This is a genomic window from Mycolicibacterium gadium, from assembly GCF_010728925.1.
In the GTDB taxonomy this organism is placed as follows: domain Bacteria; phylum Actinomycetota; class Actinomycetes; order Mycobacteriales; family Mycobacteriaceae; genus Mycobacterium; species Mycobacterium gadium.
In genome coordinates this window covers 5,526,564-5,582,765 of the sequence record NZ_AP022608.1, presented here as the reverse complement: position 1 = coordinate 5,582,765, position 56,202 = coordinate 5,526,564, and the positions used below count along the sequence as shown (strand labels likewise).

Sequence of the window (56,202 nt, the reverse complement as noted above, 5' to 3'; positions counted from 1 at the left end):
TTGACTACACGTCCCAAGAAGGCGTCACCGACCGGCACCGAGAGGACCTCACCGGTGCGCTTGACCGGTTGGCCCTGCTCAATCTTCTCGAACTCACCGAGGATCACCGCACCGATGCTGTGCTCGTCGAGGTTGAGCGCAACACCAAGGACGCCGCCGGGGAACTCCAAAAGCTCCTGCGTCATCACCGATGGGAGGCCCTCAACGTGCGCGATACCGTCGCCCGCGTCGATGACTGTGCCGACCTCTTCACGCTCGGTCTCGGCCTCGAAGCTGGCTACGTACTCCTCGATAGCGCCCTGGATCTCCTCCGCGGAGATCGTCAACTCTGCCATGGCTCTTGTCTTCCTGATTCGTGTGTCGGTCTTTGGAGTTATCGTGGTCAGTCGGGCAAATGGGTCTCGGCCGCGGCCAGCTTGGACGACAGCGCCCCGTCGATCACTTCGTCGCCGACGGCGATCGTCAAGCCGCCCAGCAGCCCGGGATCCACATTCAGCTGAAGTGAGACTGGGTGACCGTAGATGCGGCTGAGCAGTTCGGTGAGCCGGTTCTCTTGCGCCTCGCTGAGCGGGGCGGCGGCACGGACGTGCGCGACGATCTCTCCGCGTAGCGACACCGCCAAGTTCGCCAGCCCGCGAACGGTGTCGTCAGCACGCTCACCGTGCAACAGCTCGATCGACTGGCGAAGCAGATCTGCGGCGTTCTTGCTTGCGCGGCGCCCAAGCACATTGTTGAGCAGCCTGATTCGACCGTCCAGCGGGGAACTGAAATCACTCAGCAGCGTGATCAATTGGGGCTCAGAGTCGAGGATGCGACTGAACCTGAACAGCTGGTCCTCCACGTCCTCGATCTGACCTTCGCGTTCCGCGCGCATCAACAGCGCCAGCCTGGCGATGTGCTGCACTCCGTAAAGCAAGTCGCCTGTGGAGGACCAACGCTGCGACACAGCGGTTTTGACAATGTCGAGCGCGGTATCAGAGACCTTGCCGGATAGCAGTCGCTCGGTCAGCTGGACCTTGGCGTCGGAGTCGCTGGAAGGATCTGCCACATGCCTGGCTAACACAGGCTCGGTACGTAAGAGCTTGGTCACCGACGCCAGATCCTTTGCTAGGCCGGTTAACGCGTCGGGCTCGAGATCAGACGCTATCCCGTTGAACCGCTCGACGACGTTGCGCACCGCATCGCGACTGGCGGGGCGGAGCTTGGCCGTCGTGACATTACCGAATCCGGCACTCGAGGAGGCCATCTCGTCGAGCTCGGTCAGGAAACGGTCCACTGTCGCCGCCTGCTCCGATGGATCGGAGACGAAGTCGGCGACTAGATCGCTTGCTCGACGAACGGACTCGGCGCCGAGGGTTTGCCGCAGCTCACGGATGAGCTGCTGGCGCAGCAGTTGAACCTGTTGGCCACCTTGCACCTTGATGCGCTCAAGCTCGACGTCTGCCTGTGCGCGAAGCTGTTCGGCGATCTTCTCAGCATCGTGGCGCGCCTCATCGATCACCTTCGCCGCCTCGGCCTTGGCCTCCTCCAGCGCCCTGGCGTGTTCGGTGTCGGCGTCCGCGACCTTCTTCTCCGCCTCGGAGTGCTCCTCGAGCTGGGTGCGGACGGTCTCCTGCTGGTTCTTCATCATGGAGCGGACTGGCGGCACAACATACTTCACGAGCAGGAAGACTATGACCGCGAAGCCGATGAGCTGTCCGACGAAGGTCGACATTTCGCTACCGTCCCTGTCCCGTTGAGACCGGAACCGTACGAGTCGTCACGTCGACCCCGAGTACCCGGCTAGCCAGATTCGCCGCCAACGAATCCACCGACGACTGGAGCTCACCCGACACCGCCAGGGACTGCTGGGTCAATTCCTCGTTGGCCTGCTGCAGCACCTTTGACACTTCTGCATTGGCCTTCGCCCGCGCATCCTCGACGATCTTGCGCCCCTCGGCACGGGCCTCGTCCCGGACGCTGGTCGCCCCGCGCCGGGCCTCGCCCATAACGTTCCGGTAATCCGCGTCCGCGGCGGCGCGAAGCTGGGCTGCGCGCTTGTTGTCCTCGGCCGTCTTCTCGATCATGACTTCGCGCTCGCGAAGCACTTTGCTGATCGGTGGCACAACCCATTTGGCGATGACACCGAGAACTATCAGGAAGATGAGCAGCGTGAAGAAGAAGGTGCCGTTGGGCAGCAGGAAGTTCTGCTGCCCACCGCCTTCCTCCGCCGCAAGGATTTCTCGGGAAAGCGCCGCAGTGGTGCTCAGGTCAACCATGAACTCTGCTTTCCGGCTGGTTAGGAGGCACCCGGGGTGGCGAACACGAACAGCGCCATGAACGCCAGGTTGATGAAGTACATGGCCTCAACCAGGCCGACGGTGATGAAGAACGGGACAAACAGCCTGCCCTGGGCCTCGGGCTGCCGGGCAACTCCGTTCACCAGCGCGCTACCTACGACGCCGTCACCGATGGCGGCCCCGATGGCGCCGCCTCCCAACAGAAGTCCACCGCCGATGAGTGCTCCGGCGACGATAGTGGGATCCATTCCTTATCCTCCTTGATAACTGGCAGTTCGAACTACCAGGTGATTGGTTCGAGCATTGCGGGTCGGTTAGTGGTGTTCGTCTTCGAGCTCCATCGACTGGCCGAAGTACAGGATGGTCAGCAGCGCGAAAATAAAGGCCTGAATCGCGCCGATGAACAGTTCGAAGGACTTCCAGAGTGCGTTCGGGGCCCACAGGATGTAGGCAGGGAACAGCGCGATGATCGTGACCATGATGCCGCCGGCGAAGACGTTGCCAAAAAGTCGGAGCGACAACGAGATCGGCTTGGCGATCTCTTCGACTAGGTTGATGGGCGCGAGAAACGCAACGTGTCCCTTCAGCAATCTGAGTGGATGGCCGAAAATGCCTCGCCGCCAAAATCCCGCGGCGTGATAGCAGATGAAGACGAACAGGCCCATGGCCAGTACGAAGTTTATGTCCGACGCCGCCGGCTTGAGTACCTCATGAATGCCGGTCTCGTTGGAGTACTGCCACGGGAATACCGACAGCCAGTTCGCGATCAGGATGTACACGAACAGCGTCACCGCCAGCGGTAGCACGAATGGCGCGATCTTCATCCCGATCGCGGACTCGATCTGATTGCGCGACTGGACCGTGATCGCTTCGAAGAACAGCTGGACCCCGGAGGGAACACCGCTGGAGGTCACCTTGGCGCGCAAGTAGAACGCCAACGCGAGCACGATTGTCGCGGCGATCGACGCCGACAGCAGCGTATCGGTGTTGACGGTCAACCCAAACCAGTTCGCAGTGGTGTGGGTGCCGACGTGGATCCCTGACTCCGCGGCCAGGATCGTTTCAGTCATCGTTGGCTCCTTCAGGTCCGGCTGCGGCGCCGACACGCAGTTTCTTCGCCACGGGCAGCGCCGTCGAGAACACCAGCAGCATCTGGAACACGGCCATGCCGAAAACTACGCCAAGACCGTCCGGCCGGAAGACGAACGCTATCGTCAGGCCGACGGCGGTCAGCATCGCGAGTCGTGTCGCCGAGTTCAACGCCATCTTGGACTTGAGCGGGTGCGCCTGGGCGGTGATCATGTGCACGGAGCGTCGCACGAGGACCGCGTTGATCAAACCGAGTCCGAGGCCGACCCCGAAGAAGACGCCGATCATCGCGCGATCAATCTGAGCGGTACCCAGTATCGCCAGTCCGGTCAGCACCAAACAGATCACGAGCAGGCGCACAGGCCTGAAAGCTACGGACGGTAACACCAACGGCGCGTCGTGCGCTGGCGTCGTCACTGCTTCACCTCAATCCCGCGGTCAGAGGAAGTTGCCAAATGATTTCTGTGAGTGGCGCCCCGAGCGTATCGGAGTGCATCGGGCTCACTGGAATCACCCTGGGGTCGCTCCCTTTGTCGGTCGTTGTTCCGCGTCGATCGGTGGTTCACCGATGGCCCGGAGGCCGGCAACCCGCGAGGTTTTTTCGGGTTCTGACTGCACCCTAACACATGGTGAGAGGCATAAAAGACGTCTACTACTATTTGTCGTACAGTTCATCTAGCTGACCATCTCGGCGGCGCAACAGCGGGATGAGAGTAACCACGACCGCGACCAGAATCGCCGCCAGCATGACGGCACCGGTGTAGCGCGGATCGAAGAAAATCGTGCTGGCGGCGCCGACTGCGATGATGCCCACCCACAGATAGATCAGCAGCACCACCCGCCGGTGCGAATGACCGATGTGAAGCAGCCTGTGATGCAGGTGCATCTTGTCAGGGCTGAACGGGCTGCGACCCGCGCGGGTGCGCCGCACGATCGCCAACAGCATGTCCAGCGCTGGCACGAACAGCACCGCAACCACCAACAGGAACGGCGACAGCAAGGCGAACACATCGCGGGCGCCGTATGCGGTCTGCGATATTGGGCCCGCGGCCGTCGTCGAGGCCGCGGCGAGCATCAGGCCGATCAGCATCGAACCCGAGTCACCCATGAAGATCTTGGCGGGGTGGAAGTTGTGCGGCAGGAATCCCAGGCATGCTCCGGCGAGCACCACCGAGATCACGGCAGGCGGATAGAACAGGACATCGCCGCCGTGATCGCGCAGCAGCCCGATCGAGAAGATGCAGATGGCCGATGCGGTGATCAGGCCAAGGCCGGCGGCGAGGCCGTCCAGCCCGTCGACGAAGTTCATGGCGTTGACGATCGCGACGGTCAGCGCCAGCGTCAGCAGGATCGACGACACCTGGTCGAGCACGATGGTGCCGACACCGGGGATGTAGAGCACGCTCCACGCGACACCCATCGTGACAAGCACACTGGCCGCGGTGATCTGGCCGGCGAACTTCGTCAGTGCATCCAGTCCCCATCTGTCGTCGATCAGACCGATCGCCATGATGAGCCCGCCCGCGACCACGACCGCGGGCATTCCCGACGAGTACACGAACCCGCGGGTGAGCGCTGGAAGCTGCGACGCCAGCAGCACGGCACAGACCACGCCGACGAACATCGCCAGCCCGCCCATTCGCGGCGTCGGCTGCAGATGAACGTCGCGTTCGCGCGGATAGGCCACCGCGCCGAGGCGCCGGGCGATGATGCGCACCCATCCCGTAGCGAAGTAGGTGATGATCGCTGCGGTGAGTCCGACCAGCGCGAGCTCGCGAAGCGGGACGCCTGCACCGCGATCGTTGAGCGCCAGCAGACTGTCTGCCGCGTAGACCACCGATGAACCGTATGCCATGTTTCTTCAGGTCGCCCCGGATCAGTCCGTCAACGTCGCCGCGTCAACGCCAAGCACTTTCGCCACCGCATCGACGGTGACCGGCCCCTGCCGCAGCACCCGCGGATGTGCACCGGTCAGGTCCACGATCGTGGACGCCGCCTGCTGCTGCGACGGTCCGGCGTCGAGGTAGACCTCGACGAGGTCGCCGAGTTGGTCTCGCGCGTCTTTCGCGGTGACGGCGGGGGGCTGACCCGAGATGTTCGCGCTCGACACCGCCATCGGCCCGACCGCGCGCAGCAGCTCGATGGCCACGGGGTGCAGCGGCATGCGCACCATGACGGTGCCGTGTGCGTCGCCCAGGTCCCATTGCAGCGACGGCGCCTGCCGCACCACGAGGCTGAGGGCACCCGGCCAGAAGGCGCGGATGAGTTCGCGGGCGGTGTTCGGGACGGAGTACACCAGCCCCTCGATCGTGTGCCAGGACCCGACGAGCACCGGAACGGGCATGTCACGACCGCGACCCTTGGCCGCCAGCAGAGCCGAAACGGCCTCGCTGTCGAAGGCGTCGGCGCCAATGCCGTAGACGGTGTCGGTCGGCATCACCACCAGACTGCCGCCCTTGACCGCGCTGACGGCCGAGGCGATACCGATCGCCCGCGTCTGCTCATCGAGGCAGTCGAACATCTCCGTCATGAAGTCCAGTTTCTCACCGGCTACGGACCGCAGTGACGAAGCGGGGCCGACCCGCCAGGTCGAGGCGGCTGGTGACGTCGTCGAATCGCCCTGTCCGGGCGAACGCTTCGACCGTCCGCGCCGAGGTGGTGTCGTCGTGCTCGACGGCGCAGAGCCCGCCGGCGCGCAGCCATCGGCCAGCGAGGTCGGCGATGGCTTCGATGACCTCCATCCCGTCCGGCCCGCCGAACAGCGCGTGCGGTGGATCATGTTCGGCGACTTCGGGTTCCAGATCCGCGTCGTCTGGAATGTAGGGCGGGTTGGCGACGAGCAGATCCACTGAGCCGTCGAGATCGGGAAGCAAGCCCGGTTCGGTGACGTCGGCACGCAGCAGTTCGACACCGACGCCTACGAGATTGCTTGTCGCGTACTCGAGCGCGCTCTGCGAGTCGTCGACGGCGACAATGCGGGCCGCGGGCCAGAACTTCGAAAGCGCCAACGCCAGCGCACCGCTACCGGTGCACAGATCGACGATCACCGGCTTCGACGACAGCTGTTGTGCAACAGTCCATTCCAGCATGGCTTCGGTTTCTGGCCGCGGTATGAAAACACCAGGACCGACATGGACAGTGACGGGACCGAACGCCGCGGTTCCGACGATGTGCTGAAGCGGCTTGCGGCTGACGCGCTCGGCGACGAGTCCGTCATAGGTTTCGTAGAAGTCCGATCCGGGGTCGAAGAATGCCAACCGTCCGCGCTCCACACCGGCGGCAAATGAGGCAAGCAGTTCCGCGTCGGCCCGCGGCGATCCGACTCCCGCCCGCGCCAGTGCCGCCTCGGCGGCATCGATCGCCTGGCGGACGTTGGCGCGTGCTGGCACCCGGCCGGGCCGGGTCATGCTTGCTGAAGCCGGGACTGCTTGTCGGCGGTGGCCAGCGCGTCGAACAGGGCATCGAGGTCGCCGTCGAGCACTTGGTCGAGGTTGTGCGCCTTGAAGTTGATCCGGTGATCGGCGATCCGGTTCTCGGGGTAGTTGTAGGTGCGGATCCGCTCGCTGCGGTCGACGGTGCGGATCTGGCTGGCCCGGTCCGCCGACGCGTCGGCCTGCGCCTGCTCCTCGGCGAGTGCCTGCAACCGGGCGGCAAGCACCTGCAGCGCGCGCGCCTTGTTCTGCAGCTGGCTGCGCTCGTTCTGGCAGGTGACGACGATGCCGGTGGGCAGATGCGTGATGCGCACCGCCGAGTCGGTGGTGTTGACGCCCTGGCCGCCCTTGCCCGAGGACCGGTACACGTCGATGCGCAGATCGGATTCGTCGATCTCGACTTCCTCGACCTCTTCGGGTTCGGGGTAGACGAGCACGCCCGCGGCCGACGTGTGCACGCGGCCCTGCGACTCGGTCACCGGAACCCTTTGCACACGGTGCACGCCGCCTTCGAACTTGAGACGCGACCACACCCCGTCGGCCGTATCGCCCTTGCTCCTGATCGACAACGTCGCGTCCTTGTAGCCACCGAGGTCGGAGGTGGTCCCGTCGAGCATGGTGACGGACCAGCCGTGCCGCTCGGCGTACCGGGTGTACATCCGCGCCAGGTCGGCGGCGAACAATGCCGATTCCTCGCCCCCCTCACCGGACTTCACCTCGAGGACGATGTCGTCGGCGTCGTGCGGATCGCGGGGTGAGAGCTGGTCGGTCAGCTGGGTGTCGAGCTGCTCGACGACCGCTTCCAGTTCGGGCACCTCGGCAGCGAACGACTCGTCGTCGGCGGCCAGTTCCCGGGCAGCCTCGAGATCGCCGCGGGCGGCCTCGAGCTTGCGGTAGGTCGCGACGATCGGCGAAACCTGGGCGAACCGGCGGCCGACCTTCCGTGCGGCGGACGCATCCGCATGCAGGTTGGGATCGGAGAGCTGGCGCTCGAGGTCGGCGTGCTCAGCGAGCAATGCCTCGATCACGGGTGCCGTGTCGGCCATGTCGTCCTCCTTACCCGCAGTGCACTCCCTCGGTTCTTCCGCCAAACGCAAACCGACGCCCGGGCTGCGCTCGTGCGCAGCATCGGGCGTCGGAACGACAGCTAGTTGTCTGCGCCTGTTTCGGGCGACTTCTCGCCCGCGCCCTTGCGCTTGCCGTAGCGCTTCTCGAAGCGCGCCACACGGCCGCCGCTGTCGAGGATCTTCTGCTTGCCGGTGTAGAACGGGTGGCACTGCGAGCAGACCTCGACGTGGATCTGGCCGCCCTTCTTGGTGCTGCGGGTGGTGAACGTGTTACCGCAGCCGCAGATCACCGTGGTGTCGGCGTAGTCAGGATGAATGCCTGATTTCATGGTTTCCTCTTCAATCGTGGGCCCCGGGTCGCCCCTCCGTTGACCAGGAGGTATCGGCGTGAACCGGAACCGAGGGTGTCGGCGCCATTATGCCAGGTCAACCGCCAACGGCCTAAACGCATGCGGCAGGGTCGCTATTCCTCGCCCCGCTCTTTCGCGAACGTGGGTTACCCGCACGCTTTCGGCCCGGCGGTTTCAAGCGGTAGATGCAACAGCGGGTGGTTTGGACGGGTTGGACAGTAGTTCGTCGAGGGCTTCGGCGGGTGTTTTCCAGCTCAAGGTTTCGCGGGGCCGGCGGTTGAGTTTGGTCGCGACGTAGTCGAGGTAATCGGCCGGAAAGACCGATAGGTCGGTGCCTTTGGCAAAGTATTGGCGCAGTAGGCCGTTGGTGTTCTCATTGGTGCCGCGCTGCCACGGGGAGTGCGGATCGCAGAAGTAAATATTGAGCTCGGCGGCTTGGGCGATCGCCGCATGGTTGGCCATCTCGCTGCCCTGATCCCAGGTCAGTGTTTTGCGCAGGATCAACGGCAGTTGCGCCATTTTCGCCACGATCGCTTCCTGCACGGCCACCGCGGTGTGATCGTCGGGCAGATGCAGCAACATCACAAACCGGGTCATCCGTTCGACCACGGTGCCAATCGCTGAACCCGAGGCAGTACTGCCCAGGATCAGATCGCCCTCCCAATGCCCGGGCACCGCGCGGTCTTCAACCTCGGGTGGACGCTCACTGATGTTGACCATGTCGCGGATGCGACCACGGCGTTCATCGGGGCGGCGCTGGGGCTTACGCAACGCTCGCCCGGTGCGCAGACAGGTATGCAGTTCGCGACGCAGACTGCCTTTGCCCTGGACATAAATCGAGGTGTAGATGGTTTCGTGCGACACCCGCATCTCCACATCGTCGGGAAAATCCAGCACCAACCGCTTGGCGATCTGCTTGGGACTGTGCTCGTCGAGCAGCCGGGCCTGCACTTCATCGTGCAGCTTCTCGCTAACAGCCAGCTTGCCCGCTTTCGGGCGACGCGCCCGCCGATCAGAGTATGCCTGCGCCGTCAGCGCGCAGTAGCCCCCCGCGGCGCTGCGGCCACTCTGGCGTGCCCCGAACGCATGCTTTCGCCGATACCCTGAGTTGCGGTCCGGGTGATCGACGGTGTGTCGGCCGTTGTTGTCGATTTCGCGTTTGATTGTCGACGCCGGCCGAGGAGGTAACAGCCGGCTACCAATCGCACGCAGCGACTCATTGGTCGCCACGCCGATTTCGATCTGAATCCGATCCTGCAGCGTCATCCGCGGCTTCAGGCCCGATGAGCTGGGCACTACCGATCGTGGTTTCACCCCGCCAGCGTCGCGGAACCAGCGAAATCCCGTGCGCCTCGACACGCCGACAGCCCAGCTTGCCTCCTCGACAGTATGGCCATCACTGACATGCCTCCAGAACTGACGAACAACAGAGCTCAAAGTCAAAACAGACAACGCAACACGCCTCCACACGAATCAGAGACTGTTGCATCGACCCCTAGACCCCAAGCCCCTCGACCGTGCGGGTAACCCACGTTCGGCGCTGCTGCGGCGTGACCTCTGCCGCTGAACAGATCTGTGAGTCTGTCTACCGTGCCACAATGCCCAGGTGACGACCGGCACTGCCACCAAGAACATCCGCGATCGACTGACCGACGCTGCGGAGATCTGCATGCGTGCGAAAGGGATCCGCGCGACCACGGTGTCCGAGGTGGCCGAGGTCGCCGGGGTTTCCCGCGGCTGGTTGTACCGCCACTTCCCGGACAAGGTCACACTGCTCGGCGCCGCGATCGTGCGGTTGAACGAAGCGTACTGGTCGGACGCGCACGCGATGCTGGAGCAGGTCGAGGGTCTGGACCGCCAGATGGCGCTGGGCATCCGGCACGCCCGCACCGCATACGACGATCCGGGTGCGCTGCTGATGAAGCTGCGGATGGAGGAGCCCGAGGAGTTCGCCGCTTGCGCGGGAGCAGGTGTCCAGGGGCTGGTGCCCGACCTGGCGGATTTCTGGTCGCGCTACCTCATCGCCGCCCGTGATCGTGGCGAGATCCATCCCGACATCGATATTGCCGAAGCATCGGAATGGGTTGCCCGCGTACTGATTTCGCTGGCAACGGTGCCTGGCGACACGCTCGATCCGGAAAACTCCGACGCCCTGCTGGTGCAGGTACGCCGCTACGTGATGCCGGGCCTGAAAGCCGACCCCGCCGCGTCCGTGGACTAGTCGCCGTCCGCGGATCCGGGCGCGGTCTTGGAGACCTGAACCAGGAACTCGTAGTTGTTCTTGGTCTTGCGCAGCTGGCTCATCAGCAAGTCGATGGCCTGGTGCGGGTCGAGGCCCGAGAGCACGCGGCGCAACTTGTGCACGATGGCGAACTCATCAGCCGAGAGCAGCAGCTCGTCCTTGCGGGTGCCCGACGGGTTGACGTCGACAGCCGGGAACACGCGTCGCTCAGCGATCTTGCGGTCGAGCTTGAGCTCGGCGTTGCCGGTGCCCTTGAACTCCTCGAAGATCACCGTGTCACCGGTCGAACCGGTCTCCACCATGGCGGTGGCGATGATCGTCAGAGAACCACCGAACTCGATGTTGCGGGCCGCGCCGAGGAACCGCTTGGGCGGATACAGCGCGGTCGAGTCGACACCACCGGACAGGATCCGGCCCGAAGCAGGCGACGCGTTGTTGTAGGCGCGGCCCAGTCGGGTGATCGAGTCGAGCAGCACGACGACATCCTTGCCCTGCTCGACGAGCCGTTTGGCGCGCTCGATCGCGAGCTCGGCAGCCTGAGTGTGGTCTGACGGCGGACGGTCGAAGGTCGAGGCGATGACCTCGCCCTTGACCGATCGCTGCATGTCGGTGACCTCTTCCGGACGCTCGTCGACGAGCACGACCATCAGGTGGCATTCCGGATTGTTCTTGGTGATCGCGTTGGCGATGTCCTGCATGATCGTGGTCTTACCGGCCTTGGGCGGCGACACGATCAGGGCACGCTGGCCCTTGCCGATCGGCATGATCAGGTCGATCAGACGGGTCGTCAGCTTCTCCGATGTCGTCTCCAGGCGCAGCCGCTGGTTCGGGTACAGCGGGGTCAGCTTGGTGAACTCGTCGCGATTCTTGGCGTCCTCAACGGGTCCACCGTTGACCGTGTCCAACCGCACGAGCGGATTGAACTTCTGCCGCGGATTCTGACCGCCACCCTCACCCTCTTTGGGGACGCGGACGGCGCCGGTCACCGCGTCGCCGCGGCGCAGACCGTTCTTGCGAACCATGTTCATGGACACGTACACGTCGTTGGGTCCGGCCAGGTAGCCCGAGGTGCGGACGAACGCGTAGTTGTCGAGCACGTCGAGGATGCCGGCAACGGGTTGCACGACGTCGTCCTCGCGCAACTCGGTGTCGCGGTCTCCCCCGCCACCACCTTCACCACCGCGCTCGCGGCGCCTGCGATCGCGGAACCGGCGACCCCGGCGACCCCCACGGCCCTCGCCGTCGTCGTCGTTGTTCTGGTTGTTCTGGTTGTTCTGGTTGTTGCGGTTCTGCTGACCGCCCTGCTGGTCGCCGCCCTCGGACTTGTCGCCGTCCGACCTACCGCCGTCGGACTTGTCGCTTTCGGACTTGTCGCGCTGTTTCGCGGGCTGCTCGTCGGCATCGGGCTTCGCATCCTGACGGCCCTGTGCGGACTGGTCGGAGCCGCTCGGGGCGCCAGATCCGCGCGAGGCGCCGCGACGCTCACGGCGTGGGCGCTGTTGCTCGGTCTGCTCGCCGGGCTCGCTCGTTGTCTCAGAAGCGGTCGCCGTGTCAGCGGCGGGTTCTGCTGGGGCGGCGTCGGCGGCCTTGGCGGTCGTGCCGTTGGATTCGCCGCGACGCTCACGGATGGCGGCGACCAAGTCGCTCTTGCGCATTCCGGAGGCGCCCTCGACGCCGATCTGCTTGGCCAGTGCCCGCAGTTCGGGCAGCACCATCGTCGATAGTGAGCCTGCACGGTTGCCGGACGCTACGTCGGCGGTCGGTGCGGTTTCCGCGGTGGGCGTGCTGTTTGACGCTTCCTCGGCCGCGGGAGTCGAGATGTCTGAATTCACGGGGCTCGGCAGCTGGTCGTTTTCGCTGTTACCGCCAGCCGTGATCAGGTCCGTTTCGGTCACGGATTTCCTTTCTTTCCCTCGCTGATCAAGTCATGCGGGGGTTCGTTGCGTTCAGCTAATCCGCTGAACGCGGGGGTCCCACCATTGCCTCTGCGACAGTGATCGCCGGGATTCGCCGCAAAACGGCGAACCGTCAGTCCACGAGATGAGCACTTGAAAGAAGAGTGGTCGTCCTAGTGTCGACGCAGGCAGAGACGCTGCAATTGCTGGACGAGAGCGAGAATAACCCGCTTCCGTGCTGGAAGCAAGAAAGACACTGGTTCGGATGTGACTCCTGTTATCGGTGCGATCCAACACAGATCAAGTCCGGGCAACAACGCCCGATGTCCATCGCACGCCTTCGCCGACCCTCATCTCACTGACGGCGAACCCGTTCGCGACGCCATACTCGATGGCTTTCGCCGGCAACTCCGATTGCGTACTAAATGCGATAACCGCAGGTCCGGCTCCAGATAACGCCGCCGATACCTCACAACGCCGGAGGATCTGCAGGTATTCCGCGGACCGCGGGATGGCGGCGGCCCGCTGCGGCTGGTGCAAGACGTCTTCGGTGGCCTCCATCAACAGGTCGGGGCGCTGCGTCAGTGCCACCACCAGCAATGCGGCACGGCTCAGATTGAACCGGGCATCGGTGTGGCTGACGTGCTCCGGGAGCAACACCCGGGTTTCGGCCGTCGAGGAGCGCTCTTCGGGGATCGCGGGGAACAGATGGATGTCCGGATGCAGCTGGATCGGCACCGCCGAGTAGCGCGGCAACACGCCTTCGTGTTCGGTCCACGACACCACTGCCCCGCCGAGCACCGCCGCGGATGCGTTGTCGGGATGACCCTCGAACTCACTCGCCAGCTGGATCAACTCGGCGTCGCTCAGCGGCTCCGAACCCACCTGCGTCACAAGGCCGTTGACAACGGCGAGCCCGCCGACGACCGCCGCAGCCGACGATCCGAGACCTCGGGAATGCGGAATATCGTTGCGGCAGATGACCTTTAGACCGGCGACCTGAAACCCGGTGTTCTGCAGCCCGTGCTCGATCGCGCGCACGACCAGATGCGACGAGTCCAGGGGGACCTGCCCTGCACCCTCGCCCTCGACTTCGACGACGAGGCCGGATTCGGTGACTTCCACGACGATCTCGTCGTACAGGCTCAACGCCAGGCCCAGGCTGTCAAAGCCCGGACCCAGGTTTGCGCTCGAGGCCGCAACGACGGCGGTGGCCGTCAGACCGACGGGCAGAGTCTGCGTCACAGGGGCACCTGCTAGACCAGACCCAGCATCTCGACCACGGCTGACGCGTCGACTGGTAGCGGCGTCACGACCGGCATGCCTTTGAGCGCCGTGTCGGGATCCTTGAGGCCGTTGCCGGTGACCGTGCACACCACCGTCGAGCCTTTGGCGACCCAGCCATCCTCGATCGACTTGAGCAGCCCGGCGATGCTTGCGGCCGAGGCGGGCTCGACGAACACGGCCTCGGTGCGGGCCACCAGGTGATAGGCGGCGAGGATCTCCTCGTCGGTGGCGGCGACGAAACGGCCGTTGGACTGCTCCTGGGCCTCGACAGCCGTCGTCCACGACGCGGGTGAGCCGATCCGGATGGCGGTGGCGATCGTCTCGGGATTGGTCACCGGCTCGCCTAGCACCAGGGGTGCGGCGCCGGCGGCCTGCGTGCCCAGCATGCGTGGCAGTCGGTCGGACACCCCGTCGCGGTGGTACTCCTGGTAGCCCTTCCAGTACGCGGTGATGTTTCCCGCGTTGCCCACGGGTAGAGAATGCACGTCCGGTGCGGCGCCGAGAGCGTCGATGATCTCGAATGCGGCGGTCTTCTGCCCCTCGATGCGGAACGGGTTGACCGAGTTGACGAGCGACACCGTCGGATAGTCGTTGGTCAGCTTGCGCGCCAGCTCGAGGCAATCGTCGAAGTTGCCGTCGATCTGAATGATCTTCGCGCCGTGCATGACGGCTTGGGCGAGCTTGCCCATCGCGATCTTGCCCTGGGGGATCAGCACGGCGCAGGTGATACCCGCCCTGGCCGCGTAGGCAGCCGCCGACGCGGAGGTGTTGCCGGTGGACGCGCAAAGCACCGCCTTCTGGCCGCGAGCGACGGCCTCGGTGACGGCCATCGTCATACCGCGGTCCTTGAACGAACCCGTCGGGTTGAGGCCCTCGACCTTCAAATGCACGGTGCAGCCGGTCAATTCGGACAGTCGAGGTGCGGGCAGCAGCGGCGTACCGCCCTCGTGCAGGGTGATCGGGGTCCAGTTGTCCTCGACCGGAAGGCGATCCCGATACGCGGCAATGAGCCCGGGCCAAGGCTGATGAACGCCCTTCGGCGCGACTGTGCCCACCGCTCGTCGCGCTAGCGGCTCATCGCTCATTCGCTGGTTCCTTCCAGTCGAAGCACGCTGTTGATGCCCTCCACCACATCGAGGTCGGCCAGCGCCTCGACGGTTTCGGACAGCGCGGCATCGGTCGCCTGGTGGGTGACGACGACGATGCGCGCACCGCACCGCTGGCCTTCCGGGTCCACCATGCCCTCCTGGCGCACTTCGGCGATGCTGACCTCACGTTTACCGAATTCGGCTGCCACGGCTGACAACACACCGGGACGGTCGGCGACGTTCATGCTCACGTAGTACCGGGTCGGGATGAAGCCGATCGGCGAGATCGGCAGCTTGGCGTACTTGGACTCCCGAGGGCCTCGGCCACCCTGTACCCGGTTCCGCGCGGCCATCACCAGATCACCCATCACCGCGGAGGCGGTCGGCGCTCCACCGGCACCCTGGCCGTAGAACATCAGCCGCCCCGCGGCCTCGGCCTCGACGACGACCGCGTTGAACGCGCCGTTGACCGAGGCGAGGGGGTGAGTCAGGGGCACCAGCGCCGGGTAGACGCGGGCAGAAACCCGCTGCTGCCCTTCGTCAGTGGTGAGCCGCTCGCAAATCGCGAGCAGCTTGATCGTGCAGCCGAGTGCGCGGGCCGAGACGAAGTCGGCCGGGGTGACCTTCGTGATGCCCTCGCGGTACACGTCGTCGGCGGTGACACGGGTGTGGAAGGCGATCGAGGCGAGGATCGCAGCCTTGGCGGCGGCGTCATATCCCTCGACGTCGGCGGTCGGATCCGCCTCGGCATAGCCCAGCGCGCTCGCATCGGCCAGCGCCGCGGTGTAGTCGGCGCCCGTGCTGTCCATCTCGGAGAGGATGTAATTCGTGGTGCCGTTCACGATGCCGGCGACCCGGATCACGGTGTCACCCGCGAGCGATTGGGTCAGCGGACGGATGACGGGGATTGCACCGGCCACGGCCGCCTCGAAATACAGGTCGACGTGGGCGTGTTCGGCGGCCTGGGCCAATTCGCCGGTGGAGACGGCCATCAGCGCCTTGTTGGCGGTGACGACGGACTTGCCCTGCTCGAGGGCGGTCAGGATCGCCTTGCGCGCGGGTTCGACCGGTCCCATCAGCTCGACGACGATGTCGACGTCGTCTCGCCCCACGAGTTCGTCGATGTCGTCGGTCAGCATCTCGACTGGCACGCCTCGGTCGTCGGCGACGCGGCGCACCCCAATGCCACGCAGCACCAAGGGCGCACCGATGCGGGCCGCGAGGTCCTGCGCACTCTCCTCGATGATGCGGACGACCTGGCTACCCACGTTGCCGAACCCCAAGACCGCTACGCCGATGGGCTTTTCCTCGGTGCTCATTTGCTTACCTCACTTCCAGACTGAGTAGATCGTCGACCGTTTCCCGGCGCAGAATCAGGCGGGCCTGCCCGTCGCGCACGGCCACGACCGCCGGGCGGCCGATGAGGTTGTAACGGCTTGACATCGAATAGCAGTAGGCGCCGGTGGCTGCGACACCGAGCAGATCGCCGGGTCTTATGTCGTCGGGCACCCAGGTGTCGCGCACGACGATATCGCCACTTTCGCAATGCTTTCCGACGACACGGCCCAGTATCGACGAACCCTCACTGGCGCGCGAGATCAGGCGGACGTCGTATTCAGCGCCATACAACGAAGTACGGATGTTGTCGCTCATGCCGCCGTCGACGCTGACATAGCGGCGGTAGCGGTCGGTTGCGACCGCCACATCCTTGACTGTGCCGACCTGATAGAGCGTGATAGTGCCCGGGCCTGCGATCGCGCGACCCGGCTCGACGACCAGTTGGGGGGTGGGTAGCCCGACCGCCGCCGACTCCTCGCGGACTATGACGCTGAGCTTGGCGGCCAGCTCGGCGACCGGCGGCGGATCATCCTGTGGCAGATATGAAATGCCCAGTCCCCCACCGAGGTCGACGATCGACATCTGCGATGTCTTCTCGACGCCGAACTCGGAGACGACGTCGCGCAGCAGGCCGATGACGCGATGCGCGGCGATCTCGAACCCGGCGACATCGAAGATCTGCGATCCGATGTGGCTGTGCAGGCCCACCAGGCGCAGATGGTCGGTGGCGAACACCCGACGCACGGCGGTCAGCGCCGCGCCACTGGCCAGCGACAGGCCGAACTTCTGGTCTTCGTGCGCGGTCGAGATGAACTCGTGGGTGTGCGCCTCGACGCCGACGGTGACGCGGACCAGTACATCCTGTACAACACCCGCTGCACCGGCGATTTCGTCGAGCCGCTCGATCTCGACCATCGAATCGACGACCACATGTTCGATGCCCGCATTGACGGCGGCGGTCAGCTCTTCGACCGATTTATTGTTGCCGTGCAACGCAATCCGATCAGCGGGAAAGCCGGCGTGAAGTGCAACGGCCATCTCGCCGCCGGTCGCGACGTCGAGGGACAACCCCTCTTCGGCGATCCAGCGGGCCACCTCGGAGCACATGAAGGCCTTTGCGGCGTAGCGCACGTTCTCGCCACCGCCGAATGCCGCAGCGATCTCCCGGCACCGCGACCGGAAATCGTCCTCGTCGATCACGAACACCGGAGTGCCGAACTGCGCGGCGATGTCCGCGACGGACACTCCGGCAATAGATACCACGCCGTCGTCACCGCGAACCGTGTTGCGCGGCCAGACATTCGGCGCGAGCAGCAAGACCTCGGCCGCCGAAAGCGGACGCGGCGGCGCACCACCATGGTGGACTTCTTCGGCGTGCCGCGGGCCGGCCGGGTGTGCGATCACATCCGCTCCGGAGCGCTGACGCCGAGGATGCCCAGACCGTTGGCGATGACCTGGCGTGTGGCCTCGCACAGTGCCAGGCGCGCGGAATGCAGATCGTTCGGCGCTTCGTCACCCTGGGGCAATACGCGGCACGAGTCGTAGAACCGGTGATAGTCACCGGCCAAGTCTTCGAGGTAACGGGAGACGCGGTGCGGTTCACGCAGAGTCGCAGCGGTTTTCAGCACACGGGGGAACTCGCCAAGGTTGCGGATCAGCACGCCCTCTTTATCGTGCGTCAGCAACTCGAGGTGCTCGGTGCTCGCGGCAAGGCCGAGCTCGGCGGCGTTCCGAGCCAGAGCAGAGAGGCGTGCGTGCGCGTATTGCACGTAGTAGACGGGGTTTTCGTTGGACGCCGACGACCACAACGCCAGATCGATGTCGATGGGGGTGTCCACCGAGGAGCGGATCAGCGAGTACCGGGCGGCGTCGACGCCGATCGCGTCCACAAGGTCATCGAGGGTGATCACGGTGCCGGCGCGCTTACTCATCCGCACCGGCTGGCCGTCGCGGACCAGGTTGACCATCTGCCCGATCAGCACCTCAACCGTGGCGGGATCCTCACCAAGCGAGGACGCGATGGCCTTGAGTCGGGCGATGTAACCGTGGTGGTCGGCGCCGAGCATGTAGATGCACAGGTCAAAGCCGCGCTCGCGCTTATCTAGGTAGTAGGCGATGTCGGCGGCGACGTAGGCCGGCGCACCGTCGCTCTTGATGACGACGCGGTCCTTGTCGTCGCCGAAGTCGGTGGTGCGCAACCAGACTGCGCCGTCCTTCTCGTACACCTTGCCCGCGTCGCGCAGCTTGGCGATCGCCTGCTCGACGCGCCCCGACGTGTGCATAGAGTCTTCGTGGGTGTAGACGTCGAAGTCCGTGCCGAACTCGTGCAATGAGGCCTTGATATGACTGAACATCAGGTCGACCCCGATGGCGCGGAAGGTCTCCTGCATTTCGTGGTCGGGCAGGCTCAGGACGTCGGGTTCCTTGGCAACCACTTGTGCGGCAATGTCTTTGATGTACTCGCCGGCGTAGCCGTCCTCGGGCGGCGGCTCACCCTTGGCCGCTGCGATCAGCGAGTTGGAGAACCGGTCGATCTGGGCGCCGTGGTCGTTGAAGTAGTACTCGCGTAACACGGACGCGCCCTGCGTCGAGAGCAGCCGGCCCAGCGCGTCGCCGACGGCGGCCCAGCGGGTGCCGCCGATGTGGATCGGCCCCGTCGGGTTCGCCGAGACGAACTCCAGGTTGATGTTCTGGGCCTTCAGCTCCTCGGAGTGCCCGTAGTCCGCGCCCGCGTCGAGAACGTTGTTGACGATCACGCCCTGGGCGGAGGCGTCGAGACGCAGATTGACGAAGCCGGGCCCCGCGACGTCGGCGGCGGCGATGCCGTCGGTCTGCGTCAGCGCGGCCGCCAACCAGCCGGCCAGCTCGCGTGGGTTCGCGCCGACCTTTTTGCCCAGCTGGAGTGCCAGATTCGTGGCGTAATCGCCATGCTCGGGGTTACGCGGGCGCTCGACGGTGACCGTGTCCGGTAGCGCGGCGCTGTCGAGTCCGTGCTCAGAAAGCACCGCGGCCGCGGTGGTCTTGAGCAGCTCGGCCAAGTCGGCTGGGGTCACGAGGGTCCATCCTATGGTCTGACGTGGTCAGGCCCCGAATCGGTTTCCGGTCCTTCCGATGCGTTAGGCTGTCGACGCCCATTGGCGCAGGTTCACACCCGTGCGCCCCCGTAGCTCAGGGGATAGAGCGTCTGCCTCCGGAGCAGAAGGCCGCAGGTTCGAATCCTGCCGGGGGCACCATCTGACCAGGGGTTCAGGCACCGACACCCCAGGGCGGTTACGTGCGAGCCAGGAGGAATTGTCCCTCCCGGAGTCTTTCGTCCGCGATCATCTGGGTCTCTGTCCATCACGGATCGGGTGGGCTGCGGAACCGTGTTCCCGACGTGGACCATGCGTAATCGTCAGTCGGGTGAGGACGCATCACTTGTGCATCGCTTAGGCTAGGGCGGAGATGACGGGCCAGGCTCGCTGCTGAACTATCCAGGGTCACCCCGTCACCTCCATCACGCCGACCCAAGACGTGACCAAACCTGGATGCGACGCTGCTCGATTGTTCCCGCGCTCCTGGTGGAGTAAACCGGCGCGCCGAAGTGGTGCGATCCCGGGCTGGTACGAGGCTCGGCTCCGGCCACGGCGTCACGGCCGTGTCACGACCGAAACCCGAAGGTTAGCAGCGCGTTTCGCGGATCAGAAGGGCTCACGGGTGGACGGGTCTGATCTGCCTCCGGAGCAGAAGACGCGGGCTTCAATCCTGCCGCAGCAAGAATTTGACCAGCTCGTCAGATCACGGTTTATCTTCGCCGCGGCGGGTGCCGGATACGTGAGCTGGTGCCTCTGCACCTTCGTCATCACTCTCGGTTTCTGAGCCGTGCGAGGCTGGCTGCTCGTCAGCCGGCGAAGCCGTCGCCCCACCGGGGGTGTCCTGCTGCTTCGGAGACCGATACTCCGGGTCTTTCTCTGGTCTGCTCGCCCCACCTGTGCCCGAATCATCGGCCGTGTCCACGTCTTTGGCACTGGTTTGGCGGCCTTCGTAGGGCGGTAAAACGGCTTCGGTCTTTTGCGAGGGGATATTGCCGACGCCACCGTCGCCACTAGTTTTATCGGCTGGGTCGCTGATGGGCGGGTTGGCATCGGGGTCAACGGCGCCGGCCGGGCGGTCCACATTCTTGATGGGTTCGTCTGGTCCGGTGTTGTGCGTGCCTGGTCCGCCATCCACTTGCTGGGACTCTGTTTCCGGGTTGGTCATGTTCTGCTTCTTCCTACGATGCAGCGATGTGACCCCGCTCACATCCGGATACCCTGACCCTCCCACTCGAAACGGCCCTGCCGCCACGGCCTCACCTCGTCGGTGGGCCGAGGCCGGTCCTAGGTACTACGACGCTCCAACTCCAGCGTTTCTCGCGGTTGCACTGCAGCCTCATCTATCGCGCCATCGAGAGCATCGCCGATGCTCGCGAGTGGTGGGCCAAACCTGTCCAATGCGCCCCGCACCCGGGTCGGGCGCAGCTCCAACTTCCGAACCATGTTCCACCTTCCTGAGGTTTGAGTGGTACGTGCTGAGCCGACGCTCCCGGCCCGGGCTTGGAGCTTCCTAAAAGGACCGTCGGCGCCCGCCGAACGTCTCAGCTGATGAGCAACGCGACACCGTGGGCCAGCTTGTCGTTTCAGGTGATCGTCTCGGTGGACGGTAATCCGCACAACACGCCGCTCGGGCGGACGTACTTAGCTCGCCATCCCGGCGCGGGATCTACCCGCACATACCAAAGAGACAGGTGATCCGTATGAATCATCTGAGCCTCAACGGGTTTCACAGACTATCCGCTGCTTCGGCGACGGCGGAGACTCTCAGCGGCCAACCGGCCGATGGGGCCGGTTGCTCGGTGTCCGTCAGCTTCCCGCATACGACCAGATGGACACCCAATCGACCAACAGATTGCCGCGGTTGGTCCCGTACCCTTTCGTCTCGGTCTGCAGCTGCCAGCGCATCGGCTTCGTCGGGACGTACCGCGTTGTGTCGAGAACCACGGCGTCATCGAGAAGAAACCTGACCCGACCGGGGGACCATTCGATGGTGTAGACGTGCCAGTTGTTGAACGACACGCCGGTGTTGGCGGAGTCCTGTCCGCCACTGGCCAGCGCATAGTGGTGGAATCCGTAGGCCGTTTCATTCAGCTGACCCTCGGGAAAGTCGATTTCACCGTCGTCCGGCCACTTTTCGGACTCGGGCCAGAGCAGCCAAGCGATGTGATACTCGCTGAGGTTGGGATTGTCGACGCGCAGCCGCGCCGAGTAGCGGCCGTAGGTCTGATACTGACTGCCGTTCGCGATGATCGGTGACGGGTTGGCCCCCGCCGGCTGGCCGTCCACGTTGTGAAGGTCGAACTGGAGCATCCCGTCGGCGACACTGAGGACTTCCGCTGGCCGGTACGGCCTGCGCTGATATGTGTCGAGGAAAGTGGACGGATAGGTGCGCCACTGCTGGCCCTCCGCTCCGACGTAGACGACCTTGTATGGGTCGGTGTCGTTGGCCCAACTGCCCTTCGGCGCCGATCGCGTGAAGTCCTCGGCAAAGGCGTGGGTCCAACCTGGCAGGTTGCCCTTCGGTGCGGTGGATGCCGGTACCGAGGTGGTCGTCGTGGTTGGCGCAGTAGTCGTTGTCGGGCTTGTCGGCGGAGTGCTGGTCGTCGTAGTCGTGGGGACCTCCGGGACGACGGTCACCGCATCCACCGACAGTTGTCTGGTGCATTTGATTGTCCGGTACGGGTTCGTGAACGAGACGCCGATCGTGTGGGAACCGGCGGATATCTTTCGCGAGGACGTGTAGGTGGTCCATGAATTCGCCGACACAGAGTGGGTGCCAATGGTGACGCCATCCACCTTGACCGCCATTGACGGCGCGCCGTTGCACTGCTGTCCCTTGGCTCGAACGACGACGCTCGCCGAAGCGGGTAGCGAGACTTTCTTCGAGACGGTCGCCGCCCACGTTAGGGCAATGAACGAACCACCATTCGCGGTGGAATCCCGGCTGATCGCACCGGCGAATGACGGTGAGACGCTCATGGATTCGGCCTCGACAACGGTCGAAGCCGCGGCCGTCGCAAACGGCGTGACCGACACGGTGACGACGACGGCGGTCACTATGGCACCTACGCCGACCCACCCCGAGACCCTGCGCGACCGAAACATGGCGACTCCATCTGAGCAGGGGCCGAACGGCTGTGTTCAACCTCACGCCTAATTTCCTCTCCCCTCCGTCAATTTACAATAGAAACATCTATCACTTTGGTAACAACACTGTTTCGCGACGAATGCGCTACCGGGCGATCGGCGAACACGCTGCGAGCGAATGCCCGACCGGCTTCGTGATTTTCCGGGTCCGCCAGACAGGCGCCAATAGCGGTGCTTTTCAACAACTCTCAACGATGCTGGAGAAGGCAGGCATACTTGGTCGACGGCCGAAGGCAGATGCAGGGTCACCGGAAGGACGCGGTCAATGGCGAGACGGAGTAAAGGCCCTGGAGTACAACATGTTTCACTATCGACGCGCCCCGACCCTGGCGATCGCTCACCACTGGGAGTGAATCTGGGCTAAGACCACTCCGCGAGGACGCGCATCTTGGCTGCCTTCACTGCGGCGGCCCGTCGTAAGCGCTTGAGTTCCGGCGCAAAGCGGTTGCGGTCGTTGTCCTGGAAATTCAGGGGGAGATCCAGCGCGTTGATCAGCTTTGGTTCCAGATGCCATGGCTCGGGGTGCAGCACCCAGGACACCGCGGCATTCTCGGCCATCCACTGGGTCAGGACCGCTTCGCCGCCCGCGAAGGTCTGTCGCTTTCCCGATCCGATCCGGCGCAGCGCGAAGCCGAGCCGGTCGCCGAGCAGAACCCCAAGCGACTTGCGCAGGGTGGAACCGTCTGCGCTCGCATTGCCGGCTCCGAAGTGATACCGGATGCGTTTGCGAAGATCCTGCTGGTTCTGCTGCTTGCTCCCGGCCCGGGGTGGCCCAGGGCTGATTCCGACATAGAGCAGCGCCCAGCCGTCGCGTTGTTCGCACCCCGAGATATCGATGTCTCCGGGGATCTCACGGAACCACCAGCCATGGGCACCCGATTCGCCGGGCACCGGACATGGATCGGCGAAAATTTCGTCACGCGTATACCGCTGAGCCGCAAGAAAATTCGCGACAGCGTTTGCAGCCCGCTTCGCGGCCATCGACTCAGCCATACAGTCAGCCTAGCCCCCGGCGAGCGTTCACCCACCCCACTGGATTCAGCCGGCGTGCTCCAACGCACCAATGTATGTGCCCGGGTGGATTGCGGCGTCCTGCTGCATCACGCTGACACCGCCGGGAATCCAGGGAGTCACCAGAGGCGCCGCCTCTTCATCGGCCAATGATGACTGATCCAGGCATGTCGGGAGGCAATTCAAATCTTGTGCTGTTCTTGCACTCGCTGTCCCAGTTTCGGGTCTAATCTCCCGGTAGAGGGCCAGATTGCGCTGCCTGTCCCACGCTCGAGATTTTTGCTAGCGTCGTCCCGTGTTGATCCCCATCGCTTACACGGTCGTGTCGGCGTATGCCTCAACCAATGGCCCCGACAAAAGCCGCCCACCGCGCCTGACGCCCCCGCTCCAGGACGACGTTGGTGCGCCGCAGTCGTACATCGTCGACGCGTGGATCGGCGGATATGCGTGCTGCGACTGCGGTTGGAAGGGACGACGGCGATGGCATCGGTCATTCGCCGTCCACGACGCCGTGCGACACTTCGCCGCAACCAAGCACCATTTCGAGTGCTGATTTCCGTCTCCAAGAAATCACCAAGTGCTTCCTCTCAGGCTCCTCCAAACGCCTGATCGAAGGGAGAGACCCAGTGCCTGCTTCACGTCCCGACTTGCGGCCGGCCCGCGAGGTCGCGCCGTCGCTTCAGTTCCGCACCATTCACGGCCATCGCCGCGCCTTTCGCATCGCCGGTTCGGGCCCCGCGATGCTGTTGATCCACGGAGTCGGCGACAACTCGACGACCTGGAACAGCGTGCATTCCAAACTTGCGCAACGATTTACGGTCATTGCGCCGGACCTCCTGGGCCACGGTGAATCCGACAAGCCGCGCGCCGATTACTCGCTCGCGTCCTTCGCCAACGGCATGCGCGACCTACTCGCCGTACTCGGAATCGACCGCGTCACCCTCGTGGGTCACTCCCTTGGTGGCGGCATCGCCGCTCAGTTCGCCTACCAGTACCCCCACATGGTGGAACGCATCGTGCTGGTCAGCTGTGGCGGTGTGACGAGTGATGTCACCCCAGCTCTGCGACTGGCAGCAATGCCGATGGGGGCCGAGTCGATGGCAGCGTTGCGCCTCCCGGGCGCGGTCCCCGCCCTGAAATTCGCCGGCCGCGCCGCCAAGTCGCTGCTCGGTTCGACCAAGCACGGACGCGATCTGGGCAGCGGTATCGATCTGCTCGCCCGGCTGGCCGATCCGAAGGCACTGTCGGCGTTCGCGCGGACGGTGCGGGGTGTGGTGGACGGCCGTGGACAGTTCGTCACCATGCTCGATCGCGCCTACCTCATGCCGTCGATCCCCAAGCAGATCATCTGGGGTGAAGACGACATGGTGATTCCGGCGAGCCACGCGCGGATAGCCCACGAGGCAATGCCCGAGTCACGCTTGGAGATCTTCGAAAGCTCCGGGCACATGCCCTTTCGCGATCACCCCGACCGCTTCGTCTCCGTTGTCGAGCGGTTCCTCGACTCGACACTGCCCGCCGAATACGACCAAACCAGCCTCGGCTCGGTGATGCGGGGCTGCGACAGCGAGGACAGCGCTCCCACGGCGACCGCGTCGATCAGCGCCTGAGCAATCCCGTGTTGTCGGCTTACCGGCTGACTTATCGTGATCCCGCACCCGTCCGCGCAGGTGATGGGCTCGCTCAGGAGGAACGACGTCGTTATGAAGGCTGCCGCCCCGGTCAGGCTGACCGCAGCAGGGGTGGCACTCCTATGTGTGCTCGCAGGCTGCAACAGGAGCGACGGTCAGGCATCGCCGGTTTCGTCCGCGCCGGCGAGCGGTACGTCGAGCGAGTCAACGACCACTGAGGCCGCGACGCCCGCGGATTACAGCGCCCTGCTCATCACGAGCGAAGACATCGACTCATCGGAACCCTTCACCGCTGAGCCACCGATCCTCAATCCGAACGGCGAGGCCGGCGTCAGCGGGCGCTTCTTCGCCGAGGACTCTTCGATGATCGGTTCCACCATCAGAGTCCTGGCCGACCCTGCCGAAGCCGCGAGGGTGCTCGAACTGACCAGCAATGGAGTATCAAACGTTGCGGGCAGGCGAGAGCCGTCGCCGATCGGCACCAACGGATCGGTGATCGCGGGGACGTCGTTGGATCAAATCACGGGGATCACGGTGCTCACGTTCTCCGAACAGAACGCCGTCGTCACACTCGAGTTCGACGGCCCCTACGGCAAGCTCGAAGGATTACCAGCGGAACTCATTGATTCGGTCGCTCGGCGTCAACTGGAAATTCTCAGAGCGAGATTGCCGGAAATGGCTCCGCCTCCTCCCCTCCCCGTCGCCGCGACCATAGGCGGCAAGCCGGTGGATGTCCGAGGCCCGGTCGTGTGCAAGTACTGGAACGGCAGGTCCACCATCATCGCAGGCAACTCGGTACTCAAGATCGTCGTCGAGCTCGAGCCGGATGCGTCGGTGGTACACCGCGTGGAGCTCGCCAACGTCGACGACGTCTACCTGAGTTCGCCCGGCAATATGGCCACCGTCACCAAGGCCGGCAACACCTACACGGTCATCGGCACCGCATCTGGTGAGAGCGACACCACCCCGCCAAGGCAGGTCACCGAGCCCTTCGAAATCAGCCTCACGTGCCCCTGATGGGGAATGTCGTTCCCGTCTCGCTCTCTGCGAACTCCCAGAGCTTTTGGGCGTCTTCGTAGTCGCAGGCGTTCGCCGTCCGGCCGGCGAGCGTCGGTCCGCCCTTGAATCCGAAGCGTCCGTCGATGCCCACGAAGCTGCCCGGCGGAATGGGCTCGCTGATGCAGTACAGCGACGTCGCGGCACCGGCGTCGATGTCGTTGCCGATGACGTTCGCGACTCTCGTCACCACCGAGTGAAACGCAGACATCACGCGGGTGTCGGAGACGTTGGACAGGTTCGAAGCCACCCAGCCCGGATGTGTCAGGAACGACGTGACCGGCGAATTCGCTTCACGCAAGCGGCGATCCAGCTCTAAGCCCCACAACATGACGGCCAATTTCGAGCGCGCGTACGCCGGAAGGGAAGACCACTTCCGCGTGCGCAGGTGCGGATCATCGAAGGCGATGACGCCCCCTTTGTGGGCGTCCGAGCCGACATTGATGATCTTCGATCGCACCCGTTCGAACAGCAGGTTGGTCAACGCGAACGGGCCGAGGAAGTTCGTGCCGAGCATCATCTCGAAACCGTCGACGGTCTCGCTTCGTGTCTGTGCGACCAGGCCGGCGTTGTTGATGAGGATGTCGACGTCACCCTCGATCAGGTCCGGAAACGCACGTACCGAAGACTGATCGGCCAGGTCGAGCTTGACGACGGAGGTGTCACCGCCGATCTCGGCCGCGCGCTGGGCGCCCAGGTCCAGGTTGCGCACCGCGAGAATGACGTGCGCACCGGTGCGGACCAACGCGCGTGCCGTCCCCAGGCCCACTCCGTTCGTCGCGCCGGTCACGATGATGCGCTTACCGCTCAAATCGCCGAGTCGGCTCGGCGCCCAGTTCGAGGTCACCCTGTTGACGATAGCCAGGGCGTATCCGACCACAAACGTTGACATGACAGATTCGGCCTGGTTGTCTACCGCCGATGAGCGACGGCGCCCGCGAGATCGAGAACCTCGTCTACACCTATGCCGAGCGCCTCGACGCCGGCGACCTCGACGGTGTCGCCGCGCTGTTCGCTCACGGGCGCATCTGCGGTATGGAGGACGGGCCGCCGGAAACGGTCTTCGTGGGCGTTTCCCGGGTGCGGCAGATGTACGAGATGGCAACGCGCCTCTACGAGGACGGCACCCCGAAGACCAAGCACTTCACCACGAATGTGCGTCTGGAGGTGGATGACGCCGCCGGAACCGCCAACGGCAGCGCGTACTACTGCGTCACTCAAGCGACGCCGGACCTGCCGCTGCAGATCATCGTGACCGGCCACTATCGCGACACCTTTCACCGCATCGACGGTGCGTGGTGGTTCGATACGCGCACGATGTTCGTCGACCAGATCGGCGACACCAGCCATCATCTGAAGTTCTGATCCGGTGGACGATCCCTTTCGCGCGACTGCACTCGCGATCGCCGCGCAGCGGAAGGAAGGCCTCGACGATTGGGGCCCGGTGCCGTTCGAGGAGCCGCTGGGGGTGCTCGCGGAGAGCTACTCGTCGGCGGATCTCAACGACATCGGCGTACACATCCTTCGTTCGGGCCTCATCCACAGCCTGCGAATGCGTTTGCGTGCTCAGGAGTGGATCCGGCGCCATCCCGAGATCACCGACGAGGTCATCGTCGCGCCGATCGTGGTGGTCGGCATGATGCGCAGTGGCACCACGCTGCTGCAGCGGCTTCTCGCCGCCGACGACGATTTCCACTGCGCGTACGGCTGGGAGGTGGTCGAGGTCGCACCCCGGCTCGACTACGACTGGTCAGCTCAGGAGGATGACCCACGGATCGCGATCAGTGAGAAGCGCGAAGCGACATCGCGTGAACTCGCCCCGGTGTTGTTCTCCATCCACCCGATGTACGCCCGCGAACCCGAAGAGGAGATCGTCTTCCTCTCCGATGCGTTTCTTTCGCATGTACCGGAGTCCGGCGCGCACGTACCGCGATACCGCGCGTGGATCGACGAGCAGGACTTCACGCCGGCCTATGCATACCTGCACAGGATGTTGCAGTTTCTCCAGTGGCAGAAGCGGCAACGCGGCTTGACTGCTGGAAGATGGGTACTGAAATCCCCTGCGCATTTTGGATATCTGGATACTCTGCGGGCCCACTTCCCCGACCTGCACGTGGTCCACATGCACCGCGACCCCAGGGAGACAATCCCCTCCGGGGCCAGCCTCAACGCGACACTGCACGCCATGCACTCAGACAAGGTTGACCCCGGCCGTGTCGGCGCCCAGTGGCTGCAACGGATGGGCTGGACCAACGACCGTGCGATGGCGTCCCGCGCGGGATGGAGCGACGAGGAGCAGCGTTGTACCGACATCGAGTTCACCGACGCGGTGGCCGATCCGATCGGGCAGGTCTCCCGTGTCTACCAAGCGATCGGCGCGACGTTGTCCGCCGAAGCCGAATCCGCCATGCGCCGTTGGCTTGCCGAGCGTCCCCGCGAACCTGCCCGCCCGCCGTACTCGGCGGAGGACTTCGGGTTGAGCGATGCCCAGATCGGTGAACGCTTCGCCGAATACAACTCTCGTTTTCGCGCAGCAGCGAACACGCCAAGGAGGATGTGATGTCCGGTTTCGCGGGCGACCCGGTGGCCACGGCGTCGCAACATGAACAGGAGCTCGCCGCGCTGGAGCTCATCGAGCACCCCACTGTCAAAGCCGCGTACCGCAGCGTTGCCGAGACATGGCTCGGTCGGGCCAGGGCATCCGAAGCGATGCGGCAGCGATTCGACGACGCGTTCGCCGAGGTGATGTTCTCGGCCGCAGTGTGGTCCTCCAATCAGGACAAGCTGCGGCCCAAGGTCAGTTGCATCACCAGGATCGGCCACCCGGTGGCGGGTCGCGCCATTCCTGGATCACGCTGGGGCATCGACAATCCGGACAGCGTGTACCGGGTGATACCGATCTCGGGTGACGAGCGCTATGAGATCCGCGGTCGCGTCGGGGCCAACCGGATGACCGAGAACTACTTCACGCTCTGGGATGCCAACATGGGTACGGTCGCGGTGCTCAACGGTCGCACAATGGAGGTCGACGCGGACGGTTCGTTCGTCATCACAGTCGACTCCGACCGCGCCGACGGGCGTCCCAACCACGTACAGACGACGCCGGAGGCCCACGAGTTCTACATCCGCGATGTGCTGCTCAACTGGGACCGCGACGACCCGAATCATCTGAGCGTGCAGCGGCTTGGCCCAGCGCCCGCGACGCCGCCGTGCACACGCGACGAACAGGCCGACGCCACCGCGGCGATGATGGCGTACTTCGCCGACTTCACCGGAAAACTCAGCCACGGCGTCTACAAGATGGCGCCCAACAACTTCAACCTCGCGTGGTCCGCCGATCGCGTCGGCGCGATGCGCAACCAGGTGTACGTGATGGGCCGATTCGAGTTGAATCCCGGCGAAGCGTTCGTCGTCGACGTGAGTGACGGCGGGGCCGAGTACTTCACCGTGCCGCTGAGCAACATCTGGGGTACCACGTTGGAGATCGTGAACCGCACGGGCAGTCTCAACAAGGCGCAGTCGATGCCGAACGAAGACGGCACCTACACCTACGTGATCGCTCCCACCGATCCTGGCGTCGCGAACTGGATCGACTCCGACGGCCTGCACGAGGCCATCCTGACCCTGCGGATGGCCGAATTCGGTGGCGACGGGCCGACGGAGGATCTCGGCGCTCGCGGGCGGGTGGTGAAACTCGACGACCTCGACAAGGAGGTGCCGTCGCTGCGCCGAGTGTCCACCGCAGAACGGGCCGCCGAGCTCGCCGAGCGCCGAGCAGCATATCTACGCCGGCTACCCGAAGGGACGAATTGACATGGGCCGCTGGCTGGTCACCGGATGCTCGACAGGTATCGGACGAGAGATCACTCGGGCCGCGCTGGAGGCCGGTCACTCAGTGGTGGTGACGGCACGGCGCACAGACACGGTGGCTGACTTCGCCGACGCGTATGGTGAGCGCGCCGCCGTGGTCGCATTGGACGTCACCGACAAGGACCAGATCAGGTCGGCGGTCCGAATGGCTGACCAAGCATTCGGTGGGATCGACGTTCTGGTCAACAATGCGGGCAACGGTTATCTGTCCGCGATAGAAGAGGGTGAGGACGAAAAGGTTCGTAAGCTCTTCGACACCAACTACTTCGGTGTCGTCGACACCATCAAAGAGGTGCTCCCCCAGATGCGTGGCCGCCAGTACGGGCACATCGTCAACATATCGTCCATGACGGGTCTGGTGGCCAATCCACCGAATGCGTATTACTCGTCGACCAAGTTCGCGCTCGAGGCGCTGACCGAAGCCCTGGCGCAGGAGGTCAAACCGTTCGGCATCAAGGTCACCGCAATCGAGCCCGGGGCGTTCCGCACCGACTGGGCCGCCCGGTCGATGTGGGAATCCTCCACTCCGATAGGTGATTACGATGAGAATGTCGGCGCGCGCAAGACGCTGATCAAGGAATTCGCCAACCATCTTCCCGGCGACCCGCGCAAGGTCGCAGAAGCGGTGCTGATGGTGACCGAACTCGATGACCCACCGTTGCGGCTCCTTCTCGGACGCGACGTGCTCAAGGCGGTACGCGACAAGCTCGCCGCGTTTTCCTCCTCGATCGACGAGTGGGAGTCCGTCACCAAAGACGTCAACTTCCCGAAGGAGTGATCGTGGGCAGCCTCGAGGAGAGGGTCGCGCTCATCACCGGTGCCGCCAGGGGGATGGGCCGTGCGCACGCGGTCAAACTAGCTGCAGAAGGCGCAGACATCATCGCCATCGACATCTGCTCCGACTTCGAAAGCACCGACTATCCCGGCGCGACAAGCGCTGATCTCGCCGAAACGGCAAGGCTGGTCGAGGCGCACGGACGCCGGATCCTCGTGCGCGTGGCCGATGTTCGCGATGCCGACGCGATGGACGCCGTCGTCGCTGACGGAATGTCCGAATTCGGCCGCATCGACATCGCCCTTGCCAATGCGGGCATCATCCGGGTGACCGACTGCGAGCATCGGCGTCAAACTTTCCGAGACATCGTCGAGGTGAACCTCGTCGGCGCCTGGAACACCGTCGACGCCGCGATACCGGCGCTGATCTCCGGCGGTCGCGGCGGATCCATCGTGCTGACGAGTTCGACGCAGGGGATCAAAGCTCTCGGCACCGACCGCGCGGGCCCGCAGGCCTACGCGGCATCCAAGCGCGCACTTGTGGCGCTGATGCAGGGCTGGGCCACTCAGCTCGCTCCCCACTCCATCCGGGTGAACACGATCCACCCGAGCGGGGTAGCCACCGACATGATTCTCAATGACGCGACGATGAAACTCGTCGCCGCCGAGGATCCTTGGATCATGGCGCAACAGAACGCGCTGCCGATCCCGCTGTTGCAGCCGGAGGACATCGCGGGAGCGGTGGCGTGGTTGGTCTCCGATGCCGGTCAGTTCATCACAGGCACATCATGGCCGCTCGACGCGGGATTCCTGCTGCGCAACTAGTAGGAGTCGGCCAATCGCATCCACTCGTACGGCGGTTGCTGCGGCCAGCCATCCGGTGACTGCTCCCACGTCTCCTGCCGCCCGTACGGCGTGAGATCGAGCAGGTCGAACACCACCATGAACGGCTCCTCCCCGCGGTTGAAGGTCTGCCACGTGTGGAAGACGCGGCCGCCGTCGCGCAGGAACACGCTCACCGACTGGCGCTCCTCTCCGTCGACGGTCACGCCGAAGTCCTCGTTGAACGTCGCGCCTCCCGACGACACCCAGGGAAGCCGCCAGCCCATCCGGTCACGGAATTCCAGCAGCTTGGGCAGCGCAGCGCGCGAAACCAGCACGAACGACGTGTCTTTCGCGTGCAGATGCGACAGCGGGCCGATGTGTTCGGCCATCATGGAACACCCGTCGCACCCTTGCTCCCAATCGCTACCGAACATGAAGTGCTGCACGATCAGCTGCCTGCGCCCGTCGAACAGATCCAGCAGCGTCACCGCGCCCTGTTCGGAATCGAACGTGTACGCCTCGGTGATCTCGACCATCGGGAGGCGGCGCCGGGCCGCGCTGACGGAGTCCTTGAGGCGCGTCAGTTCTTTTTCCCGAAGCAGTAATTCGGCGCGCGCCTGCTCCCACACGGACCGGGACACGATGGGCGGTAACGGCGTCGTCATGGTTCAAGCCTGCCTGATACGTTCGGCACGTGCGCACAAGGTTCGAATTCGATTTCTGGACCACGGCGACGCCGGCACAGGTCGTCGAGCTGATGATCGACTTCTCCCCGAACCGCCCCCACCGATGGCCGGCCTCGTCGGTCCGCGCGTTCGAGGTGTATCGAATCGGAGACACCGATGCCGACATTCGCGAGGGCCAGAACTTCCCGAAACTCTGGGCGAAATGGCACTACGACTGGTCGGAACCGAACTCGGTGGTTCTGACGGTCGCCGAAAGCGACGACCTCGAGACGGGCGGATTCATGTCGCTCACGGCGGCGCACCACGAGGGCGGCAGTGCCGTCCACGGCGTGTGGCAGCAGACGTCGAAAAGCGCCAGGGGTCTGGCGGCGGTGACCCTGATGCGGATAGTCGGACGGCGTTCGCTGTCGGCCTACTACAAGAAGGTCTACGACGACCTCTGAAGCTCCTCGACCACCTCTGCGACCTGCCGAACCTGGTCGATGTCCGAACTCGTCGGGATCAAATGGATCTCGTCAGCCCCGATCGCGGCGAATCCGCGCAGCACCTCCAGCAACTCGCTTCCGGTACCCGCCCAACCTGTGGTGGGCGCCATCGCGTCGACGTACTCGACCGGAATCCAGTTCATGTAGCGGCGCAGATGCTCGTGGACCTGTGCCCGGGGGCCATCGCCATCGCCGATCGCGAACCAGAACGACGTGGCCAGGTGCGGAGGCGCCTTGCCCGCCTGCGCCCACGCCTCGCGCGCGACGTCGAACAGTTCGTTCTCCTTACCGACGTCCAAATCCAATGTCGTACCCGCGAGCCCGTCAGCCCAGGCGGCGGCACTGCGGACGGTCTTGGGACCCATGGTGCCGACCAGCAGTTGCGGCCCACCGGCCTGCAGCGGCGGCGGCCCGACCGGTTCGACGGACTCGGTGACCTTCTCCCCGGACCACACGCGTCGCATCACCGCGACGCTGTCGGCCATTCCGCGCATCGTCTGGTTCGCGAGATCCGCGCCGACGGCGTTGTAGTCCTCGTTCCTGCCGCCCACACCGAGCCCGACCGTCAGCCGACCGCCGCTGAGCATGTCGCCGGTGGCCAGCGCCTTGGCAAGCATGACCGGATCATGCAGCTGGGGAACGATGACGGTGGTCACCAACCGCACCCGATCGGTCCAGGCCGACAACGCACCAAGCAGGGTCGGTGAGTCGGGGTTGCTGAACGCGATGCGCTCGCCCCAGCACAGCGACGAGAACGGCCCCGCGTCGATCACCTGCGCCCATTCTCGGAGCGTCGGGGCGTCCAGGTCCGGCTCCATCACCGGCATCGTCATCCCAATGTGCACGATCGCGATTCTGGCACGATGGGCTTTCATGGCGATCAACACCACGTCTATTGCCCACGTCCGGCTCACCGTGACCGACATCGATCAGTCCCGGCAGTTCTACGACAGCGTGTTCGGCTGGCCGATCCTGGTCGAGGTGCCTGAACAGGCCGACGCCGCGACGCGCGAGATGCTGAGTTTTCTGTACGGCGGCGTGATCTACGACCTGGGCGGCGCACTGATCGGGCTGCGCCCGGTTGCCGCGGACCGCTTCGACGAGGACCGCGTCGGTCTGGACCATCTCGCGTTCCGGATCGGCAGCAAGGACGAATTGGATTCCGCGGTGGATCATCTCGATTTTCTCGGCATCGCACATGAGCCGATAAAGGACATCGGCCCGGCTTACATCCTCGAGTTCCGTGACCCCGACAACATCGCGCTCGAGCTCAGTGCCCCGAAGTAGCGTCGCTCAAGGCGTGAGCCGGACGATGCCGCTGTAGGGGTTGCGACGGCCGGGGTGACGCGGGTCGGGCTGAGAGCGTGCCTCGGGTGCTGCTAACCGAGAATCCGCTCGGCTTCGCGCACACCGCTCAGGTACGCGCCGTGGACGGTGCCGAAGAACTCCGCGTTGGTGGCCTCTCCGGCGAATGCGAGTCGGTCGTTCGCCGGTTCGGCGAGAGCATCCATATCGTCGGGAGTCGAGCCGACGGCGACGAAGCTGTACGAACCGCGCGCGTACGGGTCGGCGGCCCAACGGGTGACAAGCGATCCGGTCGGGGCCGGTGCATTCAGCGCCGTGACCAACTGGGCCACCGCATCCCGATCGGATAGGACTTCTCGCTCACGCGCATCCGAACCGCCACGCAGGCCGATCAACAACGGCGCAGCGGCGAATGTCTCACCGTTGATCAGGAACGGCACCGACTGCTCGCCGCCGACGAGCCCGATCACGTCGGCGTCCGGCCAGAACGGCTCGTCGAACTTGAGCACCACTTTGTCGAGCAGGCCGAACCCCAAACGTTCGATCGCCGCCCGCTTCTCGTCGGGCAGCGGCGGGTCGAATGCGATCGTGTCCGCCTTCAGCACACCGAGCGGAATGGTGACGATCGCGCGGTCCGCCTCGACAGCGCCCCGAGACGTCTCGATCCGCACGCCTGAGCCGCCGTAGCTGACACGCTTGACCTCAGTGCTCAGTCGGATGGTCAGCCCGCGCGCAAGATGCTGCACCAGTTGGGTGTATCCGCCGGGCAAGATCAGATCAGGTCCGCCGAACTCGCCTTCGTTGCCCAACCACTTGAGCGACAGTTCTTCTGGATCGGCCGCATACTCGCCGACGATCTCACTGGCCACACTCCACTGGACGAGCGGATCGTTGACATCGGCGACCTCCGAGAGTCCGGTGGCGACCGACTCGTCCTCCCCCGCGTCTTCGCTCAGCATCCCAAGCTCTTTGGTGATCTCCTGCCAGCGTTGCAGGGTGGCTTGCACGACCTCCGCGGCGAGTTCGCGGCCGTCCTGGAAGATCACGGGGTTGTCGAAGTCGGTCTCGACGCGCCGCGCATTGACCTCGTCGGCGAGTTCGGTGATCGGGTTTCCCTCGGGACCGTGGATCCATGCCGCACCGAGATCGACCGGCACACCGAGCGTCGTATCAGTCCACGTGCGGCCGCCGAGGCGGTCACGCGCTTCCACCACAGTGACGTCCATGCCCGCGTCGGTAAGACGCCGTGCGGCGGCCAGGCCGGCCATGCCTGCACCGATCACCACGATGCGCTCTTTCGACGCTTCCGGCGCTTTCGGCGCGTCGCCACTGCTGCTACACCCTGGAAGCAGTTGCGAGGCCGCAAGCGCGCCGCAACCCAGCGTGAACGCACGCCGGGAAAGCTGCATGATTCGAGAGAGTAGCCTGCCGCCGAGAACATCACGGCTATATTGACGTCTACGTCAGAACGGCGAAGATCTCGGCCACCGAACCCGCCTTCAGCTCGCGAAATCCGGTCCCGGCCCAGACGTTCACACCGTGCGGATCACCTGCGCGCACCGCCGCCGCCCGGACGGGACTGGTCAGATAGTGCACCTCCGGGTAGCCGAACGGCGCCTCGGCTTCGTGCTCGTCGATGAACCGGTTCCGCAGCCCACGCGCGTAGCGTCCGGAAAACGACCGGGTGACAACGGTTTCGGTGAACTGCGGGTCCTTCAGCGCGGCGCGGTGCACGGGACTGCTACCGGCCTCGTCGGCCAGCAGGAACGCCGTGCCCAGTTGTGCCGCAACCGCGCCGGCCTCCACGACCTGCCGGATGTCGTCAGCGGTGGACAGCCCGCCCGCCGCGATCACCGGAATGTCGGCGCCATGCTTGAGCGCCGCCAGAAGTTGGTCCAGCGGTTCGGATGCCGGCTGCGCCGACGGGTCGAACGTCCCGCGATGTCCGCCCGCCGACGGGCCCTGCGCCGCCAACACATCGACGCCCGCCGCCATGGCCATCTGCGCCTCCGACACCGTTGTCACGGTGCCGACGGTCGCGATACCGGCGTCGCGTAGCCGTCTGCATTCGTCCGCGCTCGGCACCCCGAACGTGAAGGACGCCACGTCGGGGCGCAGGTCCAGCAACACCTCGATTTTCGCGGCCCACGCGTCGTCGTCGAATCGCGGCGAGCCGAGGGTCGCGCCGTAGCGCAGCTCCTCGGTCGCCAGCGCCTTGGCGTAAGCCTCGATGGCGGCGGGCGTGCCTGCACTTGGCTGTGGCGCAAACAGATTGGCGCCGACGGGCCCGGTCGTCAGCTGACGCGCCTTGCTGATGCGTTCGGCGAATGCTTCGGCCGTCAGGTACCCCGCGGGAACGAACCCGAGGCCGCCGGCCTCGGATCCCGCAGCGGCGAGGTCGGGCGTCGACGGCCCACCGGCCATCGGCGCGACGATGATCGGGACCGTGAGGTCGCGGAGATCGAATGCACTCATCTACTTCACCGCCTTGGCGAACAGCAGGCAGTCCTGCGGTTCCTCGCTGATATTGGGTAGTGCGGTGTAACGCCGTAGCCGGCCTTCCAGGGTGAGCCCGTTACGTTCCAACACCCTCGCCGATGCGGTGTTGTCGACGTGGCAATACGCCGACACTCGGTAAACGGCTGGATCGCGCTCGGCGCTGTCGAGCACGAGCTGCGCCGCTTCCGACATGAGCCCCCGCCCCCACCACTTCCGACCAAGGTAGTAACCGAAGTCGACGATGTGTGGTTGCGGGCGCCGCCACCCGATGGCACCTATCACGGTCTCATCTTGATTCAGGGTGATCAGCCGTGTGGTCTCCCCGCCGACGTTGAGCACCTCAGTGATGACGCGCCTGGTCTCCTCGACATTCCGGTGCGGTCGCCACGACATATGCCGCGACACCTCGGGGTCCGACGCGATCTCGAACAACGGTTCTGCGTCATCGAGGGTGGGTGCTCGCAGCGTCACCCGTGGACCTGGGAAGTGGGCGTGCGACATTGCTCCATCGTGCATTGTTGCCGCCCCCGCGTGAACGGTGGTTGACTGGATCGACATGGCAATCACGTTCAACCACACCATCGTCGCTGCGAAGGACCGCCAAGAATCGGCCCGGTTTTTCACCGACCTCTTCGGTCTACCGGCCGCCAAGGAATTCGGCCCGTTTCTGGTCGTCGAGCTCAACCACGGCGCCAGCCTCGACTACGCGCAGGTTGGAGGTGACGAGGAGATCCGCCCGCAGCACTACGCGTTCCTGGTGTCCGAGGACGAGTTCGACGCCATCTACGGACGCATCCGCGAACGAAATCTGCAGCACTGGGCGGACCCCAGGGGCAGCCGGCCCGGCGAGATCAATCACAACGACGGCGGTCGCGGCGTGTACTTTCAGGATCCCGCCGGGCACTACCTCGAGATCATCACCCGCCCCTACGGATCCGGGACGGGCTGATTCGCGAGGAGAGCAGCTCTACACCGTCACCTCGCAGTGCCGACAACATGCGCGGCCGACTCCCCAGAACGGACACCAGCTCGATGCCGCGCCCCTCGACGAGCGGGCCGTTGTCACCGTGACTCCAGTCGACATCGGTGGCACGCAGCCGCAGTCCCCTGCTGTTGCGAAACGCGGGGACAAACGGATTGGGAAGCGCTACTTGCGTATTGAGCACCGCCACCACGGCATCGCCCGAAATCTGCGGTTCTCGACCGAGCGCGAACAGGATGTCGAGTTCGTGGGTGATGTGGTCGCCCAGTAGCAGTCGAGGCGGAAAGACACGGCCGAGGCCACGAGGCCGACCCACCAGCTCTCCGAATTCGTCGAGCAGTTCTGCGGGACCCCGAGCCGCGGCGAGCACGCTCGCCATCGCGGTGTTCGCACGGTCGAATGAGCGGCCGCGGCTGAGTATCTCGCGCATCATGCCGGCGACGCGCAACCGGTAGCCGATGACGAGATGCGCCAGCACCTCGTGGTTCGTCCATTCATCGCACAGGCTGGGCCGCGCCCACTCGTCGGATCCGAGACCGGCCGCCAGCGTACGAAATCGTTCGTCGTTGCTGCGCAACATGTCACGCACCGACATCGAGATGCTCCTGCAGGAAGGCCGTCTGGTCGGCGAGAACCTGGCTGACGAGCGGCGGATGGTAGATGGCGAAGTGGTCGGAGTCGTAGTGGCGGGCGACGCCGCGAGGAGCCCGGTGCGCGACGAGTTCGGCGTAGCGGGGGTCCATGAGGTTCTCGCGGTCGCACACGCACACCAGCAACGGCGCCTCGATTTCGCGTGCGTGGCGCAGCGCCGACGTCGTCACCATGGCCAGCGCACCGGCGGCGGCGATCCGGTTGTCGAATTGCCCGCCGGGCGACACGGTGGAGTTCCAGCCGGTCTCGGCACCGGCGACGGTGACCATCGCGAATCCTCCCGGCGGTCCCACGATCGGCACGTAGCGGCGACCGCGCGCCGTGGCGAGACGCACCAGGTCTTCGGTGATCGCCGGTGCGAGGCGCAACGCCGCGAGCAGTCCGAGTCGGCGGGCGGCACCCGGCCCGTGCACGATCGGGCATTGCACCACCGCGACGGCGACGTCGTCGCGGGCAGCGGCGACCCTGATCACGTTCATACCGCCGAGGCTGGTGCCCCACAGCCCGACGCGGGCGGCGTCGATGTCGGATCGACGGACAAGATGACCGATGGCCGCGACGACGTCCTGGCATTGGTTTCGCGTCGAGATATGTTGGCGCGGTTGACCGTCGGATGCACCGATATTCCGATAGTCGAACGCCAGCGTGGCGATACCCGCCGCGGCGAAGTGCTGTTCGTACTGAGCCAGCATCATGTCGTGGGTCGCGCCCAGGCCGTGGACCAACACGACGGCCGGGTGCGGTCCCGCCGCTTCGGGCACCGTCAACCAGGCCGCGCAGCGTGTGCCGCGCGACTCGAAGTCCACGCGTTCGGTCGGGATCGTCACGGTCATCACCATCTCCTCATAAGTACGTTGTACGTATGGTTAGGCTGCTTCACGTACGACGTACTTGTCAAGGCCGATGAGCGCTCGCGCGAAGAGCGCGTAGGGAGTCGGAAATTGCGTGCACGGTTCACCACCGACGAGATCGCCGCCGCGGCACTCGGCATCGTCGACGATGCCGGGGTCGGCGCGTTGAGCATGCGTGCACTTGCCGCCGCGCTGGGCACCGGTCCGATGACGGTCTACAACTACGTACCAGACAAGGAGGGCCTCGAGGAACTCGTCGTCGCGGCGGTCGTGGCCAAGGTGCGGATACCGGAGCCGACCGCGAACTGGATCGACGACGTCTACGCCGTGGCCGAGGCCATGTGGCTGGGTATCCGTGCGCATCCGGCCGCCATTCCGTTGGTGCTGACCCGGCGCACGTCTTCGGCGACCGGGTTCGCCGTGGTCGATGCGCTCATCGCCGCCCTCGGTCGCGGGGGCCTGTCCGATGCCGATCGCCTCGCGGCTTTCCACGCCGTCCTCGCGCTGGTGGTCGGCGCGGCCCAGGCCGAACTCGCCGGGCCGTTCACCCGTGGACGCGATGCGGGCGACGCCGCGGCACGGATCGGATCGACGGCGGGTGCGGATCATCAGCACGTGGAAGCGCTCTCCCACGTCGCCCGCGAGGTGTCGGTGGAGGCGGACTTCGCACAGGGTCTGCGCATGCTGCTCGACGGGATCGCCGCACGGGGCAGGAAGCGACGTCGGGGTTAGCCCAGTGAGTGGCCGCGGCTTTCTTCCTGCGCGCGGTAGTCGTCGGCCAGCCTGCCGACGTGTTTGGGCAGGGTGCCCGCTGCGACCTCGGCGAGACTGGTCTGTTCGAGCACCGAACGCATGCTGGCCCGCAGCGCCCGCCAGACGTCGGTCAGCGCTGCTGTCGGTCCGGAGTACGGGAGGTCACCGAGCCCGATGTCGCGCACGCTGGCCAGTGGACCGTCGATGCACCTCAGCACGTCGGCGATGCTGATGTCGGCGGCACGACGAGCCAGCGTGTACCCGCCGTCGCGGCCGCGATGGCTGCGCACGAGGCGATCGGTACGCAGGTCGGAAAGGATGTCGACGAGGAATTGGGCCGGGATGCCTTGCGCCTTGGCCAGGTCGTCGGTCTTGACGACCTCACCGTCGTCGGCCGTGGCGAGCTGAATCATCGCGCGGACGGCGTATTCAGCTTTGGCCGACATCCGCATGAGCCCAGTCAATCACGTGTGACCGCGAGCACCGCCGCTGCGAGCTCCGGTCGGCACACCACCACGTCGGGTAATCGTGGGTCGCGCCTGTTGTAGGTGAGGGGTGAGCCGTCGATGCGTGAGGTGTGCAGGCCCGCTGCGCGGGCCACCGCGACCGGGGCCGCCGAATCCCATTCATACTGTCCGCCAGCATGGACGTACACGTCGGACAGACCCTGCACCACCGAGGCCACCTTGGCGCCCGCCGAGCCCATTTCGACCAGGACGCCGCCCAGCGCGTCACGGACGGCGAGCGCCACCGCGGGCGGCCGGGTGCGCGAGACCACCACTCGTGGTTGCCCTGGCGCAGCCGGTGGCGCGCTGACATCCGGGGTGGCGAGCGTGATGCCCTGGGCCGGAAGGGCAACCGCACCCGCGACCAGTTCACCCGCCTGCCACAGAGCGACGTGCACCGCCCAGTCGTCGCGCCCCGACTCCGAGAACTCGCGGGTGCCGTCGAGCGGATCGACAATCCACACCCGGTCGGCGGACAGGCGCACCGGGTCGTCGGCACCCTCTTCCGACAACACCGCGTCGTCCGGCCGCTCGGCGGCCAGCGCTGCCATCAGGAAGTCGTGGGACCGCTTGTCCCCCGCTGCCTTTCGCTCGTCCTGATTGGCGTCGGCCAGCTCGCTGCGAATCTCGAGCAGCAGGTTGCCCGCCTCGGTCGCCAGTCGCGCGGCGAGCTCGTGATCACTCACTGCTTGCTCTCCAGCAGTTCGACCACCCTGTCGGCCAGCTCGTCCGGCGTGAGTTCTGGGGTCAGCCGCAGGTCGGGATTCTTGGGCCGTTGATACGGGCTGTCGATCCCGGTGAAGTGGGTGATCTCACCTGCGCGCGCCTTGGCGTACAGCCCCTTTGGATCACGGCGCTCGCAGTCTTCCAGCGGGGTGTCGCAGAAGACCTCGAAGAAGTCGAGACCGGCCTCGGTGGTCACTTTGCGGGCCAGCGCACGGTGTTCCTCCAGCGGGCTGATGGCGGGCACGAGCACGACCTGCCCGGAGTCGGCGAGGATGGCCGCGATATGGGCCAGCCGACGCTGATTCTCGGCACGGTCCGCCATCGAGAACCCGAGGTCGGCGTTGAGCCCGTGGCGCAGATTGTCACCGTCGAGAACATAAGCCGGGCAGCCTTTTTCGAGCAACTTCTGCTCGACAAGCATCGCGACCGAGGACTTTCCGCTGCCGGACAGCCCGGTGAACCACACGGTCCTGCCCTTGGACAGGCGGTCTTCTGCCTTGCACAGCGATTCGTGGCGCACGGTGTTCGGGCTCGACGCGCGGGCCGTGACCTGCGGCAGGATCATGCCGGCCGCGACGGTGCCGTTGGTGTTCGGGTCGATCAGGATGAACGAACCGGTGGCAGCATTGCGGCTGTACTCATCGAGCAGCAGCGGCACCTGGGTACGCAGCGAAATACGGCCGAGCTCATTGAGTTTGAGCGCCGTGGCCGACTTGTCCCGATGCAGTGTGTTCACGTCGAGGCGGTAGTCCAGGGCCGTTACCTTGGCCCGCGTGGTGCGCGTCGTGTGCTTCACGATGTAGTCGCGGCCGGGTTCCAGCGAAGCCTCGTCGGCCATCCAACACACCGTGGCGTCGAATTCATTAGCCACTCTCGGCTGGTTGTTCGGCCGGGCGATCAGGTCGCCGCGCGAGATGTCGATGTCGTCGGCCAGGCTGATCGAAACGGCCATCGGGGGGAACGCCTCCTGGACCGGTCCCCCTGGCCCTTCGATCTCGGTGATACGGCTCGTCTTACCGGTGGGCAGCACGACGACCTCGTCGCCCGGACGCATGACGCCACTGGCCACCGTGCCCGCATAGCTGCGGTGGTCGGCGTGCTCATGGGTCTGCGGCCGAATCACATACTGCACCGGAAAGCGCACATCGACCAGGTTGCGATCACCGGCGATGTACACCTCTTCGAGGTGCGACAGCAGCGCGGGCCCGTCGTACCACGGCGTGACATCGGACTTGGTGACGACATTGTCGCCGTTGAGCGCCGACAACGGAATGGTCGTCACATCGTGGATGTCGAGGCGCGCCGCGAACTCGTGGAAGTCGTCGCGAATCTTGTTGAAACGCTCTTCATCCCAGTCGACAAGGTCCATCTTGTTGACCGCCAGCACGATGTGCCGGATGCCGAGCAGTGAGGCCAGGAAGGCGTGCCGACGCGACTGCTCGAGCAGGCCGTGCCGGGCGTCGACGAGCACGATCGCCAGCTGGGCCGTCGAGGTTCCGGTCACCATGTTCCGGGTGTACTGGATGTGGCCCGGCGTGTCGGCGATGATGAACTTGCGTTTGGACGTGGCGAAGTAGCGGTACGCAACGTCGATCGTGATGCCTTGCTCGCGCTCGGCGCGCAGGCCGTCGGTCACCAAAGCCAGGTCGGTGTAGTCATGTCCGCGTTCTTTGGAGGTGCGCTCGACGGCGGCGAGCTGATCCTCCATGACGGCCTTGGAGTCGTAGAGCAACCGGCCGATGAGGGTCGACTTCCCGTCGTCGACGGAACCGGCGGTCGCGATGCGCAGTAACGTCGCCATCAGAAGTAGCCCTCTCGTTTACGGTCTTCCATGCCTGCTTCGGAGATGCGATCGTCGGCGCGGGTGGCGCCGCGTTCGGTCAATCGTGAGACAGCGGTTTCGGCGATCACCTCGGACACCGTTCCCGCAAGGGATTCCACGCAGCCGGTGCAGGTGACGTCGCCGACCGTGCGGAAGCGCACGGTTTTCTCGACGATCTCCTCATCCTTGCGCGGCTGCAGGTACTTGTGGACGGCCAGCAGCATGCCGTCCCGTTCGAAGACCTGCCGCTTGTGCGCGTAATAGATGGACGGCAGCTTGATCTTCTCGGCGCCGATGTAGGACCAGATGTCGAACTCGGTCCAGTTGGACAGCGGGAACACTCGGATGTGCTCACCCTTGTGATGGCGACCGTTGTACAGGTTCCACAGCTCGGGCCGCTGCGCCTTGGGGTCCCACTGGCCGAACTCGTCACGGAAGGAGAACACCCGCTCCTTGGCGCGGGCCTTCTCTTCATCACGGCGCGCACCGCCGAACGCGGCGTCGAACTTGTTCTCGCGGATGGCGCGCAGCAGCGTGAAGGTCTGCATCGGGTTGCGCGACGGGATGGTCTCGACGACGCGGCCCGCGTCGATGTCGTCCTGCACCTTGGCCACTACCAGGCGCACACCTGATTCGGCGACGAGTTCGTCGCGGGCCTGCAACACCTCATCGAAGTTGTGCCCGGTGTCGACGTGCATCACGGGGAACGGCAGCCGGCCGGGCCGGAATGCCTTCAGCGCCAGATGCAGCATGACGATGGAGTCCTTGCCGCCGGAGAACAGCAACACCGGCTTCTCGAATTCCGCGGCGACCTCCCGGATGATGTGGATGGCTTCGGCCTCGAGCGAGCGCAGGTGGCTCAGCTCGTATCGGCCCGCATTGAGTTGCTCGGCGGTCTCGGTCATGATTTCCTCGTAAAGTTGGTAGAAATGACCAGCTTTATCTGCATAACCCGATATGAAACCAGGGTTGGCCTGCCATGTCAACGATCGGTGTTGGCGAATCGGCCCATGATGGCGCGACTCGGCCGACTACCCGCGAGGTAATTGATCCCGTGCAGATACTGGATGCATGTCACTCACAGCTAGACCCCAGACCGGCGCCGACGTCATGGCCCAGTTCATCCCCGCGTCCCCGTTCGTCGCCAAACTCGGCATCGTCGCCGAGGTCCTCGATGGCGACGAGGTGCGGTTACGACTTCCGTGGGACGAATCCAACGTCACGCTCGGGGACATGGTCCACGGCGGCGCCGTCGCCGCCCTGGCCGATGTCGCGGTGATGGCTGCCGCGTGGGCGGGTGCGGAGGTACCCGAGTCGCTGCGGGGCGTGACCACGTCGATGTCGGTACAGTTCCTCGCGCCGGCCCGGGCGACCGACCTGATCGCGATCGGCCGGGTGCTGCGGCGTGGCAAGACGTTGGTCAATTGCGACGTCGACGTCGTCACGCCCGACGGTGAAGCGGTCGCGAAGGCGATCGCGACCTACAAGGTCGGTTGAGGTACTACAACGTCACCTCGTTCAGGCGGCCCGTAGCCACATCGAAGACGAAGCCGCGCAGGGACTCGTGTTTGGTGACGAACGGACTGGCCTCGATGCGGCGCAGCGACTGCCGCACGTCCTCGTCGAGATCGACGAACGCCTCCGCCGCCCACTCCGGCTTTATGCCGGTTTCGTCCTGGATCTGCTGCTTGAAGCCGTCGTCGGTGAAAGTCAGCATGCCGCAGTCGGTGTGGTGGATCAGGATGATCTCTCTGGTGCCGAGCAGGCGTTGGCTGATGGCCAGCGATCGGATCTCGTCGTCGGTGATCACGCCGCCGGCGTTGCGGATGACATGCGCCTCGCCGTCGCCGAGGCCGAGGATCCGGTAGACGTCGAGCCGAGCGTCCATGCACGCCACCACGGCGACGTGCTTGCTCGGCGGCAGCGGCAGCGGGCCCGTGAAGGAACTCGCGTATGCCTCGTTGTTCTTCAGGTACTCGTCGGTCACGGACATCGTTGCACTGTATCCCCGCTGGGTGTTGACGTGTACGAACAGAATCAACCCGATCGAATCGACGACGGCCGCCCTGCCGGGGTGCAGGGCGGCCGTCTGGCGATGCATTATTTGCTGACGTGTGCGTCGAGGTCGTACGCGGCCGTACCCGCGATATCGATCGGCGTGAAGTTCTGCTTCACCCATGTCGCAATGTCGTTCGCAGTGCTCGATTCCCGTCGGGCTGGGCCCTCGTGGCCGCCAGAGATGAAGTACCGAACTTCGTGGTTGGCGACGTAGCCCTGAAACTGTTCGAGCGTCGGCGAGTTGTCCGAGCCGGTGAATCCACCGATCGCCATGACTGAGGCGCCGGTCTTCAATTCGAGGCTGCTGGCCGTCATCGAGCCGATGGTCGCTGCTGCCCAACGATTGCCCGCACCCTTGACCAGGTTCTCGAGCACGGGGTTGTCAACGCCACCAGGGCCCGGACCGCCAGGCCCGTCATCTCCCGGCGGCCCCAGCTGTGTGAACTGGCTGGGACCCGCCATGGCCATCGGACCACTGCTGTGTGCGTTCGCCACCGTCTGAATGGAGAACGCGGCAGGTCCGAGCAGACCGAAAAGCATGGCACCGGCGATCAATACAGCCGTCATCCGGCCGAGTCGGTGTGCCCGGACCAGCAGGATCGAGGCGGTGATGATCGAGCCGACCAACACGATCCAGCGCATTGCCGGCAACCATTCCGGCGTCCGGTTCAACAGAATGAAGGCCCACACGCCGGTACCCGCCAACATGATTGCCAGCACGAGGCGCGGGATGAGAAGCTCCTTGCCTCGCCACAGTTCTCGTACTGCGATGCCGACGAGCGCCGCGATCGCCGGCGCCAGCGCGACGGTGTAGTAGGGGTGAATGATGCCGTCCATGAAGCTGAACACCGCGGCGGTGACGATCAGCCATCCGCCCCACAGCAGCAGCGAGGCGCGCACACCCGCGGTGCGAGCGGTGCCGCGGCTGAACCAGAGCCCGGCGATCAGGCCGACCAGTGCCGCTGGCAGCAGCCACGACGCCTGAGTGCCCATCGAATGACCGAAGAGTCGGCCGATGCCGGGTTCTCCGCCGAAGAACAGGTGGTGCATACCGCCGGGTGCCCCTCCGGGCGGTCCATTGGGCGCTCCACCGGGCGGCCCGTCTGCACCACCGCCCAGCACACGGTCGATTCCGTTGTAGCCCAACGTCAACTGCAGCAGGCTGTTGTCTGACGAGCCGCCGATGTACGGCCGTGAGTCGGCCGGCCACAGCTCGACGAGCACGAGGTACCAGCCGGCCGAGACCACCACCGCGATGCCGGCGATGAGCAGCTTTCCGATGCGTTTCCACATGCCGACGGGGGCCGCGACGAGAAACACCAGCGCCAGGCCCGGCACCACCAGGAACGCCTGCAGCAACTTGGTCAGGAACGCAAAGCCGATGACGCAGCCGGTCAACACCATCCAGCGATTACTCGCTGACTCGATGGCCCGCACCATGCAGTAGCCGGCAACCACCAACAGCAGCACCAGCAGCGCATCGGGATTGTTGAATCGGAACATCAGGGCCGCGACTGGCGTCAGCGCAAGCACCGTACCCGCGATCAGCCCCGCCGCCGGTCCGCTGCAGCGTCGAACAGCCGCATAGAGCATGGCGACGGCTCCGACACCCATCAACGCCTGCGGTAGCAGCATGGAGAAGGCGCTGAACCCGAAGATCCTGCCGGACAATGCCATCAGCCACAGTGACGCGGGCGGCTTGTCGACGGTGATCGCATTGCCCGCGTCCAGCGAGCCGAACAGCCAGGCCTTCCAATCCTGGGTTCCCGCCTGCGCGGCGGCGGCGTAGTAATCGTTGGCCCAGCCCGAGGACCCCAGGCCCCACAGGTAGAGCACAGCGGTCGCCACTAGAAGACTGAACAACGCGGGACGCACCCAGCGCGGTTGCGTGACATCCCGAGGGTCGTTGTCGGACGGCGTGGTGTGCGGCTGCACGTCAGCGGCGATGGTCATTCGATGGGTTCCTTCGTCATTGAGAAGTCCTGGTGAATATTCAGTTGGAACGGCGGGGGTGAAACACCCAGCCGCGCAGCAGGACGAAGCGCGCCGCGGTGGCTACGAGGTTGGCTATCACCAGCACGACGAGTTCGACCAGATGATGCGGGTCGGTGACGAACGTGTGCAGTACGGCAAGCGACCCGCTGGTGATCGCCAGCGCGATCGCGAACACGATGAGACCTTCGACGTGCTGACGGGCCACGTTCGTCCGGCCGCCGATCCCGAATGTGAAGCGACGGTTCGCCGCGGTGTTTCCGATGGCGGTCAGCAGCAATGCGATCAGGTTGGCTGTCTGCGCGCCGAGCGACCCCTGCATCAGCATGAAAAGCACTGCGTACGCCGCGGACGACACCACCCCGATCGTGCCGAATCGCACGACCTGCCGGAACAGCGAGCCTGGGGCGCCCGAGCGTTGTGACGAACCCATTTGTGCTGCAATCGCATTCACCGGTATGGAACCGTTGGCGAAGTTGCGCAGCAGACGGCCGATGCCCTTGAGATCGGCCGCCGCGGTCGCGACGATGTCCACCCGACTGTCGGGATCGTCGACCCAGTCCACCGGGACCTCGTGGATTCGCAGACCACTGCGTTCGGCCAGCACCAGCAGTTCGGTGTCGAAGAACCATCCGGTGTCGGCCACGTGCGGCAACAAGCGTTGTGCAACGTCGGCTCGAATCGCCTTGAACCCGCACTGCGCGTCGGAAAAGCGCGCCGCGAGCGCCGATTTCAGGATCAGGTTGTAGCAGCGGGAGATGACCTCGCGCTTGGCGCCTCGCACCACCCGTGAGCCGCGGCCCAGTCGGGTGCCGATCGCGAGATCGGAATGTCCCGAGACCAGTGGCGCCACCAGCGGTGCGAGTGCGGCGAGGTCGGTGGACAGATCCACGTCCATGTAGACGAGCACCGGCGCGTCCGACGTCGACCACGCAGCGTGCAGGGCACGGCCCCGACCCTTCTCCGGCAGCCGCACCACCCGGACGTCGCTCAGTTCGGCGGCCAGTTGTGTGGCGATCCGTGCGGTGTCGTCGGTGCTCGCGTTGTCGGCGATGGTGATGCGCGCCGAAAACGGAAAGTGCTCCCGGAGGTGACGGTGCAGACGGCGCACCGAGTCGGCCAGAGCGACCTGCTCGTTGTACACCGGCACCACCACGTCGAGCACGGGCACACCCGCCTCGCGCGCGATCTCGGTGGCGTTCTGCCGGGATTCGAATCGGGTCCGAGCAGAGGTGCCACGTTCAAGGGCGGTATCGGTCATGGAACCCATCGTCGAGGTGCAGATTGTGCTGGCCGTTGGGCCAAGCTGTATGCCGGCTATGTATTCGGCGGAGGCGCGCTGAGGTCGTAGATGACCACACGGTCGACGACGAGCGGCGTGTAGTGCGTCTCCACCCACTGAGCGATGTCGGCGGCCGCGCGGCTGCCGCCGCCCAACGATCCCCACCTGCCGGTCAGCATCATCATGCGATCGCCGATGAAGTAGTGGATCTGACCGGTGGCGACGAGCTGCTGGAACTTCTCGAGAGTCGGTGCGGGGTCGGTGCCGTTGAAACCTCCGATCGCCATCACCGGCGCACCGGTGGCCAGTTGATAGCCCGCGGCGTTGTTGGATCCGACGATCGCCGCGGCCCAGGTGTAGTCGTCCGCGCCGCGAGCCAGGGTGGCCACGAGCCCGGTCGCCGGCTTCGGCGAATCCAGCAGGCCGCCCGCCCCACCAAAGCCGCGGCCGGATACGTGGTGGGACGGCCCCACACTCGGTATCGCACCGCTGTGCGCCGTTGCGGCCGTCGCGATCGCGAAACCCGCAGGCGCGGCGAGACACGACACGACCGCCAACGCCGCCACCGATCGCGCCACCACCGGTGCCAATTTGCCGGATACGAGCAGCAGCGCGCCGGCACCCACTCCCCCGACCGCAACGGCCGCCCGCAGCCACGGCATCCACTCCGAATGGCGGGTAAGCAACACCGCCGCGAGGATGATGGTGACAAGCACCGTCCCGGACAAGGCAGTCGCAGCTCGAATGTCGAATTTGTTCTGCCACAGCAGTGTTGCGCCGATTCCGATGCAGGCTGCGACCGCGGGCGCGAGCGCGACCGTGTAGTAGGCGTGGATGATGCCGTCGGAGAAGCTGAAAACCAGTGCGGATACGACCAGCCAGCCGCCCCACAGGATGAGCGCGGCCCGTGCGGAGTCGGTGCGCGACGCGCGCCGAGTGAGAATCAGGCCGGCCACCAGGCAGACCACCGCGGCCGGCAGCAACCACGCAATGTCCAGGCCCATTCCGGTGCCAAACAGACGGCCCCACCCGACGTCGTGGTTGAGGTTGCCGAGGCCGCCGGTCTCCTTGCCGGTCAAGCGGCCGAAACCGTTGTAGCCCAATGTTAATTCGATAATGCTGTTGTGCTGTGAACCGCCGATGTAAGGGCGCGACGACTCTGGCCAGAGTTCGACGAGCGCGAGGTACCACCCTGCCGACACCACCACGGCCGAGCCCGCGATGAGCAGGTCGACGATGCGGCGCGAGGGCGTGCGGTGCCCGGTGGTTGCGTACGCGGCCACGAACGCGGGTAATACCAGGAACGCCTGCAGCATTTTGGCCAGGAAGCCGAATCCCACCGCGACGCCCGCGGCCACCAACCACCAACGGCTGGAATCCTTCTCACATGCGCGCTGCACGCAGTAGGCAGCTACGACCAACAGGAGCACCAGCAACGCATCCGGGTTGTTGAACCGAAATATCAAGGCCGCAGCAGGCGTTGCCGCCAACACCGCGCCCGCCAACAGTCCTGCGCCCGGGCCCGCGACGCGACGAACGGTCGCGTGGAGCAACCAGACGGCCGCGACCCCTTGCAGTGCCTGCGGTACGAGCACACTCCACGAGTTCAGTCCGAAAAGGCGAACCGAGACGTCCATGACCCACAACGCCGCGGGAGTCTTGTCGACGGTGATCGCATTGGCGGGATCGCTCGACCCGAACAGCATCGCCGTCCAGTTGTCCGCGCCGGACTGCACCGCCGCGGCGTAGAAGGCGTTCGCCCACCCGCTGTCGCCAAGTCTCCACAGGTAGAGCAGCGCCGTCGACGCCAGCAGAAAAGGGAGTCCCAGCCTCGAGCCCAGGCCAGAGAGCCTGTTGCCGGGGCGATTCGGGGCTTCCTGCGCACTCTCGCACGCAAGAACCAGGGTCGTCGTCACTGAGACGATCCTGTCCGGCCCGGCTAGGCCCCGGATTGGCTCCCGCTGTGGCTTGACTGTGAATTGCCGGGCAAGGTCACGGTGAATACCGTCGCGCCGGGCCCGCTGCGCACCTCGATGGTGCCGCGATGCGCCTTGACCACCGCCGCGACGATGGCCAGCCCCAGGCCGGTGCTTCCGCCGCGCCTCGACCGCGAGGTGTCGCCGCGGGCGAATCGCTCGAAGATCTCGGGCTGCAGCCACTCGGGTATGCCCGGTCCGTCGTCGGCCACGGTCAGGACGACCTCGCCGGCCTCGGATCGGTTCAGCGATGTCGTGACCGACGTGCCCGGCGGGGTGTGGGTGCGCGCGTTGGCGAGCAGATTGGCCAGGACCTGGTGCAACCGCGCTTCGTCACCGGTGACGACGACCGGTTCGTCGGGCAGGTCCAGCGACCATTCGTGGTCGGGACCGGCGATGTGGGCATCGCTGACGGTATCGACGATCAACCGTGAAAGATCCACCGACTCCTGCTGAAGTGGTCGCCCGGTGTCCAGGCGGGCGAGCAAGAGCATGTCCTCGACGAGCCGCGTCATGCGCTCGGTTTCGGACTCGACCCGGCTCATCGCGTGCGCGACGTCGTCGGGTACGTCACCGCGCTTGCGTTGCGCCAGTTCGGTATACCCGCGGATCGCCGCGAGCGGCGTGCGCAGTTCGTGACTCGCGTCGGCGACGAACTGACGCACCCGGGTCTCGCTGGCATGCCGGGCGGACAACGCGCCCGCGATGCGGTCGAGCATCCGGTTCAGCGACGAGCCGAGCTGCCCGATCTCGGTGTGCGCCGCCGCCGGGTCGACCTTGACGATCGGGGTCGGCAGGCGGACCTCGCCGCGGTCGAGTTCCAGGTCGGCGACCTGGCGGGCGGCGGCGGAAACCGTTGACAGTGGGGCGAGTTGGCGGCGAATGATGAGAAATCCCGCCGTCGTCCCGCCGAAGAGCGCGACGATGCCCACCACACTGAAGATGATCCCCACGGTGAGCAGGGTGTCATCCACTTCCGACGTCGGCAGGCCGGTGACGATCGTCTGGCCGGGCCGGTGCGCGCGCATCGCGATCACGCGGTAACGGCCGAGGCCGTCCAGTTCGACGGTATGCGGCGCCTCGTGAGGTTCGATGTGCGCCAGTTGTTCTGCCGCGGCGGGGGTGATCCGGTCGCGGGTGCCGTCGGCGGTGATGACGCCGGCGTCCAACGGAGTGCCGCGCGAGATCACCGCGCCGACCGTGCGCGCGGCCTGCCCCGGTGCGTTGAGGAAGGACGGCCCCGGTCCCATGTCGTCACGCATCACCATCCGCCGCGGAAAGCCGGGAGGCAACGGAAACCCGGGCGGCGGCGGGGGCGGACCGAACTCGAACAGCCCCGCGGAGCGCCTGGCGGTCTCAGCCAGCCGATCGTCGAGCTGGTTGGTCAGAAAGTGTTGCAGCGCAATCATTGTGCCGACACCGATCCCGGCGCACACCAACGCCAACAACAGGATCTGAGACACGAGCAGCCGCGCGCGAAGCGACCAGGTGCGCGGAGAAAGCAGCCGGCTTCTGCTCGGTGGCTCAGCGTGCGGGCTTGAGGACATAACCGGCACCGCGCAGCGTATGGATCATCGGTTCGCGCCCGCTGTCGATTTTCTTGCGCAGATACGAGACATACAGCTCGACGATGTTCGACCTTCCGCCGAAGTCGTAGCTCCAGACACGGTCCAGGATCTGCGCCTTGCTCAGTACCCGTTTGGAATTGCGCATCATGAACCGCAGCAGCTCGAACTCGGTGGCGGTCAACGTGATCAGTTCACCCGCGCGGGTAACCTCGTGACTGTCCTCATCCAGCACCAGATCACCGACGACGACCTTCGCACCGCCCCCCTCGTTCGTGACCCCCGTGCGCCGCAGCAGCGCGCGCAGTCGCAACACCACCTCTTCGAGACTGAACGGCTTCGTCACGTAGTCATCGCCGCCCGCGGTCAGCCCGGCGATGCGATCCTCGACCGAATCCTTCGCTGTCAGCAGCAGCAACGGCAGCCCCGGAATCTGCTCTCGCAGCTGGTGCAGGACATCCAGCCCGCTCATGTCGGGCAGCATGACGTCGAGCACAACCACATCGGGCGGGGTCTGTCGGGCCAGCGCGATGGCCGTTGCACCGTCGCCCGCCGTCGCGATCTCCCAGCCCTCATACCTCAGGGCCATCGACACCAACTCGGCGAGAACCGGTTCGTCGTCGACGACCAGGACATGGATGGGCCTACCGTCGGCCCGGCGCATGACGACGCGCGCGGACTCCTGGTCGTTGACCGCCGAACCGCTGGAACTCGCCACGCACCCATTATCGGCGGGGGTCGTGGGCTGTCCCTGTGCATTGTCTATGCGCCCGCTGTGAATGTTCGTGGTGCACACCGACCACTGATCGGGTGCACAGCCGGCACACATGTGGGTCATGCAACGTGTACGTATGACGATCGACCAACCCATCGAGCCCGTCTGGGGTGCGTCACCGCCGACTCAGCAACGCTGGGGCCTGCAAGAGACACTCGTCGCTATGGGCGTCGCCGCCGTCATCGCCGGTCTCGGCGGTGCCGCCATATACGCCGCCACCGGATCGCCCACTCAGCAGGCCTTCGGACACGGCATGCCCGCCGGCCCACCAGGCGGTATTACTGCAGCGCAGCATCTGGCCGGTTCGCCGACGACGCTGCACGGCGAGTACGTCGTGGCAGCCGGCAGCGGCTTCGCCACCAAGCTCACGCAGACCGGAACGGTCACTGCGATCTCGCCCACCGTCATCACGGTCGCCAGCGCCGACGGCTTCCTCCAGACCTACGAGCTGAACGCCGCGGCGCATACCGATCGAACGATCGACGTTTCCGACCAGGTGTCGATCCAGGGCAGACGCGACGGGGGCAGGACGACCGCCACGTCGGTCGACGTACAGAAAGATCCCGGCGGTCCTGTCGGACCACCGGGACCTGCTCCGCACAATTAGCTGCCTACCCCGTCGGCGCCGGTTCTGCCGTGACTTCGGGGACCGCCACCGATGTCTCGGGTTCGGGCGGCGCCGTCGTGGACGTCGTCGTCTCACCGAGCGTGATCTCCGGACTAGGAACCTCGGTTTCGTCCTGGGCTGAGCTCACACCGGCCGCCACGCCCAGGGCCCCCATGGCCAACAACGCACTCGTTCCCAGCGTTGCCGCCCCCAGTTTCAGCTGTGTCGATTTCACCTTGACCACTCCATTCGGTCGTCGGGAGCCACCTCGTCGCGGCTCGTCGAACAGTGCGCTGAAGGGTCCTCGGTGACCCTTGCCACTGTTGGGTAACCGGTGTGGAGAGGCGTGAAACGACCTACTTTGCGGCCTCCTCCTCGGACGGCAGCGGTGCTGGGCCCTTCATGGTGGGCTTGGCCATCGCGACGGCGGGCGCGTTGGACGGTGTGGTCTGCGTACTCGTCGCGCCGACGGTCATCGACGACGACTTCGCCACCGGGTCACCGGTGTGCTCCTCTGCGACCATCACGCCGATCGCGGCCATCGCGAAGACCGCGCTGGCGCCGATCATGGCTGCACACAGCCTCAGATCGGCGCGGGATTTGCTCTTGTGCTGATCATCCATGTCACATTGCCCCTCTGATGTTGCCGGTCGCCCCTTCCTTGCGGCCACCTCCGAATAACTGCAGGTGACCACCAGTGAACGCGCCGAATCTGGAGACCCGCTGACCGCCACGTGTGAGTTGTCCAAAGGTCGGCCACCCGAATCTCATAACCTGTGCGCATGCAGCGCACATGCGGACCGGGCGGATGACGCGCTTTCTCGCGCGCCGGCTGCTCAACTACCTCGTGCTGCTGGCACTGGCATCGTTCGTGGCCTACGTTCTGGCCGCCTGGCAGTTCGACCCGCTCGAGAACCTCCTGAGTCGCAACCCGCGACCGCCTGAAGCGGTCATCGAAGCGAAGCGGGTCGAGCTGAATCTCGACAGGCCGCTGCTGGTTCAGTTCGGCCTGTGGGCCTCCGGCGTCCTCCACGGAGATTTCGGCACCACCATCGCCGGCCAGCCCGTGACCGACGAACTGTGGCGCCGTGTCGGTGTCAGTCTTCGACTGCTGGTCCTCGGTTCGGTGATAGGCACCGTCGCCGGCGTGGTCATCGGCGCGTGGGGCGCGATCCGTCAGTACCGCGTGAGCGACCGCGTCATCACCGCGCTGTCATTGTTGGTGATCAGCACTCCGTCGTTCGTGATGGCCACTCTGCTGATCCTGTCGGCGTTGGGCATCAACTCGGCGGTGGGCGTTCAACTTTTCGAGTTCACCGGCGAGACATCGCCGGACGCGGTCGGTGGTGCATGGAACCAGTTCGTCGATCGTCTCCAGCATCTCGTGCTGCCGACGCTCACCCTTGCACTGGGAGGGATGGCCGGCTACAGCCGCTACCAACGCAACGCGATGCTCGACGTGCTCGGCCAGGACTTCATCCGCACCGCGCGGGCAAAGGGATTGACCCGTCGGAGAGCACTTTTCAAGCACGGGCTGCGCACGGCGCTGATCCCGATGGCGACGATGTTCGCCTATAGTTTCGCGGGACTGTTCACCGGCGCGGTATTCGTCGAGAAAATCTTCGGATGGCACGGCATGGGCGAATGGTTCATCCAAGGCCTCAACACACAGGACATCAACATCATCTCCGCCATCGTCGTGTTCGCCGGCGTCACGGTCCTGTTGGCCGGGTTGCTGTCGGACATCATCTATGCCGCACTCGATCCGAGGGTGCGTGTGACATGACCGATGTCGCGTCCTTCGCCTCGAGGCGGACTCTGGTCCTGCGGCGGTTCGTGCGCAACAAGCCCGCGGTGGTGTCGATCGCGATACTCGTCCTTCTGTTCGTCGGCTGCTACGCAGTGCCGCCGCTACTGCCCTACAGCTACAGCGATCTGGATTACTTCGCGCTGCAGCAGCCGCCGAGCACCGATCACTGGTTCGGCACCAACGCCCTCGGCCAGGACCTGTTGGCCCAGACTTTACGTGGCATGCAGAAGTCGATGCTCATCGGTGTCTGTGTCGCGTTCATCTCCACGGTCATCGCAGCCACGGTCGGGACGATCGCCGGCTACTTCGGCGGCTGGCGCGATCGCACCCTGATGTGGATCGTCGACCTCATGCTGGTGATACCCAGCTTCCTGCTCGTCACCATCGTCGTGCAGCGCACCAAGGGCGACATCCTCTGGATGATCGTTCTGCTGTCTGTCTTCAGCTGGATGATCAGTTCGCGCATCGTGCGCGGTATGACGATGAGCCTGCGTGAACGCGAGTTCGTCGTGGCCGCACGGTATATGGGCGTGAGCAACACGCGGATAATCCTGCGTCACATCATTCCGAACGTCGCCTCCATCATCATCATCGACACCGCGCTGAACGTCGGAATCGCGGTCCTCGCCGAGACAGCGCTGAGCTACCTCGGTTTCGGTGTCCAGCCGCCCGACGTGTCGCTGGGAACCCTCATCGCCAGTGGCACCCCGTCGGCGACGACCTTCCCGTGGCTGTTCCTGTTCCCCGCAGGTGCGCTCGTGTTGATCATCTTCTGCGCCAACCTCATCGGCGACGGCCTGCGCGACGCGCTCGACCCCGGTAGTAAAGCTCTGCGGCGGCGGGGGGCACGCAAGTGAGCCTGCTCGAGGTGAGCGATCTGACGGTTGCCTTCCCCACCGACACCGACGTCGTCAATGCGGTGCGGGGGATGAACTTTCACGTCGATCCCCGAGAGATCGTCGCGCTCGTCGGCGAATCGGGTGCAGGCAAGTCGGCCAGCGCGATGGCCGTCGTCGGCCTGCTGCCCGAATACGCCGCGGTGTCGGGTTCGGTTCGGTTGCAGGGCAACGAGCTCATCGGGCTATCCGATCAGGAGATGTCGCAGATTCGCGGCAAGACCATCGGCACGGTGTTCCAGGACCCGATGTCGGCGCTCACGCCCGTCTACACGGTCGGCGATCAGATCGCCGAAGCGATCGAGATCCACCAGCGTGACACCACCAGGCGGGCGGCCCGGGCTCGCGCCGTCGAACTGCTCGATCTGGTCGGTATCGCCCAGCCGGATCAGCGGGCCCGGGCGTTCCCCCATGAACTGTCCGGCGGCGAGAGGCAACGCGTGGTCATTGCCATCGCGATCGCCAACGATCCCGATCTGCTGATCTGTGACGAGCCGACGACTGCACTGGACGTCACGGTG

57 protein-coding genes, 1 tRNA gene and 1 pseudogene (2 of these 59 running past the window's edge) are annotated in these 56,202 nt (G+C 65.3%); 18 read left to right on the top strand and 41 right to left on the bottom strand.

The genetic code is table 11. The features are described 5' to 3' along the window. From atpA to G6N36_RS27470, 12 genes are all read right to left on the bottom strand, one after another. A protein-coding gene (atpA, locus tag G6N36_RS27525; protein WP_163689929.1) for a F0F1 ATP synthase subunit alpha crosses the window boundary here: on the bottom strand, positions 1–335 show its start. The gene continues 1,312 nt to the left of window position 1, outside the view; only the first 335 of its 1,647 coding nucleotides appear in the window; the start codon lies at positions 333–335; its stop codon lies off the left edge, out of view. A gap of 47 nt (positions 336–382) precedes the next feature. Next, positions 383–1,714 carry a F0F1 ATP synthase subunit B/delta gene (locus G6N36_RS27520; RefSeq protein WP_163689928.1) on the bottom strand — a complete coding sequence of 444 codons (1,332 nt, stop codon included), beginning with the start codon at positions 1,712–1,714 and terminating at the stop codon, positions 383–385. A gap of 4 nt (positions 1,715–1,718) precedes the next feature. Beyond that, positions 1,719–2,258: a F0F1 ATP synthase subunit B gene (locus tag G6N36_RS27515; RefSeq protein ID WP_163689927.1), complete on the bottom strand. Its 540-nt coding sequence runs from the start codon at positions 2,256–2,258 to the stop codon at positions 1,719–1,721. A 20-nt stretch (positions 2,259–2,278) separates the two neighbouring features. Continuing rightward, the gene (locus G6N36_RS27510; protein ID WP_163689925.1) at positions 2,279–2,527 is read right to left on the bottom strand and encodes a F0F1 ATP synthase subunit C; all 249 of its coding nucleotides are present in this window, start codon (positions 2,525–2,527) and stop codon (positions 2,279–2,281) included. Positions 2,528–2,593: 66 nt separating this feature from the next. After that, positions 2,594–3,349 carry a F0F1 ATP synthase subunit A gene (atpB, locus tag G6N36_RS27505; RefSeq protein WP_163689923.1) on the bottom strand — a complete coding sequence of 252 codons (756 nt, stop codon included), beginning with the start codon at positions 3,347–3,349 and terminating at the stop codon, positions 2,594–2,596. After that, complete coding sequence (locus G6N36_RS27500; protein ID WP_163689921.1) at positions 3,342–3,785, bottom strand: ATP synthase subunit I; 444 nt, start codon at positions 3,783–3,785, stop codon at positions 3,342–3,344. The genes atpB and G6N36_RS27500 overlap by 8 nt, the downstream gene beginning before the upstream one ends. Positions 3,786–4,023: 238 nt before the next feature. Continuing rightward, on the bottom strand, positions 4,024–5,223 hold the full coding sequence (locus G6N36_RS27495; RefSeq protein ID WP_163689919.1) for a glycosyltransferase family 4 protein: 1,200 nt from the start codon (positions 5,221–5,223) through the stop codon (positions 4,024–4,026). Positions 5,224–5,244: 21 nt separating this feature from the next. Further along, positions 5,245–5,898: an L-threonylcarbamoyladenylate synthase gene (locus G6N36_RS27490; RefSeq protein ID WP_163689917.1), complete on the bottom strand. Its 654-nt coding sequence runs from the start codon at positions 5,896–5,898 to the stop codon at positions 5,245–5,247. A 13-nt stretch (positions 5,899–5,911) separates the two neighbouring features. Then, positions 5,912–6,775, bottom strand: a complete 864-nt coding sequence (gene prmC / locus G6N36_RS27485) for a peptide chain release factor N(5)-glutamine methyltransferase (protein ID WP_163689915.1) — start codon at positions 6,773–6,775, stop codon at positions 5,912–5,914. Continuing rightward, positions 6,772–7,845: a peptide chain release factor 1 gene (prfA, locus tag G6N36_RS27480; protein ID WP_163689913.1), complete on the bottom strand. Its 1,074-nt coding sequence runs from the start codon at positions 7,843–7,845 to the stop codon at positions 6,772–6,774. Before prfA ends, prmC begins: the two co-directional genes overlap by 4 nt. Positions 7,846–7,946: 101 nt before the next feature. Next, positions 7,947–8,195 carry a 50S ribosomal protein L31 gene (gene rpmE / locus G6N36_RS27475; RefSeq protein ID WP_163689911.1) on the bottom strand — a complete coding sequence of 83 codons (249 nt, stop codon included), beginning with the start codon at positions 8,193–8,195 and terminating at the stop codon, positions 7,947–7,949. A 195-nt stretch (positions 8,196–8,390) separates the two neighbouring features. Further along, on the bottom strand, positions 8,391–9,668 hold the full coding sequence (locus G6N36_RS27470; protein WP_163689909.1) for an IS30 family transposase: 1,278 nt from the start codon (positions 9,666–9,668) through the stop codon (positions 8,391–8,393). Between the two features lie 154 nt (positions 9,669–9,822). On the opposite strand from G6N36_RS27470, the gene G6N36_RS27465 reads away from it, so the two are divergent. After that, complete coding sequence (locus tag G6N36_RS27465; RefSeq protein WP_163689907.1) at positions 9,823–10,437, top strand: TetR/AcrR family transcriptional regulator; 615 nt, start codon at positions 9,823–9,825, stop codon at positions 10,435–10,437. Here the strand turns inward: G6N36_RS27465 and rho are convergent. From rho to argS, 6 genes are all read right to left on the bottom strand, one after another. After that, on the bottom strand, positions 10,434–12,353 hold the full coding sequence (gene rho, locus G6N36_RS27460; protein WP_163689906.1) for a transcription termination factor Rho: 1,920 nt from the start codon (positions 12,351–12,353) through the stop codon (positions 10,434–10,436). The two genes, G6N36_RS27465 and rho, sit on opposite strands and share 4 nt — an antisense overlap. Positions 12,354–12,653: 300 nt before the next feature. After that, positions 12,654–13,598: a homoserine kinase gene (thrB, locus tag G6N36_RS27455; protein ID WP_163689904.1), complete on the bottom strand. Its 945-nt coding sequence runs from the start codon at positions 13,596–13,598 to the stop codon at positions 12,654–12,656. Between the two features lie 11 nt (positions 13,599–13,609). After that, a complete protein-coding gene (thrC, locus tag G6N36_RS27450; RefSeq protein WP_163689903.1) occupies positions 13,610–14,725 on the bottom strand; it encodes a threonine synthase in 1,116 nt (371 codons plus the stop codon). Next, a complete protein-coding gene (locus tag G6N36_RS27445; protein ID WP_163689901.1) occupies positions 14,722–16,047 on the bottom strand; it encodes a homoserine dehydrogenase in 1,326 nt (441 codons plus the stop codon). The genes thrC and G6N36_RS27445 overlap by 4 nt, the downstream gene beginning before the upstream one ends. Before the next feature lie 4 nt (positions 16,048–16,051). Then, on the bottom strand, positions 16,052–17,470 hold the full coding sequence (gene lysA, locus G6N36_RS27440; protein WP_163689899.1) for a diaminopimelate decarboxylase: 1,419 nt from the start codon (positions 17,468–17,470) through the stop codon (positions 16,052–16,054). Continuing rightward, positions 17,467–19,119, bottom strand: coding sequence for an arginine--tRNA ligase (gene argS / locus G6N36_RS27435; RefSeq protein ID WP_163689898.1), 1,653 nt, complete (start codon positions 19,117–19,119; stop codon positions 17,467–17,469). Before argS ends, lysA begins: the two co-directional genes overlap by 4 nt. A 104-nt stretch (positions 19,120–19,223) precedes the next feature. Here argS and G6N36_RS27430 point away from each other — a divergent pair. Further along, a tRNA-Arg gene (locus G6N36_RS27430) sits at positions 19,224–19,299 on the top strand. 544 nt (positions 19,300–19,843) lie between these two features. On the opposite strand, the gene G6N36_RS27425 is transcribed toward G6N36_RS27430, so the two are convergent. From G6N36_RS27425 to G6N36_RS27415, 3 genes are all read right to left on the bottom strand, one after another. After that, entirely contained in the window at positions 19,844–20,305 is a 462-nt protein-coding gene (locus G6N36_RS27425; RefSeq protein WP_163689896.1) for a hypothetical protein, read from the bottom strand. 641 nt (positions 20,306–20,946) lie between these two features. Continuing rightward, the gene (locus G6N36_RS27420; RefSeq protein ID WP_163689894.1) at positions 20,947–22,197 is read right to left on the bottom strand and encodes a carbohydrate-binding domain-containing protein; all 1,251 of its coding nucleotides are present in this window, start codon (positions 22,195–22,197) and stop codon (positions 20,947–20,949) included. Between the two features lie 450 nt (positions 22,198–22,647). Next, positions 22,648–23,280 (bottom strand): GIY-YIG nuclease family protein, encoded by a 633-nt coding sequence (locus G6N36_RS27415; RefSeq protein WP_163689892.1) that lies wholly within the window; start codon positions 23,278–23,280, stop codon positions 22,648–22,650. A gap of 644 nt (positions 23,281–23,924) precedes the next feature. On the opposite strand from G6N36_RS27415, the gene G6N36_RS27410 reads away from it, so the two are divergent. Then, complete coding sequence (locus G6N36_RS27410; protein ID WP_163689891.1) at positions 23,925–24,908, top strand: alpha/beta fold hydrolase; 984 nt, start codon at positions 23,925–23,927, stop codon at positions 24,906–24,908. Between the two features lie 93 nt (positions 24,909–25,001). Next, positions 25,002–25,946 (top strand): lipoprotein LpqH, encoded by a 945-nt coding sequence (locus G6N36_RS27405; RefSeq protein ID WP_163689888.1) that lies wholly within the window; start codon positions 25,002–25,004, stop codon positions 25,944–25,946. On the opposite strand, the gene G6N36_RS27400 is transcribed toward G6N36_RS27405, so the two are convergent. Then, on the bottom strand, positions 25,933–26,832 hold the full coding sequence (locus G6N36_RS27400) for an SDR family NAD(P)-dependent oxidoreductase (protein ID WP_163689886.1): 900 nt from the start codon (positions 26,830–26,832) through the stop codon (positions 25,933–25,935). The two genes, G6N36_RS27405 and G6N36_RS27400, sit on opposite strands and share 14 nt — an antisense overlap. Positions 26,833–26,906: 74 nt before the next feature. Here G6N36_RS27400 and G6N36_RS27395 point away from each other — a divergent pair, with 74 nt between their 5' ends. The 5 genes from G6N36_RS27395 to G6N36_RS27375 are packed head-to-tail and all read left to right on the top strand — an operon-like array spanning position 26,907 to position 31,454. Continuing rightward, complete coding sequence (locus G6N36_RS27395; protein ID WP_163689884.1) at positions 26,907–27,350, top strand: nuclear transport factor 2 family protein; 444 nt, start codon at positions 26,907–26,909, stop codon at positions 27,348–27,350. A 4-nt stretch (positions 27,351–27,354) separates the two neighbouring features. Then, positions 27,355–28,545: a sulfotransferase family protein gene (locus G6N36_RS27390; RefSeq protein WP_163689882.1), complete on the top strand. Its 1,191-nt coding sequence runs from the start codon at positions 27,355–27,357 to the stop codon at positions 28,543–28,545. Next, complete coding sequence (locus tag G6N36_RS27385; protein WP_163689881.1) at positions 28,545–29,798, top strand: hypothetical protein; 1,254 nt, start codon at positions 28,545–28,547, stop codon at positions 29,796–29,798. Before G6N36_RS27390 ends, G6N36_RS27385 begins: the two co-directional genes overlap by 1 nt. 1 nt (position 29,799) lies before the next feature. Beyond that, positions 29,800–30,633: an oxidoreductase gene (locus G6N36_RS27380; RefSeq protein ID WP_163689879.1), complete on the top strand. Its 834-nt coding sequence runs from the start codon at positions 29,800–29,802 to the stop codon at positions 30,631–30,633. Positions 30,634–30,635: 2 nt separating this feature from the next. Then, the gene (locus G6N36_RS27375) at positions 30,636–31,454 is read left to right on the top strand and encodes a mycofactocin-coupled SDR family oxidoreductase (RefSeq protein WP_163689876.1); all 819 of its coding nucleotides are present in this window, start codon (positions 30,636–30,638) and stop codon (positions 31,452–31,454) included. Here the strand turns inward: G6N36_RS27375 and G6N36_RS27370 are convergent. Further along, entirely contained in the window at positions 31,451–32,119 is a 669-nt protein-coding gene (locus G6N36_RS27370) for a DUF899 domain-containing protein (RefSeq protein WP_163689874.1), read from the bottom strand. The two genes, G6N36_RS27375 and G6N36_RS27370, sit on opposite strands and share 4 nt — an antisense overlap. Positions 32,120–32,148: 29 nt before the next feature. Between G6N36_RS27370 and G6N36_RS27365 the strand changes: the two genes are divergently transcribed. Next, a complete protein-coding gene (locus G6N36_RS27365; RefSeq protein WP_197746619.1) occupies positions 32,149–32,583 on the top strand; it encodes a hypothetical protein in 435 nt (144 codons plus the stop codon). Here G6N36_RS27365 and G6N36_RS27360 read toward each other — a convergent pair. Next, positions 32,568–33,452: an LLM class flavin-dependent oxidoreductase gene (locus G6N36_RS27360; protein WP_163690948.1), complete on the bottom strand. Its 885-nt coding sequence runs from the start codon at positions 33,450–33,452 to the stop codon at positions 32,568–32,570. The genes G6N36_RS27365 and G6N36_RS27360 overlap by 16 nt on opposite strands. A gap of 46 nt (positions 33,453–33,498) precedes the next feature. Here G6N36_RS27360 and G6N36_RS27355 point away from each other — a divergent pair, with 46 nt between their 5' ends. Then, positions 33,499–33,912: a VOC family protein gene (locus G6N36_RS27355; RefSeq protein ID WP_163689872.1), complete on the top strand. Its 414-nt coding sequence runs from the start codon at positions 33,499–33,501 to the stop codon at positions 33,910–33,912. 92 nt (positions 33,913–34,004) lie between these two features. Here the strand turns inward: G6N36_RS27355 and G6N36_RS27350 are convergent, their stop codons facing one another. From G6N36_RS27350 to G6N36_RS27340, 3 genes are read right to left on the bottom strand one after another with little or no spacing between them, the layout of a single operon-like run. Further along, positions 34,005–35,342, bottom strand: a complete 1,338-nt coding sequence (locus G6N36_RS27350; RefSeq protein WP_163690947.1) for a flavin monoamine oxidase family protein — start codon at positions 35,340–35,342, stop codon at positions 34,005–34,007. 46 nt (positions 35,343–35,388) lie between these two features. Further along, positions 35,389–36,405 (bottom strand): nitronate monooxygenase, encoded by a 1,017-nt coding sequence (locus G6N36_RS27345; protein WP_163689870.1) that lies wholly within the window; start codon positions 36,403–36,405, stop codon positions 35,389–35,391. Then, positions 36,406–36,930, bottom strand: coding sequence for a GNAT family N-acetyltransferase (locus G6N36_RS27340; protein WP_163689867.1), 525 nt, complete (start codon positions 36,928–36,930; stop codon positions 36,406–36,408). 55 nt (positions 36,931–36,985) lie between these two features. Between G6N36_RS27340 and G6N36_RS27335 the strand changes: the two genes are divergently transcribed. Next, positions 36,986–37,378: a VOC family protein gene (locus G6N36_RS27335; RefSeq protein ID WP_163689866.1), complete on the top strand. Its 393-nt coding sequence runs from the start codon at positions 36,986–36,988 to the stop codon at positions 37,376–37,378. Here the strand turns inward: G6N36_RS27335 and G6N36_RS27330 are convergent. Both G6N36_RS27330 and G6N36_RS27325 read right to left on the bottom strand, forming a co-directional pair. Next, positions 37,347–38,006 carry a maleylpyruvate isomerase family mycothiol-dependent enzyme gene (locus G6N36_RS27330; protein ID WP_163689864.1) on the bottom strand — a complete coding sequence of 220 codons (660 nt, stop codon included), beginning with the start codon at positions 38,004–38,006 and terminating at the stop codon, positions 37,347–37,349. The two genes, G6N36_RS27335 and G6N36_RS27330, sit on opposite strands and share 32 nt — an antisense overlap. Further along, a pseudogene (locus G6N36_RS27325) lies at positions 37,993–38,907 on the bottom strand (alpha/beta hydrolase); the annotation flags it as partial. The gene G6N36_RS27330 and the pseudogene G6N36_RS27325, both read right to left, overlap by 14 nt. 96 nt (positions 38,908–39,003) lie before the next feature. On the opposite strand from G6N36_RS27325, the gene G6N36_RS27320 reads away from it, so the two are divergent. Beyond that, positions 39,004–39,645 carry a TetR/AcrR family transcriptional regulator gene (locus tag G6N36_RS27320; RefSeq protein WP_163689861.1) on the top strand — a complete coding sequence of 214 codons (642 nt, stop codon included), beginning with the start codon at positions 39,004–39,006 and terminating at the stop codon, positions 39,643–39,645. Here G6N36_RS27320 and G6N36_RS27315 read toward each other — a convergent pair. The 4 genes from G6N36_RS27315 to cysD are packed head-to-tail and all read right to left on the bottom strand — an operon-like array spanning position 39,642 to position 43,625. After that, positions 39,642–40,118 (bottom strand): Rrf2 family transcriptional regulator, encoded by a 477-nt coding sequence (locus G6N36_RS27315; protein WP_083123809.1) that lies wholly within the window; start codon positions 40,116–40,118, stop codon positions 39,642–39,644. The two genes, G6N36_RS27320 and G6N36_RS27315, sit on opposite strands and share 4 nt — an antisense overlap. 8 nt (positions 40,119–40,126) lie before the next feature. Then, positions 40,127–40,858 carry a 3'(2'),5'-bisphosphate nucleotidase CysQ gene (locus G6N36_RS27310; protein ID WP_163689860.1) on the bottom strand — a complete coding sequence of 244 codons (732 nt, stop codon included), beginning with the start codon at positions 40,856–40,858 and terminating at the stop codon, positions 40,127–40,129. Further along, the gene (cysN, locus tag G6N36_RS27305; RefSeq protein ID WP_163689858.1) at positions 40,855–42,699 is read right to left on the bottom strand and encodes a sulfate adenylyltransferase subunit CysN; all 1,845 of its coding nucleotides are present in this window, start codon (positions 42,697–42,699) and stop codon (positions 40,855–40,857) included. The genes G6N36_RS27310 and cysN overlap by 4 nt, the downstream gene beginning before the upstream one ends. After that, positions 42,699–43,625, bottom strand: coding sequence for a sulfate adenylyltransferase subunit CysD (gene cysD, locus G6N36_RS27300; protein ID WP_163689857.1), 927 nt, complete (start codon positions 43,623–43,625; stop codon positions 42,699–42,701). Before cysD ends, cysN begins: the two co-directional genes overlap by 1 nt. A 166-nt stretch (positions 43,626–43,791) precedes the next feature. On the opposite strand from cysD, the gene G6N36_RS27295 reads away from it, so the two are divergent. Further along, on the top strand, positions 43,792–44,217 hold the full coding sequence (locus G6N36_RS27295) for a PaaI family thioesterase (protein ID WP_163689855.1): 426 nt from the start codon (positions 43,792–43,794) through the stop codon (positions 44,215–44,217). Positions 44,218–44,221: 4 nt separating this feature from the next. Here G6N36_RS27295 and G6N36_RS27290 read toward each other — a convergent pair whose 3' ends face one another. The 6 genes from G6N36_RS27290 to G6N36_RS27265 form a co-directional block, all read right to left on the bottom strand. Next, positions 44,222–44,713 carry a beta-class carbonic anhydrase gene (locus tag G6N36_RS27290; protein ID WP_163689853.1) on the bottom strand — a complete coding sequence of 164 codons (492 nt, stop codon included), beginning with the start codon at positions 44,711–44,713 and terminating at the stop codon, positions 44,222–44,224. A 107-nt stretch (positions 44,714–44,820) separates the two neighbouring features. Beyond that, a complete protein-coding gene (locus G6N36_RS27285) occupies positions 44,821–46,731 on the bottom strand; it encodes an ArnT family glycosyltransferase (RefSeq protein WP_163689852.1) in 1,911 nt (636 codons plus the stop codon). 40 nt (positions 46,732–46,771) lie between these two features. Next, entirely contained in the window at positions 46,772–48,031 is a 1,260-nt protein-coding gene (locus G6N36_RS27280; protein ID WP_163689850.1) for a bifunctional glycosyltransferase family 2/GtrA family protein, read from the bottom strand. Positions 48,032–48,087: 56 nt separating this feature from the next. Beyond that, positions 48,088–49,968 (bottom strand): glycosyltransferase family 39 protein, encoded by a 1,881-nt coding sequence (locus tag G6N36_RS27275; protein WP_163689848.1) that lies wholly within the window; start codon positions 49,966–49,968, stop codon positions 48,088–48,090. Between the two features lie 23 nt (positions 49,969–49,991). After that, positions 49,992–51,575 (bottom strand): sensor histidine kinase, encoded by a 1,584-nt coding sequence (locus G6N36_RS27270; protein WP_163689845.1) that lies wholly within the window; start codon positions 51,573–51,575, stop codon positions 49,992–49,994. Next, positions 51,553–52,257 carry a response regulator transcription factor gene (locus tag G6N36_RS27265; RefSeq protein WP_163690946.1) on the bottom strand — a complete coding sequence of 235 codons (705 nt, stop codon included), beginning with the start codon at positions 52,255–52,257 and terminating at the stop codon, positions 51,553–51,555. The genes G6N36_RS27270 and G6N36_RS27265 overlap by 23 nt, the downstream gene beginning before the upstream one ends. A 187-nt stretch (positions 52,258–52,444) precedes the next feature. On the opposite strand from G6N36_RS27265, the gene G6N36_RS27260 reads away from it, so the two are divergent. Further along, a complete protein-coding gene (locus tag G6N36_RS27260) occupies positions 52,445–52,975 on the top strand; it encodes a hypothetical protein (RefSeq protein ID WP_163689843.1) in 531 nt (176 codons plus the stop codon). Positions 52,976–52,979: 4 nt separating this feature from the next. Here G6N36_RS27260 and G6N36_RS27255 read toward each other — a convergent pair whose 3' ends face one another. Continuing rightward, positions 52,980–53,210 (bottom strand): hypothetical protein, encoded by a 231-nt coding sequence (locus G6N36_RS27255; RefSeq protein WP_163689841.1) that lies wholly within the window; start codon positions 53,208–53,210, stop codon positions 52,980–52,982. Positions 53,211–53,331: 121 nt separating this feature from the next. Beyond that, positions 53,332–53,598 carry a hypothetical protein gene (locus G6N36_RS27250; protein ID WP_163689840.1) on the bottom strand — a complete coding sequence of 89 codons (267 nt, stop codon included), beginning with the start codon at positions 53,596–53,598 and terminating at the stop codon, positions 53,332–53,334. Between the two features lie 185 nt (positions 53,599–53,783). Here G6N36_RS27250 and G6N36_RS27245 point away from each other — a divergent pair, with 185 nt between their 5' ends. The 3 genes in view from G6N36_RS27245 to G6N36_RS27235 are tightly spaced (each overlapping or abutting the next) and all read left to right on the top strand, a layout consistent with a single transcriptional unit that may run on beyond the window. Beyond that, positions 53,784–54,761, top strand: a complete 978-nt coding sequence (locus G6N36_RS27245) for an oligopeptide ABC transporter permease OppB (RefSeq protein ID WP_163689838.1) — start codon at positions 53,784–53,786, stop codon at positions 54,759–54,761. Further along, positions 54,758–55,642 carry an oligopeptide ABC transporter permease OppC gene (locus tag G6N36_RS27240; protein ID WP_163689836.1) on the top strand — a complete coding sequence of 295 codons (885 nt, stop codon included), beginning with the start codon at positions 54,758–54,760 and terminating at the stop codon, positions 55,640–55,642. The genes G6N36_RS27245 and G6N36_RS27240 overlap by 4 nt, the downstream gene beginning before the upstream one ends. Continuing rightward, a protein-coding gene (locus G6N36_RS27235) for an oligopeptide ABC transporter ATP-binding protein OppD (RefSeq protein WP_163689835.1) crosses the window boundary here: on the top strand, positions 55,639–56,202 show its beginning. The gene runs 1,275 nt beyond the window's last position; only the first 564 of its 1,839 coding nucleotides appear in the window; its start codon is at positions 55,639–55,641; its stop codon lies off the right edge, out of view. The genes G6N36_RS27240 and G6N36_RS27235 overlap by 4 nt, the downstream gene beginning before the upstream one ends.

Excerpts from the sequence above, each read along its gene's own strand:
- G6N36_RS27520 (WP_163689928.1), bottom strand. The coding sequence starts at position 1,714 with ATGTCGACCTTCGTCGGACAGCTCATCGGCTTCGCGGTCATAGTCTTC.
- G6N36_RS27515 (WP_163689927.1), bottom strand. The coding sequence starts at position 2,258 with ATGGTTGACCTGAGCACCACTGCGGCGCTTTCCCGAGAAATCCTTGCG.
- G6N36_RS27510 (WP_163689925.1), bottom strand. The coding sequence starts at position 2,527 with ATGGATCCCACTATCGTCGCCGGAGCACTCATCGGCGGTGGACTTCTG.
- atpB (WP_163689923.1), bottom strand. The coding sequence starts at position 3,349 with ATGACTGAAACGATCCTGGCCGCGGAGTCAGGGATCCACGTCGGCACC.
- G6N36_RS27495 (WP_163689919.1), bottom strand. The coding sequence starts at position 5,223 with ATGGCATACGGTTCATCGGTGGTCTACGCGGCAGACAGTCTGCTGGCG.
- G6N36_RS27490 (WP_163689917.1), bottom strand. The coding sequence starts at position 5,898 with ATGACGGAGATGTTCGACTGCCTCGATGAGCAGACGCGGGCGATCGGT.
- prmC (WP_163689915.1), bottom strand. The coding sequence starts at position 6,775 with ATGACCCGGCCCGGCCGGGTGCCAGCACGCGCCAACGTCCGCCAGGCG.
- prfA (WP_163689913.1), bottom strand. The coding sequence starts at position 7,845 with ATGGCCGACACGGCACCCGTGATCGAGGCATTGCTCGCTGAGCACGCC.
- rpmE (WP_163689911.1), bottom strand. The coding sequence starts at position 8,195 with ATGAAATCAGGCATTCATCCTGACTACGCCGACACCACGGTGATCTGC.
- thrC (WP_163689903.1), bottom strand. The coding sequence starts at position 14,725 with ATGAGCGATGAGCCGCTAGCGCGACGAGCGGTGGGCACAGTCGCGCCG.
- G6N36_RS27445 (WP_163689901.1), bottom strand. The coding sequence starts at position 16,047 with ATGAGCACCGAGGAAAAGCCCATCGGCGTAGCGGTCTTGGGGTTCGGC.
- G6N36_RS27425 (WP_163689896.1), bottom strand. The coding sequence starts at position 20,305 with ATGACCAACCCGGAAACAGAGTCCCAGCAAGTGGATGGCGGACCAGGC.
- G6N36_RS27415 (WP_163689892.1), bottom strand. The coding sequence starts at position 23,280 with ATGGCTGAGTCGATGGCCGCGAAGCGGGCTGCAAACGCTGTCGCGAAT.
- G6N36_RS27405 (WP_163689888.1), top strand. The coding sequence starts at position 25,002 with ATGAAGGCTGCCGCCCCGGTCAGGCTGACCGCAGCAGGGGTGGCACTC.
- G6N36_RS27395 (WP_163689884.1), top strand. The coding sequence starts at position 26,907 with ATGAGCGACGGCGCCCGCGAGATCGAGAACCTCGTCTACACCTATGCC.
- G6N36_RS27385 (WP_163689881.1), top strand. The coding sequence starts at position 28,545 with ATGTCCGGTTTCGCGGGCGACCCGGTGGCCACGGCGTCGCAACATGAA.
- G6N36_RS27380 (WP_163689879.1), top strand. The coding sequence starts at position 29,800 with ATGGGCCGCTGGCTGGTCACCGGATGCTCGACAGGTATCGGACGAGAG.
- G6N36_RS27370 (WP_163689874.1), bottom strand. The coding sequence starts at position 32,119 with ATGACGACGCCGTTACCGCCCATCGTGTCCCGGTCCGTGTGGGAGCAG.
- G6N36_RS27360 (WP_163690948.1), bottom strand. The coding sequence starts at position 33,452 with ATGCCGGTGATGGAGCCGGACCTGGACGCCCCGACGCTCCGAGAATGG.
- G6N36_RS27355 (WP_163689872.1), top strand. The coding sequence starts at position 33,499 with ATGGCGATCAACACCACGTCTATTGCCCACGTCCGGCTCACCGTGACC.
- G6N36_RS27345 (WP_163689870.1), bottom strand. The coding sequence starts at position 36,405 with ATGAGTGCATTCGATCTCCGCGACCTCACGGTCCCGATCATCGTCGCG.
- G6N36_RS27340 (WP_163689867.1), bottom strand. The coding sequence starts at position 36,930 with ATGTCGCACGCCCACTTCCCAGGTCCACGGGTGACGCTGCGAGCACCC.
- G6N36_RS27335 (WP_163689866.1), top strand. The coding sequence starts at position 36,986 with ATGGCAATCACGTTCAACCACACCATCGTCGCTGCGAAGGACCGCCAA.
- G6N36_RS27330 (WP_163689864.1), bottom strand. The coding sequence starts at position 38,006 with ATGTCGGTGCGTGACATGTTGCGCAGCAACGACGAACGATTTCGTACG.
- G6N36_RS27315 (WP_083123809.1), bottom strand. The coding sequence starts at position 40,118 with ATGCGGATGTCGGCCAAAGCTGAATACGCCGTCCGCGCGATGATTCAG.
- cysN (WP_163689858.1), bottom strand. The coding sequence starts at position 42,699 with ATGGCGACGTTACTGCGCATCGCGACCGCCGGTTCCGTCGACGACGGG.
- cysD (WP_163689857.1), bottom strand. The coding sequence starts at position 43,625 with ATGACCGAGACCGCCGAGCAACTCAATGCGGGCCGATACGAGCTGAGC.
- G6N36_RS27295 (WP_163689855.1), top strand. The coding sequence starts at position 43,792 with ATGTCACTCACAGCTAGACCCCAGACCGGCGCCGACGTCATGGCCCAG.
- G6N36_RS27290 (WP_163689853.1), bottom strand. The coding sequence starts at position 44,713 with ATGTCCGTGACCGACGAGTACCTGAAGAACAACGAGGCATACGCGAGT.
- G6N36_RS27285 (WP_163689852.1), bottom strand. The coding sequence starts at position 46,731 with ATGACCATCGCCGCTGACGTGCAGCCGCACACCACGCCGTCCGACAAC.
- G6N36_RS27280 (WP_163689850.1), bottom strand. The coding sequence starts at position 48,031 with ATGACCGATACCGCCCTTGAACGTGGCACCTCTGCTCGGACCCGATTC.
- G6N36_RS27270 (WP_163689845.1), bottom strand. The coding sequence starts at position 51,575 with ATGTCCTCAAGCCCGCACGCTGAGCCACCGAGCAGAAGCCGGCTGCTT.
- G6N36_RS27265 (WP_163690946.1), bottom strand. The coding sequence starts at position 52,257 with ATGCGCCGGGCCGACGGTAGGCCCATCCATGTCCTGGTCGTCGACGAC.
- G6N36_RS27260 (WP_163689843.1), top strand. The coding sequence starts at position 52,445 with ATGACGATCGACCAACCCATCGAGCCCGTCTGGGGTGCGTCACCGCCG.
- G6N36_RS27250 (WP_163689840.1), bottom strand. The coding sequence starts at position 53,598 with ATGGATGATCAGCACAAGAGCAAATCCCGCGCCGATCTGAGGCTGTGT.
- G6N36_RS27245 (WP_163689838.1), top strand. The coding sequence starts at position 53,784 with ATGACGCGCTTTCTCGCGCGCCGGCTGCTCAACTACCTCGTGCTGCTG.
- G6N36_RS27240 (WP_163689836.1), top strand. The coding sequence starts at position 54,758 with ATGACCGATGTCGCGTCCTTCGCCTCGAGGCGGACTCTGGTCCTGCGG.